General features: G+C 67.6%; 54 protein-coding genes, 1 tRNA gene and 2 pseudogenes (2 of these 57 running past the window's edge). 21 read left to right on the forward strand and 36 right to left on the reverse strand.

Features of this window, described 5'->3' with window-relative positions:
• A protein-coding gene (locus I0D00_RS03915) for a hypothetical protein (protein WP_213638438.1) crosses the window boundary here: on the forward strand, positions 1-149 show its 3' portion. It extends 16 nt beyond the left edge of the window; only the last 149 of its 165 coding nucleotides appear in the window; its start codon lies off the left edge, out of view; it ends in the stop codon at positions 147-149.
• Between the two features lie 109 nt (positions 150-258).
• Positions 259-525 carry a DUF4404 family protein gene (locus tag I0D00_RS03920; protein WP_213638439.1) on the forward strand — a complete coding sequence of 89 codons (267 nt, stop codon included), beginning with the start codon at positions 259-261 and terminating at the stop codon, positions 523-525.
• Positions 526-580: 55 nt separating this feature from the next.
• Here the strand turns inward: I0D00_RS03920 and queF are convergent, their stop codons facing one another.
• The 5 genes from queF to I0D00_RS03945 all read right to left on the reverse strand — a co-directional run bounded on the left by queF (position 581) and on the right by I0D00_RS03945 (position 4,711).
• Positions 581-1,411, reverse strand: a complete 831-nt coding sequence (queF, locus tag I0D00_RS03925; RefSeq protein ID WP_213638440.1) for an NADPH-dependent 7-cyano-7-deazaguanine reductase QueF — start codon at positions 1,409-1,411, stop codon at positions 581-583.
• A gap of 99 nt (positions 1,412-1,510) precedes the next feature.
• Complete coding sequence (pyrF, locus tag I0D00_RS03930) at positions 1,511-2,209, reverse strand: orotidine-5'-phosphate decarboxylase (protein ID WP_213638441.1); 699 nt, start codon at positions 2,207-2,209, stop codon at positions 1,511-1,513.
• Positions 2,210-2,309: 100 nt separating this feature from the next.
• Positions 2,310-3,521: a winged helix-turn-helix domain-containing protein gene (locus tag I0D00_RS03935; RefSeq protein WP_213638442.1), complete on the reverse strand. Its 1,212-nt coding sequence runs from the start codon at positions 3,519-3,521 to the stop codon at positions 2,310-2,312.
• A gap of 50 nt (positions 3,522-3,571) precedes the next feature.
• Complete coding sequence (locus I0D00_RS03940) at positions 3,572-4,450, reverse strand: PhzF family phenazine biosynthesis protein (protein ID WP_213638443.1); 879 nt, start codon at positions 4,448-4,450, stop codon at positions 3,572-3,574.
• Positions 4,451-4,477: 27 nt separating this feature from the next.
• Positions 4,478-4,711 carry a DUF1127 domain-containing protein gene (locus tag I0D00_RS03945; protein WP_213638444.1) on the reverse strand — a complete coding sequence of 78 codons (234 nt, stop codon included), beginning with the start codon at positions 4,709-4,711 and terminating at the stop codon, positions 4,478-4,480.
• A 96-nt stretch (positions 4,712-4,807) separates the two neighbouring features.
• On the opposite strand from I0D00_RS03945, the gene I0D00_RS03950 reads away from it, so the two are divergent.
• Positions 4,808-5,662 (forward strand): LysR family transcriptional regulator, encoded by an 855-nt coding sequence (locus I0D00_RS03950; RefSeq protein WP_213638445.1) that lies wholly within the window; start codon positions 4,808-4,810, stop codon positions 5,660-5,662.
• On the opposite strand, the pseudogene I0D00_RS03955 reads toward I0D00_RS03950, so the two are convergent.
• A pseudogene (locus I0D00_RS03955) lies at positions 5,652-6,406 on the reverse strand (sulfite exporter TauE/SafE family protein). The gene I0D00_RS03950 and the pseudogene I0D00_RS03955 sit on opposite strands and share 11 nt — an antisense overlap.
• A gap of 102 nt (positions 6,407-6,508) precedes the next feature.
• On the opposite strand from I0D00_RS03955, the gene I0D00_RS03960 reads away from it, so the two are divergent.
• Positions 6,509-7,468 carry a LysR family transcriptional regulator gene (locus I0D00_RS03960; protein WP_213638446.1) on the forward strand — a complete coding sequence of 320 codons (960 nt, stop codon included), beginning with the start codon at positions 6,509-6,511 and terminating at the stop codon, positions 7,466-7,468.
• 62 nt (positions 7,469-7,530) lie between these two features.
• Here the strand turns inward: I0D00_RS03960 and efp are convergent, their stop codons facing one another.
• From efp to I0D00_RS03975, 3 genes are all read right to left on the reverse strand, one after another.
• Positions 7,531-8,106, reverse strand: coding sequence for an elongation factor P (gene efp, locus I0D00_RS03965; protein WP_213638447.1), 576 nt, complete (start codon positions 8,104-8,106; stop codon positions 7,531-7,533).
• Between the two features lie 46 nt (positions 8,107-8,152).
• Entirely contained in the window at positions 8,153-9,280 is a 1,128-nt protein-coding gene (earP, locus tag I0D00_RS03970; protein ID WP_213638448.1) for an elongation factor P maturation arginine rhamnosyltransferase EarP, read from the reverse strand.
• Between the two features lie 159 nt (positions 9,281-9,439).
• A tRNA-Ser gene (locus I0D00_RS03975) sits at positions 9,440-9,529 on the reverse strand.
• A gap of 258 nt (positions 9,530-9,787) precedes the next feature.
• Between I0D00_RS03975 and I0D00_RS03980 the strand changes: the two genes are divergently transcribed.
• The 4 genes and pseudogenes from I0D00_RS03980 (at position 9,788) to I0D00_RS03990 (ending at position 13,484) form a co-directional block, all read left to right on the forward strand.
• Entirely contained in the window at positions 9,788-10,477 is a 690-nt protein-coding gene (locus I0D00_RS03980) for a crotonase/enoyl-CoA hydratase family protein (protein WP_213638449.1), read from the forward strand.
• Between the two features lie 270 nt (positions 10,478-10,747).
• Positions 10,748-11,770, forward strand: a pseudogene (locus I0D00_RS21815) (HAMP domain-containing protein); the annotation flags it as partial.
• Between the two features lie 30 nt (positions 11,771-11,800).
• Positions 11,801-12,628 (forward strand): methyl-accepting chemotaxis protein, encoded by an 828-nt coding sequence (locus I0D00_RS21820; protein WP_420850796.1) that lies wholly within the window; start codon positions 11,801-11,803, stop codon positions 12,626-12,628.
• Positions 12,629-12,761: 133 nt separating this feature from the next.
• Entirely contained in the window at positions 12,762-13,484 is a 723-nt protein-coding gene (locus I0D00_RS03990; protein WP_213638451.1) for a lysophospholipid acyltransferase family protein, read from the forward strand.
• A gap of 40 nt (positions 13,485-13,524) precedes the next feature.
• Here the strand turns inward: I0D00_RS03990 and I0D00_RS03995 are convergent, their stop codons facing one another.
• The 8 genes from I0D00_RS03995 to speE all read right to left on the reverse strand — a co-directional run bounded on the left by I0D00_RS03995 (position 13,525) and on the right by speE (position 24,480).
• A complete protein-coding gene (locus I0D00_RS03995; protein WP_213638452.1) occupies positions 13,525-14,253 on the reverse strand; it encodes an amidotransferase in 729 nt (242 codons plus the stop codon).
• An 829-nt stretch (positions 14,254-15,082) separates the two neighbouring features.
• Positions 15,083-17,227: a 3-hydroxyacyl-CoA dehydrogenase NAD-binding domain-containing protein gene (locus tag I0D00_RS04000; RefSeq protein ID WP_213638453.1), complete on the reverse strand. Its 2,145-nt coding sequence runs from the start codon at positions 17,225-17,227 to the stop codon at positions 15,083-15,085.
• Between the two features lie 15 nt (positions 17,228-17,242).
• Positions 17,243-18,448 (reverse strand): acetyl-CoA C-acetyltransferase, encoded by a 1,206-nt coding sequence (locus tag I0D00_RS04005; protein WP_213638454.1) that lies wholly within the window; start codon positions 18,446-18,448, stop codon positions 17,243-17,245.
• Positions 18,449-19,055: 607 nt separating this feature from the next.
• Complete coding sequence (locus I0D00_RS04010; protein WP_213638455.1) at positions 19,056-19,763, reverse strand: type 1 glutamine amidotransferase; 708 nt, start codon at positions 19,761-19,763, stop codon at positions 19,056-19,058.
• Positions 19,764-19,883: 120 nt separating this feature from the next.
• Complete coding sequence (locus tag I0D00_RS04015) at positions 19,884-20,225, reverse strand: ribonuclease E inhibitor RraB (protein WP_213638456.1); 342 nt, start codon at positions 20,223-20,225, stop codon at positions 19,884-19,886.
• A gap of 613 nt (positions 20,226-20,838) precedes the next feature.
• The gene (locus I0D00_RS04020; protein WP_213638457.1) at positions 20,839-21,996 is read right to left on the reverse strand and encodes a trans-sulfuration enzyme family protein; all 1,158 of its coding nucleotides are present in this window, start codon (positions 21,994-21,996) and stop codon (positions 20,839-20,841) included.
• Between the two features lie 51 nt (positions 21,997-22,047).
• On the reverse strand, positions 22,048-23,412 hold the full coding sequence (locus tag I0D00_RS04025; RefSeq protein ID WP_213638458.1) for a pyridoxal-phosphate dependent enzyme: 1,365 nt from the start codon (positions 23,410-23,412) through the stop codon (positions 22,048-22,050).
• A 207-nt stretch (positions 23,413-23,619) separates the two neighbouring features.
• Positions 23,620-24,480: a polyamine aminopropyltransferase gene (gene speE, locus I0D00_RS04030; RefSeq protein WP_213638459.1), complete on the reverse strand. Its 861-nt coding sequence runs from the start codon at positions 24,478-24,480 to the stop codon at positions 23,620-23,622.
• 170 nt (positions 24,481-24,650) lie between these two features.
• Here speE and I0D00_RS04035 point away from each other — a divergent pair, with 170 nt between their 5' ends.
• Positions 24,651-25,538: a DNA-3-methyladenine glycosylase family protein gene (locus I0D00_RS04035; protein ID WP_213638460.1), complete on the forward strand. Its 888-nt coding sequence runs from the start codon at positions 24,651-24,653 to the stop codon at positions 25,536-25,538.
• 4 nt (positions 25,539-25,542) lie between these two features.
• Positions 25,543-26,040: a methylated-DNA--[protein]-cysteine S-methyltransferase gene (locus I0D00_RS04040; RefSeq protein WP_213638461.1), complete on the forward strand. Its 498-nt coding sequence runs from the start codon at positions 25,543-25,545 to the stop codon at positions 26,038-26,040.
• A 26-nt stretch (positions 26,041-26,066) separates the two neighbouring features.
• On the opposite strand, the gene I0D00_RS04045 is transcribed toward I0D00_RS04040, so the two are convergent.
• The 7 genes from I0D00_RS04045 to aroC form a co-directional block, all read right to left on the reverse strand.
• The gene (locus I0D00_RS04045; RefSeq protein WP_420850797.1) at positions 26,067-26,627 is read right to left on the reverse strand and encodes a histidine phosphatase family protein; all 561 of its coding nucleotides are present in this window, start codon (positions 26,625-26,627) and stop codon (positions 26,067-26,069) included.
• A gap of 7 nt (positions 26,628-26,634) precedes the next feature.
• Complete coding sequence (locus I0D00_RS04050; protein ID WP_213638463.1) at positions 26,635-26,826, reverse strand: PLD nuclease N-terminal domain-containing protein; 192 nt, start codon at positions 26,824-26,826, stop codon at positions 26,635-26,637.
• 70 nt (positions 26,827-26,896) lie between these two features.
• On the reverse strand, positions 26,897-27,580 hold the full coding sequence (gene mtnC, locus I0D00_RS04055; RefSeq protein ID WP_213638464.1) for an acireductone synthase: 684 nt from the start codon (positions 27,578-27,580) through the stop codon (positions 26,897-26,899).
• Positions 27,581-27,604: 24 nt separating this feature from the next.
• Positions 27,605-28,150: a 1,2-dihydroxy-3-keto-5-methylthiopentene dioxygenase gene (locus I0D00_RS04060; protein WP_213638465.1), complete on the reverse strand. Its 546-nt coding sequence runs from the start codon at positions 28,148-28,150 to the stop codon at positions 27,605-27,607.
• 35 nt (positions 28,151-28,185) lie between these two features.
• Complete coding sequence (locus I0D00_RS04065) at positions 28,186-28,806, reverse strand: methylthioribulose 1-phosphate dehydratase (RefSeq protein WP_213638466.1); 621 nt, start codon at positions 28,804-28,806, stop codon at positions 28,186-28,188.
• Positions 28,803-29,954: an MFS transporter gene (locus I0D00_RS04070; RefSeq protein ID WP_213638467.1), complete on the reverse strand. Its 1,152-nt coding sequence runs from the start codon at positions 29,952-29,954 to the stop codon at positions 28,803-28,805. Before I0D00_RS04070 ends, I0D00_RS04065 begins: the two co-directional genes overlap by 4 nt.
• Positions 29,955-30,036: 82 nt before the next feature.
• Positions 30,037-31,128, reverse strand: coding sequence for a chorismate synthase (gene aroC / locus I0D00_RS04075; RefSeq protein WP_213638468.1), 1,092 nt, complete (start codon positions 31,126-31,128; stop codon positions 30,037-30,039).
• A gap of 247 nt (positions 31,129-31,375) precedes the next feature.
• On the opposite strand from aroC, the gene I0D00_RS04080 reads away from it, so the two are divergent.
• Positions 31,376-32,173, forward strand: a complete 798-nt coding sequence (locus I0D00_RS04080) for a hypothetical protein (protein WP_246533172.1) — start codon at positions 31,376-31,378, stop codon at positions 32,171-32,173.
• Positions 32,174-32,309: 136 nt separating this feature from the next.
• Here I0D00_RS04080 and prmB read toward each other — a convergent pair whose 3' ends face one another.
• The gene (gene prmB / locus I0D00_RS04085) at positions 32,310-33,230 is read right to left on the reverse strand and encodes a 50S ribosomal protein L3 N(5)-glutamine methyltransferase (protein ID WP_213640218.1); all 921 of its coding nucleotides are present in this window, start codon (positions 33,228-33,230) and stop codon (positions 32,310-32,312) included.
• A gap of 248 nt (positions 33,231-33,478) precedes the next feature.
• Between prmB and nhaD the strand changes: the two genes are divergently transcribed.
• The 5 genes from nhaD to folE all read left to right on the forward strand — a co-directional run bounded on the left by nhaD (position 33,479) and on the right by folE (position 37,210).
• On the forward strand, positions 33,479-34,708 hold the full coding sequence (gene nhaD / locus I0D00_RS04090; RefSeq protein WP_274611213.1) for a sodium:proton antiporter NhaD: 1,230 nt from the start codon (positions 33,479-33,481) through the stop codon (positions 34,706-34,708).
• Positions 34,709-34,898: 190 nt separating this feature from the next.
• Positions 34,899-35,495 (forward strand): cysteine hydrolase family protein, encoded by a 597-nt coding sequence (locus tag I0D00_RS04095; RefSeq protein ID WP_213638470.1) that lies wholly within the window; start codon positions 34,899-34,901, stop codon positions 35,493-35,495.
• A gap of 146 nt (positions 35,496-35,641) precedes the next feature.
• The gene (locus I0D00_RS04100) at positions 35,642-35,962 is read left to right on the forward strand and encodes a hypothetical protein (RefSeq protein ID WP_213638471.1); all 321 of its coding nucleotides are present in this window, start codon (positions 35,642-35,644) and stop codon (positions 35,960-35,962) included.
• Positions 35,963-36,020: 58 nt separating this feature from the next.
• Entirely contained in the window at positions 36,021-36,578 is a 558-nt protein-coding gene (locus tag I0D00_RS04105; protein WP_213638472.1) for a Smr/MutS family protein, read from the forward strand.
• An 83-nt stretch (positions 36,579-36,661) separates the two neighbouring features.
• Positions 36,662-37,210 carry a GTP cyclohydrolase I FolE gene (gene folE, locus I0D00_RS04110; RefSeq protein ID WP_213638473.1) on the forward strand — a complete coding sequence of 183 codons (549 nt, stop codon included), beginning with the start codon at positions 36,662-36,664 and terminating at the stop codon, positions 37,208-37,210.
• Positions 37,211-37,236: 26 nt separating this feature from the next.
• On the opposite strand, the gene I0D00_RS04115 is transcribed toward folE, so the two are convergent.
• A complete protein-coding gene (locus I0D00_RS04115; protein ID WP_213638474.1) occupies positions 37,237-37,476 on the reverse strand; it encodes a DUF3820 family protein in 240 nt (79 codons plus the stop codon).
• 180 nt (positions 37,477-37,656) lie between these two features.
• On the opposite strand from I0D00_RS04115, the gene I0D00_RS04120 reads away from it, so the two are divergent.
• Positions 37,657-38,028 carry a glutathione S-transferase N-terminal domain-containing protein gene (locus tag I0D00_RS04120; protein ID WP_213638475.1) on the forward strand — a complete coding sequence of 124 codons (372 nt, stop codon included), beginning with the start codon at positions 37,657-37,659 and terminating at the stop codon, positions 38,026-38,028.
• 32 nt (positions 38,029-38,060) lie between these two features.
• Here the strand turns inward: I0D00_RS04120 and I0D00_RS04125 are convergent, their stop codons facing one another.
• The 4 genes from I0D00_RS04125 to I0D00_RS04140 form a co-directional block, all read right to left on the reverse strand.
• Complete coding sequence (locus I0D00_RS04125) at positions 38,061-38,717, reverse strand: transglutaminase-like cysteine peptidase (RefSeq protein ID WP_213638476.1); 657 nt, start codon at positions 38,715-38,717, stop codon at positions 38,061-38,063.
• Between the two features lie 425 nt (positions 38,718-39,142).
• Positions 39,143-39,487, reverse strand: a complete 345-nt coding sequence (locus I0D00_RS04130; protein WP_213638477.1) for a hypothetical protein — start codon at positions 39,485-39,487, stop codon at positions 39,143-39,145.
• Between the two features lie 280 nt (positions 39,488-39,767).
• Complete coding sequence (locus tag I0D00_RS04135; protein ID WP_213638478.1) at positions 39,768-40,370, reverse strand: glutathione S-transferase family protein; 603 nt, start codon at positions 40,368-40,370, stop codon at positions 39,768-39,770.
• A gap of 55 nt (positions 40,371-40,425) precedes the next feature.
• The gene (locus I0D00_RS04140) at positions 40,426-41,592 is read right to left on the reverse strand and encodes an aminotransferase-like domain-containing protein (protein ID WP_213638479.1); all 1,167 of its coding nucleotides are present in this window, start codon (positions 41,590-41,592) and stop codon (positions 40,426-40,428) included.
• 81 nt (positions 41,593-41,673) lie between these two features.
• Between I0D00_RS04140 and I0D00_RS04145 the strand changes: the two genes are divergently transcribed.
• The 3 genes from I0D00_RS04145 to I0D00_RS04155 all read left to right on the forward strand — a co-directional run bounded on the left by I0D00_RS04145 (position 41,674) and on the right by I0D00_RS04155 (position 44,036).
• Positions 41,674-42,123, forward strand: a complete 450-nt coding sequence (locus tag I0D00_RS04145; protein WP_213638480.1) for a MarR family winged helix-turn-helix transcriptional regulator — start codon at positions 41,674-41,676, stop codon at positions 42,121-42,123.
• A 105-nt stretch (positions 42,124-42,228) separates the two neighbouring features.
• Entirely contained in the window at positions 42,229-42,843 is a 615-nt protein-coding gene (locus I0D00_RS04150; protein ID WP_213638481.1) for a LysE family translocator, read from the forward strand.
• Positions 42,843-44,036 (forward strand): benzoate/H(+) symporter BenE family transporter, encoded by a 1,194-nt coding sequence (locus tag I0D00_RS04155; protein WP_213638482.1) that lies wholly within the window; start codon positions 42,843-42,845, stop codon positions 44,034-44,036. The genes I0D00_RS04150 and I0D00_RS04155 overlap by 1 nt, the downstream gene beginning before the upstream one ends.
• A 64-nt stretch (positions 44,037-44,100) precedes the next feature.
• On the opposite strand, the gene I0D00_RS04160 is transcribed toward I0D00_RS04155, so the two are convergent.
• From I0D00_RS04160 to I0D00_RS04185, 6 genes are all read right to left on the reverse strand, one after another.
• Complete coding sequence (locus I0D00_RS04160; protein ID WP_213638483.1) at positions 44,101-44,988, reverse strand: bile acid:sodium symporter family protein; 888 nt, start codon at positions 44,986-44,988, stop codon at positions 44,101-44,103.
• A gap of 141 nt (positions 44,989-45,129) precedes the next feature.
• Positions 45,130-45,891 carry an SDR family oxidoreductase gene (locus I0D00_RS04165; protein WP_213638484.1) on the reverse strand — a complete coding sequence of 254 codons (762 nt, stop codon included), beginning with the start codon at positions 45,889-45,891 and terminating at the stop codon, positions 45,130-45,132.
• Between the two features lie 108 nt (positions 45,892-45,999).
• Positions 46,000-49,068 carry an efflux RND transporter permease subunit gene (locus I0D00_RS04170; RefSeq protein WP_213638485.1) on the reverse strand — a complete coding sequence of 1,023 codons (3,069 nt, stop codon included), beginning with the start codon at positions 49,066-49,068 and terminating at the stop codon, positions 46,000-46,002.
• Positions 49,065-50,096 carry an efflux RND transporter periplasmic adaptor subunit gene (locus tag I0D00_RS04175; protein WP_213638486.1) on the reverse strand — a complete coding sequence of 344 codons (1,032 nt, stop codon included), beginning with the start codon at positions 50,094-50,096 and terminating at the stop codon, positions 49,065-49,067. The genes I0D00_RS04170 and I0D00_RS04175 overlap by 4 nt, the downstream gene beginning before the upstream one ends.
• An 83-nt stretch (positions 50,097-50,179) precedes the next feature.
• Complete coding sequence (locus I0D00_RS04180; protein WP_213638487.1) at positions 50,180-50,974, reverse strand: ABC transporter permease; 795 nt, start codon at positions 50,972-50,974, stop codon at positions 50,180-50,182.
• A complete protein-coding gene (locus I0D00_RS04185) occupies positions 50,971-51,906 on the reverse strand; it encodes an ABC transporter ATP-binding protein (RefSeq protein WP_213638488.1) in 936 nt (311 codons plus the stop codon). Before I0D00_RS04185 ends, I0D00_RS04180 begins: the two co-directional genes overlap by 4 nt.
• Positions 51,907-52,232: 326 nt before the next feature.
• On the opposite strand from I0D00_RS04185, the gene I0D00_RS04190 reads away from it, so the two are divergent.
• Positions 52,233-54,148, forward strand: the 5' portion of a protein-coding gene (locus tag I0D00_RS04190; protein ID WP_213638489.1) for an acyl-CoA dehydrogenase. 532 nt of this gene lie beyond the right edge of the window; only the first 1,916 of its 2,448 coding nucleotides appear in the window; the start codon lies at positions 52,233-52,235; its stop codon lies beyond the right edge, outside the window.

Genomic DNA, 54,148 nt, shown 5'->3' on the forward strand with positions numbered 1-54,148 from the left:
AGCCATCAGCCAGCGCCTTCCTGCACACGCCCTTTGCCCGGCAGGCCCTGGAACTGCGTCGCCTGGACGACCTGGGCAAGGACCCGACCTCGCAGACACCGCCGCTGGAGCACTATTACCCGCGCCTCGAGCGCCTGCTCGAGCCTTGATCCAGAGCAAGCAAAGCGACGCCGCTTGGATTACCCTTGAAGACAAGCACCGACCTTTCGCCGTCGCGCAGAGTCAATGCTTTTGCCTTATCCGAAAAGGGAGAGCCCTATGCCTGCAAATCGTCTGCAGCAGCAACTGGAAGAACTGCGCAAGCAACTGGCCGAAGGCCCGCCGCTCAGCGAAGAAGAGCGCGCCTCGCTATTCCTGCTGACCCAGGAAATCGAGTTGCAGCTGGCCCGCCAGGCCGCAGCCGCGCCGGATGCCACGCTGGTCGACGGAGTCAACCTGGCCGTGGAACGCTTCGAGGCCAGCCACCCGACCCTGGCCGGCACCCTGCGCAATATCCTGCAGAGCCTCGCCAACATGGGGATCTGATGCCCCAGCCGAGCGGCCGCCCATGAAAAACCCCAGCCGCGGCTGGGGTTTTTCGTCACTGGCGCACCAGGCGCCGATTGTCCGGCTGGATCGCCGCGCTGCTGCGGTAGGGATTGATATCCAGCCCCCCGCGCCGCACATAGCGCGCGTACACCGTCAGCCACTCGGGCTTGAGCAGACGCAGAAGATCGAGATAGATGCGCTCGACGCATTGCTCGTGAAAGTCCGCATGCTGGCGGAAGCTCACCAGGTAGGCCAGCAGGCTGGCCGGCTCCAGCGCCGGGCCACGGTACTGCACCACCACGCTGCCCCAGTCCGGTTGCCCGGTGACCGGGCAGTTGGATTTCAGCAGATGGCTATGCAGGCTTTCCTCGACTGTCCGCCCCGGCACGCAGCGCAGTAGCTGCGGCTGTGGCTGGGCGTAGTTGCTGATGGCCACGTCCAGCTCATCGATGCACTGCCCCGGCAGTGTCGCCACACCCTCGGCGGCCACTTCGGCGAGACTGCGCACGCGCACGCCGACCGCCTTGCCGGCGGCGGCCGACAGGTCCGCCTGCAGCACGGCCTGCAGTGCGGCCGTATCGGCGAATACCGTCTGATTGAGCGAGTTGAGATAGAGCTTGAAGGACTTCGACTCGATGATATTGGGCGAGTCCGCCGGGATGGCGAATTCGCCGATCGCCACCACCGGCTTGCCCGAGGGCAGCAGCCAGGACAGTTCGAAGCAGTTCCAGAAGTCCACCCCCTGATAGGGCAGGGTCGCGGCCGTCAGGCCCAGCTCGGCCCACTTCGGCGCGCGCGGTATGGGAAACAGCAAGGACGGCGTGTAGGTGGCGATGTATTCGCTGGCTTTGCCCAGGGGCGAATCTTCGGCGGCAGGGTGCATGGCGAGGACCTGAATAAGCGGAACGAAGCGATTGTATACAAAAAAGCCGACAGCTTCAGCGCCGGCTGCGCCCAGGGGGCCTGCAGCCGGCGTTCGCCCTCAGGCCAGCTCGCCCACCAGTGCGGCCAGGGCCTGGGCCGGATCGGCGGCCTGACTGACCGGGCGACCGATCACCAGGTAATCCGAGCCGGCCTCCAGCGCCTGGCGCGGGGTGAGGATGCGCCGCTGATCGTCCTCGGCGCTGCCGGCCGGGCGAATGCCCGGGGTCACCAGCTGCAGCGCCGGGTGGGCCGACTTCAGCGCCCGCGCCTCCTGGGCGGAACATACCAGGCCGTCCAGCCCGGCCTGTTCGGCCAGCCCGGCGAGGCGCAGCACCTGCTCCTGCGGCTCGACATCCAGCCCCACGCCCGCCAGGTCCTCGCGCTCCATGCTGGTCAGCACGGTGACGCCGATCAGCAGCGGGACCCGCCCGCCCTGCTGGTCCAGGGTCTCGCGGCAGGCCGCCATCATCCGCAGGCCACCCGAGCAGTGCACATTGACCATCCAGACACCCAGCTCGGCGGCGGCCTTGACCGCCATCGCCGTGGTATTGGGAATGTCGTGGAATTTCAGGTCGAGGAAGACCTCGAAACCCTTGTCGGCCAGGGCGCCGACGATTTCCGGCCCGCAGCGGGTGAACAGCTCCTTGCCGACCTTGACCCGGCACTGCCGGGGATCGAGCCGGTCGGCCAACGCCAAGGCGGCGGCGCGGGTCGGAAAATCCAGGGCAACGATGATCGGAGTCTGGCAAGCGGACATGGGCGGGCTCTCTGGCAAGGGAAATCGGCGCGCATTGTAACGGAAGCCAGGCCTGCCTGCCGCCCCGGCGATCCGGCCACCGCCCGAGCCGCCGTGACGCTCACTCGAGCAGGGCGCGCACGCGCGCGGCGCAGGCGCTTGTGCAGTTCAGTCGCACCCGGGCCAGCCCCAACCAGAGTGCCAGCGTGCGCAGGTTCTCGGCCAAGGCGATCACGCCCCGCTCATCCAACCCGGGCGGCTCCTCGTGCACGGCGTATACCGCCAGCTGTAGCGTCTTGCGCTCGGCCCGCAGGTCCAGCCGCGCCGCCAGCCGCTCGTCATGCAGGAACGGCAGCACGTAGTAGCCGTAGACCCGCTTGTGCGGTGGCGTATAGAGCTCCAGGCGGTAGCGGAAGTCGAACAGCCGCTCGGTGCGTGCGCGGGCCCAGATCAACGAGTCGAACGGCGACAGCAAGGCGCTGGCCGCCACCCGGCGCGGAATCCTCGGCGGTCCCAGGCAATAACCCGGCTGCGTCCAGCCCTGCACCTGCAGTCGCTGCAGTTCGCCGGCCTCGAGCAGTTCCGCCAGGCGCGCGCGCGTGTCGGCCAGGTCCAGGCGATAGTAGTCCCGCAGGTCGCTCTCCGTGGCGATACCCAGCGCCCGGGCCGCACGCAGCAGCAACTGGCGCTGGGCATCGGCCATTGTCATGGCCGGCCGAGCCAGGACGTCGGCCGGCAACACGCGCTCCGGCACGTCATAGAGTCGTTCGAAACCGCGCCGCGCCGCGACTGTCAGCTCGCCGGCGGCGAACAACCACTCCAGCGCATGTTTCTCCGCGCTCCAGCCCCACCAGGCGCCACCACTCCCCGGCCCGGATGCCAGGCTGCCGGCGCCCAGGGCGCCGCGCTCCCGCACGGCCTGCAGCACGCGGCGAATCAGCGGTTGCTGGTCACGGCCGAACTGCGCGAGCCCCTTGTAGATGCCCTCGCCGTTGCGCGCCCGCTGCATCCGCCAGTGCAGCAGCGGATAGCAGGACAGGGGCAGCAGGGAGGCCTCGTGCCCCCAGTATTCGAACAGGCGGCGCTGACGCCCCGCGCCCCAGGCTGCCCGCTCCAGCAAGGCGCGCTCATAGGGGCCCAAGCGGGAGAACAGCGGCAGGTAGTGGGAACGGATCAGGGCGTTCACCGAGTCGATCTGCAGGACGCCGAGTCGCTCGATCGACTCAAGCAGGCGGCGCCGATCGACCGCGGCCAACGGCGCGCGGCCAAAACCCTGAGCCCTCAGGGCCAGGCGACGTGCCGCGCGAAGAGACAGGGACGGGTTCATCGGCATTCATGCTAGCGCCTGGTCGCCACCGCGCCAGCCCGCCTCGCTCGTCTCGCTCATAGAGTCAGACTCAGCTCATGCATCACTCGCGCCCGACCGCCGGCCAGCAGGCCCACGATGCGCCCCTCCTCGAGCCGCAGTTCGACGCTGATCACGCTGGGCGACGGCGGATGCATCAGGTGCCCCTGCTCGATCAGCAAGCGCTCGCCCGACACCCCCATCAGATCGTGCAGAAAGCACGCCAGGGGACCGGCCGCCATACCGGTCGCGGCTTCCTCGGCGATGCCGTAGTACGGCGCAAACATGCGCGCGCCCGCCGCCCGCTGCGGCCGACGGGTATCCGGGGAGAAGGCGTAGAAACCCACCAGGTCGAGGCGTTCGCTGAGTCGCGACAGAGCCTGCGGCTCGGGTTGCAACGCCGCCACCCGCGCCTCGTCGGCCAGCGGCACTATGACGAAGGCGCCGCCGGTACTCACCCGCGTCGGCCACAGCCCGGGCAGCAGCTGCCCCGGGTCGATGCCCATGGCCGCCATCACCGCCTCGAGCAGCGGCGGGTCGTCATCCAGGTGCACATAGTCGGGCTGGCGCTGTGCCATGAAGGCCATGTCGCCCTCGATCAGGATGTCGCGGTCGCCATCGACCGTCTCCTTGCTGGTCCAGCCTTGCTGCACCTGCCCCAGCTGGCGCAGCAGGGCGAATGCGGCCACCGTCGCGTGACCACAGTGGGCGATCTGCCGCGTCGGGGTGAAGAAGTCCAACTTGCAGGCCGCGCGCTGCGAGCGGGACACGAAGGCGGTCTCCGACAGCCCGACCTGAACGGCAACCGCCTGCTTCTGTGCGCTGCTCAGGCCATCGGCCTGGAGCACCACTCCGGCGGGGTTGCCGCCCTGGCCGTCATCGACGAAGGCGCTGACGATCCGCACCCTGACTTGCATATCGCGCCCCCTTGCCCAGTGGCATGGCTATCTCGCCAGGGGATCGTCCCAGAAGGGGCGCTCGCTCTCCTGCAGGACGTCCGCCCGACTGAGGCCCAGATCCTTGAGCGCCTCCTCATTAAGGGTAGCCAATTGCCGGCGCTGCCGGGCCAACTGCCGCCAACGCCCGAGCTGCTGCCAGGCCGCGGCGGCCAAGGCCCCCAGAGGCAATCCACGCCCAAGCTCCAACTGTACGATTGCGTAACCTTTCTGACCTTTCATCTCGTCGCCCTCCTGTGGGGTTGGCGACAGTCTCGCGCTCGGCTTATGATCAATCCAACGAATGTTTCTTATGCCGTACATCTTGGAGGTTGATGAATGGCCAACTACCCGAGCATCGACAGCGAATTGCTGCGGACCTTCGTCGCCATCGCCGACCACGGCGGTTTCACCCGGGCCGCCGAGATGGTCAACCGCACCCAGTCGGCGGTGAGCATGCAGATGAAGCGCCTGGAAGAGGACGTGCTACAGCGCCCGCTGTTCCAACGCGACGGCCGCCAGGTCAGCCTGACCGCCGAAGGCCAGGTGCTGTTGGGCTACGCGCGACGCATCCTCAAGCTGCACGGCGAGGTGATGACCACCCTGCGCGAACCGCACATGGTCGGCGCCGTGCGCATCGGCACCCCGGACGACTACGTGATGCGCTTCATGCCGGGCATCCTCTCGCGCTTCGCCCAGGCCTACCCCCTGGTCCAGGTGGAACTGCATTGCGAGCCCTCGTCCGGCCTGCTGCAGCGCCAGGACCTCGACCTGACCATCGTCACCCGCGAACCGGGCAAGGAAATCGGCCAACTGCTGCGCCAGGAGCGCATCGTCTGGGCCGAGGCCCAGGGCTTCAGCCCCCACGAACAGGAACCGCTGCCGCTGGCGATGTTCAACGCCCAGTGCTTCTGCCGCTCCTGGGCCTGCAACGCCCTGGAGGCGATGGAGCGCGAATACCGCATCGCCTACACCAGCCCGAGCCTCTCGGCCATCATGGCAGTGGTCAGCGCCGGCCTGGCGATCACCGCACAGCTGCAGAGCCTGATTCCCCCGGACCTGCGCATCATCGGCGAGGCCGAGGGCCTGCCGGCCATGCCGTCGGCGAGCATCGTGCTGCTACGCAACAGCCAGACCCAGTCGCCGGTGACCGAGACCCTGGCCGAGCACATCGTCGAAGGCTTCAGGCTTTAACGCCGAGCAACAACGCGCAGAACAGCAGGAAGCCGGCGAACAGCGCACGCAGCCGCCGCTCGGGCAACCCATGGGCCACCCTCACCCCCCAGCTGATGCTGAGCAATCCGCCCAGCGCCAAGGGCACGGCCAGCGTCCAGTTCACCTGGCCATGCCAGGCGTAGGTGGCGAGGGTCACCGCGGTGCTCGGTGCCGCCAGGGCCAGGGACAGCCCCTGAGCCATCAGCTGGGTAGTGCCGAACAACGCCGTGAGCAGCGGCGTGGCCAGCACCGCGCCGCCGACCCCGAACAAGCCGCCGAGCAGACCTGCGCCGCTCCCCAACAGCGCCAGCCAGGGCCAAGGATGGCGCAATGCCGACGCGCCGGCCGGCGTGCGCCAGTACACCCGCGAGAAGTTGTACAGGGCCAGCACCACCAGGAAGCCGATAAACGCCAGGCGCATGCGCCCGGCATCCAGGGTCACGGCCCAGGTGGCGCCGAGCAGGGCCCAGAGCAGCGCGCTGGCGGCGAGCGTCAGGGCGTGGCGCCGGTCGATGCGGTTGCGCTGGTGGTAGCGCCACAGGGCCAGCAGCACGTTGGGTACCACCATGGCCAGGGCGGTGCCCTGGGCCAGTTGCTGATCCAGGTCGAACAGGACCCCCAGGGCCGGAATCGCCAGCAGCCCCCGCCGATCCCGAACAGCCCGCCCAGTGCCCCCAGCAGCATTCCGAGAACGAGATTGAGGAAGAAGTCGAGCAGATTCATGGGTGGGCTCCGGCGGCATGCGCCATGTTAATCGGCGACAGCTAGCCTGGAAACGCACAGCCAAGCACAATGGCTATGCGAAATATGCAAAAGCGAACGCCCATGAATCCGGACAGCCTCACCGATCAACTCAGCTTGTTTCTCGACGTACTGGAAACCGGCAGCTTCTCCGCCGCCGCCCGCCGCCAGCCCCTCACCCCCTCCGCCGTCGCCCGGCGCATCGACGCCCTGGAGCGCTCGCTGGGCAGCAAGCTGTTCAGCCGCAGCACCCATGCGGTGCGCGCCACGCCATCCGGCCTGGCCTTCGCCGAGCGGGCCAGGCGCATCCTCGGTGAACTGCACCTGGCGCGTGCCGAGGCCGTCTCCCTGAGCAGCGCGCCGGAAGGCCTGATCCGCATCGACGCCCCGGCGCCCTTCGGCCGCCGCCATCTGGCACCGGCACTCGCCGAGTTCCTCGCCACCTATCCGGGGCTGGACGTACAGCTGCGCCTGATCGACAGCTTCATCGACCTGCAGGGCGAGCACCTCGGCGAGGTCGACCTGGTCCTGCGCATCGGCCCGCTGGCCGATACCCGGCTGGTCGCCACGCCGCTCTCCCCCTTGGTTCGCGTGGTCTGCGCCAGCCCCGACTACCTGGCGCGGCGCGGCGTACCGCGTACGCCCCAGGAGCTGCTGGAGCATGACGGTCTCGACTGGGAAGGACTGGCGCCGCCCTTTGCCTGGCGCTTCGAGCAGGACGGCAAGCTGCAGCTCTGTCGCCCCGCACGCCGGCGCCTGACCGCCAACAATGCCGAGGCCCTGCTGTCCAGCGTCCGCGCCGGCCTCGGCGTCGCCCACTTGCCGACCTGGCTGGTCGGCGAATACCTGCTGCGCGGCGAATTGCTGGCGCTGCTCTGCGAGCACGGCCTGCCGCCCGCCGAGCCGAGCAGCATCTACGCCCTACGCCTGGAGCGCGAGGCGAGCTCACGCACCCACCTGCTGCTGAACTTCCTCAAACAGCGCTTCGGTTTTCCGCCCCCCTGGGACCAGGCCCTGCAGGCTCACCTGCCGCTAAGGCTGTAAAGCGAAGAAACAAAAAAAAACCCGACGCCAGGGTCGGGTTTTTCGCGGCTTCAAGCCGGCACTCAGGCTTGCGGCGCCTGGGTACGGCCCTTGTAGGAGCCGTCACGGGTATCGATCTCGATCCAGTCGTCGATTTCAACGAACTCGGCGACCTTGATCTCGGTGCCGTTGCGCAGCTTGGCAGGCTTCATCACCTTGCCGGACGTGTCGCCACGGGCGGCGTTCTCGGTGTAGACGACCTGGCGCACGATGGTGGTCGGCAGGTCGACGGAGATCACCTTGCCTTCGAAGAACACGGCTTCGCAGATGTCGGTCATGCCTTCCTCGATGAACGGCAGCACGCTTTCCAGGTCTTCGGCTCGCAGCTCGTAGGAGTTGTACTCCGGATCCATGAACACGTAGTCCTCGCCACTGACGTAGGAAAGGTTCACTTCCTTACGCTCCAGGATCACCGGCTCCATCTTGTCGTCGGCCTTGTAAACGGTCTCGGTCTTGGAGCCGTTCAGCAGGTTCTTCAGCTTCATCTTGACGATGGCGCTGTTACGGCCGGACTTGGTGAATTCGGCCTTCTGGATCAGCCACGGCTGGCCGTCGATCAGGGCCACGCTGTTGGGCTTCATTTCTTGTGCGGTTTTCATACGAATATCCGATGTATGCGGTAGGTACAGAATTCTAGGCCGCGTATCATAGCCAATTTCGGTAAAACTGTACCAGCGCCGTGGCCAGATCGGTCCGCGCGCCCTGCGCCCGGCTCCAGTTCTGCGCATGCGTGGCCAGTTCCGGCCAGTGCGGCAGCAACGCCAGCCAACCTTCGCCCACCCCCTCTCCGGCATTCCAGCCTCGCCATAAACGGCCCAATGCCTGCGCCGCTTCGGGCGACAGCCCCTGCGTATAGAGCGCCAGAAACGCTTCGAGCTTGTCCCAGTGCGCGCCTTCGGCCTGCTGGTAGATGTGCCAGAGCAGCGGGCGCCCGGCCCATTGCGCGCGCAGGAAGGAGTCCTCGCCGCGCACCGCATTGAAGTCACAGCACCAGAGCAGTCGATCGTACTGGTCCTGCTCGACGAACGGCAGGACGCGGATCTGCAACTGCCCGCGCCGCCGCTCAGCCCCGGCCGCCAACCGTGCTCCGCCCAACCAGGCCTGCAAGTCATCGAGGATGCGCCCCTCCGGCACCAGCAACTGGCTGGGCACGGCGTCGGCGGCCAGGGCATCCAGCCAGCCTGCCAGCCCGGGATTCTCGTAGGCGAACAGCGAGATCAACCGCGCACCCGGCTGTCGATGCACCCCGAGTGCGGCGAGAAACCCGGTTTGCGCCTGCGCATCGGCCTGAAAGGCCCGGCACTGCTTAAGCAGCTCACGCTCGCGCAACAAGCCGCCACTGCCGGCGGTGAATCCGGGAAAGAAGAAGAACTTCTGCAACCCCTTCGGCTGCAGGGATGGCAGGCCATGACAGCCCTCGACCCAGTCCTCGGCGCTCAGGTATTCCAGGTTGAGCCACAGCACCTTGCCGGGGCGCGCCGCCATCGCCGCCACATAGGCCGCCGGCAACTCGCAGGCGAAGGCCTCGATCACCACGTCCGCCGGCTCGACCGGCTGCCACTGCGCGCCCCAGCGGCACAGCTCCACACCCTGCCGCACCTGGCGCTCGGCCCGGGCATCCGCCCCGGGACAGATGCGCGCGAACGCGGCCACTTCGTCGACCCACAGGCGCACGCTCTGGCCATGCTCGGCGGCCAACTGCCGCGCCAGACGCCAGGTCACCCCGATGTCGCCGTAGTTATCCACGACCTTGCAGAATATGTCCCACGTCACGTTCGAGCTTCCGGATGATGTCGGTCAGTTTACCCCCTTGCCGGGGATGCCTGTGCCGGCAAGGGGCGCCGGGACGCCGCCCCGGCACCCTAGCGTCTCGCGTAGAACGCAAAAAGCCCCTGAAAGACTGCTCTCTCAGGGGCTTTAGTATTGCGAAAGTGGCGGTGAAGAAGGGATTCGAACCCTTGATACGGTTTCCCGTATACACACTTTCCAGGCGTGCTCCTTCAACCACTCGGACACTTCACCGGATCTCGACGGACGCTGCCGTCTGTCGAGGCGCGCTAATCTAGCCGAACGTACCGCCAAAGGCAAAAGTTTTTTTCAAAAGATTCATGCGCTTATGCCCGGCGCCGGGCATCGCGCGCGACTGGACTCGAGCGCGCCGGGTGCGGCCGGGCGCCGGCAATCGGCCCGCCCAGGCTGACCGGCCAGTCAGTCGCCGTGCTTTACCTGAACGAAAGGGGTGAGTAACGTCTGCCCCACTTCAGCACAAGGAACCCCGCCATGAGCGACCTGATCAGCTACCAACTCGAAGAGGGTATCGCCACCCTGACCCTGAGCAATGGCAAGGTGAACGCCATTTCCCCGGACGTGATCGCCGCCTTCAACGAGGCACTGGATCGCGCCGAGCAGGACAAGGCGATAGTGGTCATCACCGGTCAGCCGGGAATACTCTCCGGCGGTTACGACCTCAAGGTGATGACCTCCGGCCCGCAGAACGCCATCGCCCTGGTCGCCGCCGGTTCAACGCTGGCCCGGCGCATGCTCGCCCACCCCCTCCCGATCATCGTCGCCTGCCCCGGCCACGCGGTGGCCAAGGGCGCCTTCATCCTGCTCTCGGCCGACTACCGCATCGGCGTCGAGGGGCCGTTCAGCATCGGCCTGAACGAAGTGCAGATCGGCATGACCATGCACCACGTGGGTATCGAACTGGCTCGCGACCGCCTGCTCAAGTCGGCATTCCACCGCTCGGTGATCAACGGCGAGATGTTCGACCCGCAGGGCGCGGTAGATGCCGGCTTCCTCGACAAGGTGGTGCCGGCCGAGCAACTGATGACCACCGCCCTGGCGGCCGCCCAGCAACTGAAGAAGATCAACATGACGGCGCATCGCAACACCAAGCTGAAGGTGCGCAAGGCGCTGCTGGAGACCCTCGACCAGGCCATCGAACTGGACCGCCAGCAGCTGCTGTAATAGACAGCCGCGACCGAACAAGCCCGGCTCGAATGCCGGGCTTTGCGCATCGTCGGTCGCCTGCGGCAGGTACTGCCCCCACGCCCCCTCACTTGCTGGAGCCGCGCCGCAATCCATCGCCCTCATCCAGGGCCTCGTCGACGAGGCGACCACTGCCCTCGGGCCAATCCGCCGACTATCGGTCATCAAGAAAATCCGTCCCGTGCCGATTCGCTGACACCGAGTCTCCAGCAGTTGGGAGGCTCAAGAAAAGAATAGGAACCAGCGCATATGAAAATTGCCCATAAAGTCGGCCTCGCTGCGGCAACGGTATTGTTTCTCACCTCCAGCCTACTTTCATTGGTGCAAATCAGTCAGGTCCGCGCCAGCCTGAACGAACAGACCGAATCCAGCATCAAGGACTCCAGTGGCGCCCTGGCGCGACAGATCGAGAACTGGTTGAACGGCAAGTTGCAGCTCATCGACATGATGGCGCAGAGCATCGACGGCCAGTTCAGCGAGGCGCAGATTCAACGCGTATTCGATCAGCCCATCCTCAAGCAGCAGTTCCTGCTGATCTTCGGCGGACTCGAGACCGACGGCCAGCGCATCACCAATGACGCGAGCTGGAACCCTACCGGCTGGGACGCACGGCAGAGGCCCTGGTACCCGGTCGCCAAGTCGGCAAACAGTGCCCTGCTGACCGAGCCCTATCCCGATGCCGCCACTGGCGAGATCCTCATTTCCGCCGTCGCCAAGCTCAGTGATCGCGGGCAATTCAAGGGGGCCTTCGGCGGCGATATCAGCCTCAAGACCATCTCCGACACCATCAACACCCTGGACTTCAACGGTGCCGGATACGCCTTTCTGCTGACCCGCGAGGGCAACATCATCTCCCACCCGAACACCGAGCTGAACGGCAAGCCGCTCGGCGAACTGTTCGACGGCAAGGTCCCGGCCCTCAGGCAGGAGCTGAGCGCCATTGCCGGCGCCGGCAAGGAGCTGCTGGTGTCCTTCACCCCGCTGAGCGGCCTCAAGGGCATGGACTGGTATATCGGCGTGGTACTCGACGAGTCCAAGGTGATGGCCGAAGCCAACGCCCTCAGCTGGCGCGCAGCCACCGGCACCCTGCTCGGCGTCGCCCTGAGCCTGCTGCTGCTGGGCGCACTGGTGGCGCGACTGCTGCGCCCGCTGAGCCAACTGCAGGGCTCGCTGCGCGACATCAACAGCGGCGAAGGCGACCTCACGCGTCGCCTGCCGGCCCAGGGCGACGACGAGATCGCCTCGGTCGAGCGCGAGTTCAACGGCTTCCTGGAAAACCTGCAGGGCCTGATCGGCGACGTGATGGGCAGCTCCCGCCAGGTTCGCGAAAGCACCTCGCTCACCTCCAGCGAGGCCAACCAGGCGGCCAGCCGCCTGCAGGAGCAGTTGCAGGAACTGGATCAGCTGGCCACTGCCATGCAGGAAATGGCCTCCACCGCCGAAGAGGTGGCACGCAACGCCCAGGCCGCGGCCCAGGCGGCCATCGCCGCCAACGAGGAGACCGAGAACGGCGTGACCGTCGTTTCGCAATCCACCGATGCGATCAAGCGCCTGGCCGACGAGATGAACGACACCAGCCACTCGATCAACGAACTGGCCAAGCTCAGCCACAACATCGAGTCGATCCTGTCGGTGATCACCAGCATCGCCGACCAGACCAACCTGCTTGCCCTCAACGCCGCCATCGAGGCGGCGCGGGCCGGCGAGTCGGGACGAGGCTTCGCCGTGGTGGCCGATGAGGTGCGCTCGCTCGCCTCACGCACCCAGCAGTCCACCCAGGAAATCCGCCAGATGATCGATCAGCTGCAGTCCGGGGTGAAACAGGCCGAGGCCCGCATGCAGCAGAGTCGCGACACCGCCAGCCAGACCGCAGAAGACGCCAGCGCCGCCAACGCCATGCTGGGGCGCATCCGCGAGGCCATCACCCGTATCAACGACATGAACCTGCAGATCGCCACCGCGGCGGAAGAGCAGAGCGCGACCACCGAAGAGATCAACCGCAACACCACCAACATCCGCGATATCAGCCATGAGGTGGCCGGGGGCGCCGAGCAGCAGGTGCGCCAGTGCGCGGTAATGGTCGACCAGGTCGGCCAGCAGGACCGAATGCTGGGACGCTTCAAGGTCTGAGTGACCTGCCGCAGGCCGAGCGAGCGCGCCGCTGGCGCCTCGCCCGAGCCTGCCGCACCCGCCGATCAAGAGCATTTGCCCGGTGCACGGCCGGCCCCTAAACTGCGCGCCTTTCTCCTGATGGGCGTCCCCAATGCTTTTCCTTCTGCGCATGCTGATGATGGCCGTGCACTTCGTTCTGGCCGGCATCCTCGGCCTGCTGCTCGGCATCTGTCGCCCCTTCAACCCCGACAACAGTCGACTCTGCGCGCGCCTCTACGCGTTGCCCGCACTGTGCATCCTGCACCTCACGCTGCGCGCGGAGGTCGGCTCGATGCTGGCGCAGCGCCAGGCCTGCGTGATAGTCGCCAACCACCAGTCCAACTACGACCTCTATGTGATCGGCCGCGTGGTACCGCCACGCACCGTGAGCATCGGCAAGAAGAGCCTGAAATGGATTCCCCTGTTCGGCCAGCTCTACTGGCTGGCCGGCAACGTGCTGATCGACCGCGGTAACGCGAGACGCGCCAAGCAGGCGATGCTCACCACCACCGAGGTGCTCAGACACCAGGACACCTCGATCTGGGTATTCCCCGAGGGCACGCGCAATGCGGGCGAAGAGCTGTTGCCGTTCAAGAAGGGCGCCTTCCAGATGGCCGTCGCCGCCGGGGTGCCGATCGTCCCGGTGTGCGTCAGCAACTACGCCCGGCACCTTCGCCTGAACCGCTGGGACGGCGGCAAGATCCTGATCCGTTCGCTGCCGGCCATTCCCACCGCCGGCCTGACCCAGGCCGACCTGCCCATGCTGATCGCCGACTGCCGAAGCCGGATGCAGCGCTGCATCGCCGCCCTGGACGCCGAGCTGGCCGCCGCCTGAACCCGATGCGGCGGGCGGCCCGGCCACGGCGTGATCTGGTTTAGAGGTCCAGTCCCGAGCGCCCGTGGGCGATGAAACGCATCATCCACTCGGCCACCGTATGGCCCTGGTGGTCGTGCTGCAGGCTGTCGATCCCTCGGCGATAGGCCTGCTCGCCGATGTGCTGCTGGCGAATCTCCAGCAGCTCCTTGGAGTAGTCGTGGACGAACTCGGGATGGCCCTGGAAGCACAGCACCTGATCGTCGATGCAATAGGCGGCAATCGGGCAGAAGTCGCTGCAGGCCAGCAGGGTCGCGTTCTCCGGCAGCTTGGTGACCTGGTCCTGATGGCTGATCAGCAGGGTCAGCTCCTCCAGCACCGGCGTCATCCACGCCGGCTGGTGGGCCAGGCGGTAGCGATGGATGCCGACGCCCCAGCCCTGCTCGGCGCGCTCGGCCTTGCCGCCTAGCAGCAGCGCCAGCAGCTGGTGGCCGAAGCAGATGCCGAGCAGCTTGTCGCCCTTGGCATAGCGATCCAGCAGGTAGGTCTTGAGGGTCTCGATCCAGGGGTCGCTGCCGAAGGAGTCGGCCTTGCTGCCGGTGACCAGGTAGGCATCGTAGTGTTCGCTGTCCGGCGGGTAGTGGCCTTCCATCACGTTGTACACGCGGAACTCGGCGGCGATCGGCTGTTGCGCGAAGAGCCGTTCGAACATTCGGCCGTAGCCTTGGTACTGATCGATGAGTTCGGGACGAAGGATGTCGGTTTCCAGGATGCAGATCTGCAGCGGCATGGGGCGGGTACCTGAGGCGCGGAGGTGACGTTTACAAGGTGCAAGCCTGCCTGCGGACCCAGCGCAAGGCAAGTGGCCGGCATCGCCAGAATGGAAAAGCCCGGCGCGACAGGCCGGGCTCGGGTCAACCGGGGAGACGCAGGGGGTCAGTCGGCTGGCGTGCTATCGAGCCCCTCGCCAGAGCCCGCGCTGTCGCCATCGGCCAACCCTGCCCCCTCATCAGGGCCCTCGGTTTCACCGTCATGCTTGCTGCTGTTGGCCAGGGCATTCTGCAAGCCAAGCGCCGCGGCCAGGGCCGCCGGGGTACTGGCCACCACCGACATCGCCTTGGCCAGGCCAGTGGTCTCCTTGGACTTCGCCGCCTCCGAGGTCGCGGCGCCATGTCCGGCACTGACGCCCTTGCCCTTGCCGTGCGCTCCCCCTTCGGCGTGGCCGGCACGACCACCACCGACTCCGCCACCGTGACCATGCCCCCGCCCGCACCGGCGCCGCCATTGCCACCGCCGTTCCCACCGCCATTGCCGCCGCCACCGCCACCGCCACCGCCACCGCCACCGCCACCGCCTTTAGCGTAGGCCGAGTCGACCAGCAGGTTCATCTGCGGCACGGCCACGGAAGACAGCATCAGGGCGCAGAACGACAACGTCATCAGGGTTTTGATTCTCGGCATGACAGCTCTCCAGGATACGGCCGCGCCCCGCCCGTGATCAGGCGGGGCAACTGCTGTGAGTCTAGCGTCAATGGCGCAGAAGCAGGCCCTGGGCAAGCCACTCGGCGTGCAAAGTGTGAAGGCAGCAGCAATTGCTCCCCGCTGACCGCCCTGCGCCAGTCAGAAGGCCTGGTCGCCTGCGGCCTTCTCCAGCAACAGCGCCGGTGGCAGGAAGCGTTCGCCGTACTGTTCGGCCAGGTACTGGGCACGGGCGACGAAGTCGCGGATGCCGTACTGGTTGATGAACTGCAGCGCGCCACCGGTCCAGGCGGCGAAGCCGATGCCGAAGATCGAGCCGATGTTGGCGTCGGCGGTCGAGCGCAGCACGCCCTCCTCCACGCATCGCACGGTTTCGAGCGCCTGGATGAACAGGATGCGATCGCGCACGTCCGCCGCGGGGATCTGCCGGTCGGGCTTCTCGAAACGCCGCTTGAGCTCCAGCCACAGCTGCTTCCTGGCGCCTGGCGGATAGTCGTAGAAGCCGCCGCCGGCCGCCTTGCCCGGGCGCTGGAACTCCCCCAGCATGCGGTCGATCACGGCGAAGGCCGGGTGCTCGGGCACCGGCTTGCCCTCGGCACTCAGGTCCTGCAGCGTCTGCTGGCGGATGCGCTGCATCAGGCTCAGGGACACCTCGTCGCTGATCGCCAGCGGCCCCACCGGCATGCCGGCCTTGCGCGCCTCGTTCTCGATCAGCGCCGCCGATACGCCCTCGCCGAGCATGGCCAGCCCCTCGTTGGTGAAGGTGCCGAACACCCGCGAGGTGAAGAAGCCGCGGCTGTCGTTGACCACGATCGGGGTCTTGCCGATCTGCAGGACGTAGTCGAAGGCCTGGGCCAGGGTCTCGTCACTGGTGCGCTGACCGCGGACGATCTCCACCAGCGGCATCCTGTCTACCGGGCTGAAGAAGTGCAGGCCGATGAACCTGTCCTGCTTGTCCACCGCGGTGGCCAGGCCGGTGATCGGCAGGGTCGAGGTGTTCGAGGCGATCATCGCGTCCGGCAGTGCGGCGCGCTCGGCCGCCGCGGTAACGTTGGCCTTGAGGTCGCGGTCCTCGTAGACCGCCTCGATGATCAGGTCGCAGCCGGCGAAGTCGGCATCCCGATCGCTGGCCTTGATCCGGGCGAGGATGGCATCGCGCTTGTCGATGCTCATCTGTCCGCGGCCGACCTTCTTCTCCAGCAGCTTGGCCGAATAGTCCTTGCCCCTTTCCGCGACCTCCAGCGACAGGTCCTTGAGCACCACCTCGATCCCCGCCACGGCGGACACGTAGGCAATGCCGGCGCCCATCATGCCGGCGCCGAGCACCCCGACCCTCTGCGTCGCACGGGGAGCGCAGCCCTGGGGACGGGAGGCGCCGGCGTTGATCTGGTTGAGCTGGAACCAGAAGGTACCGATCATGTTCTTCGCCACCTGCCCCGTGGTCAGCTCGGTGAAGTAGCGCGCCTCGATCAGCTGCGCCGTGTCGAAGTCGACCTGGGCACCCTCGACCGCGGCGCAGAGGATCTTCTCCGGCGCCGGGAAGCAGCCCCTGGTCTTGTCCCGCAGCACCGACGGCGCGATGGCCAGCATCTGCGCCAGGTTCGGGCTGGCCGGCGTGCCGCCGGGCATCCGGTAGCCCTTCTCGTCCCAGGGCTGCACGGCCTCGGGGTTGGCCAGGATCCAGGCGCGGGCCTTGGCCAGCAGCTCGTCCCGGTCTGCGGCCAGCTGGTCGACCAGCCCGGCCTTGAGGGCGGCCTCGGCGCGCAGCTGCTTGCCTTCGAGCAGGTACGGCAAGGCCTTCTCCAGACCGAGCAGGCGCACCATGCGCACCACGCCGCCGCCACCCGGCAGCAGGCCCAGGGTCACCTCCGGCAGGCCGATCTGCACCCTGCCACCGTCCAGGGCGATGCGCTGGTGGCAGGCCAGGCAGATTTCCCAGCCGCCGCCCAGGGCGGCACCGTTGATCGCCGCCACCACGGGCTTGCCGAGGGTCTCCAGGCGGCGCAGCTGCCCCTTGATGCCGAGAACCATCGCGTAGAACGGCTGGGCGTCGGCCTTGCCGACCTCGATCAGCTCGTTGAGGTCGCCGCCGGCGAAGAAGGTGTTCTTCGCGGACGTCACTATCACCCCGGCGATGGCGTCCTTCTCGGCCTCCAGGCGCGCAACGGTCTTGCCCATGGCTTCGCGGTACGCCGCGTTCATGGTGTTGGCACTCTGGCCGGGCATGTCCATGGTCAGCACGACGATGTTGTCCTGACCCTTTTCGTAACGGATGGCCTCAGTCATTTTCCTGTCCCCGCCTCAAAGCCTTTCGATGATCGTCGCGATACCCATGCCGCCGCCGACACAGAGCGTGGCCAGGCCGTAGCGCAGCTCGCGTGCCTCCAGTTCGTCGAGCAGGGTGCCGAGGATGGCGCAGCCGGTGGCGCCCAGGGGGTGCCCCATGGCGATGGCGCCGCCGTTGACGTTGACCCTGTCCTCCGCCACGCCCATGTCCTTCATGAACTTCAGCACCACCGAGGCGAAGGCCTCGTTGACCTCGAACAGGTCGATGTCCGCCACGCTCAGGCCGGCCTTGGCCAGCGCCTTGCGGGTGGCCGGCGCCGGGCCGGTGAGCATGATGGTCGGGTCGCTGCCGGTCACCGCGCTGGCGACGATCCGCGCCCGCGGTTTCAGGCCCAGTTCCTGGCCCTTGGCGGCGGAGCCGATCAGCATCAGCGCGGCGCCGTCGACGATGCCCGAGCTGTTGCCGGGGGTGTGGACATGGTCGATGCGCTCGACATGGCTGTAGACGCTCAGCGCGGTGCTGTCGAAGCCCATCTGGCCGATCGCCTCGAAGCTCGGTTTGAGCTTGCCGAGGCCCTCGAGGGTACTGTCGCCGCGGATGAATTCGTCATGGTCGAGCAGGACGATGCCGTTCTGGTCGCGGACCGGCACCAGGGACTTGACGAACGCGCCGGCGGCGCTGGCGCGCGCGGCCTTCCGCTGCGAGCGCAGGGCGAAGGCGTCGACATCGGCGCGGCTGAATCCCTCCAGGGTGGCGATCAGGTCGGCACCTATGCCCTGGGGAGTGAAGTGGCTGTGCAGATTGGTTTCCGGGTCCATCACCCAGGCGCCGCCATCGGAGCCCATGGGCACCCGCGACATGGACTCCACGCCGCCGACCACCACCAGGTCCTCGAAGCCGGAACGCACCTTCATCGCGCCGATGTTCACCGCCTCCAGCCCCGAGGCACAGAAACGGTTGAGCTGTACGCCGCTGACGCTGACGTCCCAGTCCGCCAGCAGTGCCGCGGTCTTGGCGATATCGGCGCCCTGCTCGCCCACCGGGGTGACGCAGCCGAGGACGATGTCGTCGACCTGGCCGGTGTCCAGGCCGGTACGCGCCTCCAGCGCCTTCAGCAGGCCGACGACCAGGCTCACCGGTTTGACGCTGTACAGGGCGCCGTCCTTCTTGCCCTTGCCGCGGGGCGTGCGTAGCGCATCGAAAATGAATGCTTCGGTCATGGCGTCCTCGGACCTCCCTGGGGTTGGCTGGGGCGGCGCCACTGTGGCCAGAGGCGCCGGCTCTCGGTCCCTCCACCATACCCCTGGACCCGGCAGGCTCAATGACCGAAGCGCTCAGGGCCATTGACCCCGGCGCTCAGACGAACGGTCCATTGCTGGCGAAATGAGCTCACGCCGCATGTGAAGGCGTCTGGCTCCGGGCCTGCTTGGGGAACTTGCGGCCCATGCAATTACTCATAGTTCCAAGCAATCACTCTTTTGAAACCAAGTCATCTAAAGAGTCCCGGATGCGCCCCCTAGAGTTACCAAGGTTGGAAGGCAATGAACACTCCATGCCAGGGTCCGTCGCCGGGTACTGCCGGGACGGTGTGTCAGTCCACGCCTGGTGTGACGCCGCAGCCCGAAAGCCTCGATGCGGGCAGTCGACGCCACCCCAACAAGAATAAAAGGCAGATGGCCATGTTCAGACAACCCAAGTTTCGCCAAGCAGGCCTGATCGTTTTCGCCACCACGGTTATCCTGATCCTCCCCAACCTGACCCGCTTGGTCAGCTGATCGCCCACTCGCCCCCCCGCGCGTCACCGCAGCGGTGCCGCCCGTGGCGCGGTCAGGGAAAGGCCAGGCTCAACCAGTGCCGGTAGAAGCCTTGCGCCACCTGGTTCAGGGCCGCCACCCTGGCCGGCAACTGGTCGAGCATCTGCGCCACGCTCTGCTGGCTGGGCTGACGGGCGTCGAGCAGATGCGCCCAGTCCTTGAGCCATAGACGCACCAACTCCTCGGTCATCTCCGGGTGGCCTTGCACCGCGAGCGTCCTGTCGCCCCAGGCAAAGCCCTGGTTCTCGCACCAGGGGCTACTGAGCAGGGGCCGCGCGCCGGGTGGCAAGGCGAAGCTGTCGCCGTGCCACTGGAAGATCGGAAACTCGGCCGGCAGATGGGCCAGCCAGGGACTACTCGAGGCCTCGGCGGCACGCCTCATCGGCTGCCAGCCGCTCTCGGTGTAGGGCATGCGCCGTACCTCGGCACCCAGGGCCCTGGCCAGCAGCTGAGCCCCCAGGCAATGGCCGATCATGGGGATGTCGCGGCGGATGAAATGCTGCAGGGCGGCGATTTCCGTGGCCAGCCAGGGCAGCTCGTCGTTGACGCTCATCGGCCCGCCCATGATCGCCACGGCACGCGGCCGGTCCAGGTCGATGTTCGCCAGCTCGCCGAGGTCGACGCGCAGCACGCGGAAATCGCGGCGCGCCTCGTCCAGCACCTGGGCCAGGTAGCCCGGCGGGCAGTAGTCGATGTGGGTCAGAATCAGGATATCGGTCATAGCGGCCTCCGCCGCCCAGTCTGCGGCAAAGCGCAGACCGGGGTCGAGCGGAAGCTGCCGACCGACCGGGCGACAGGCCTCGCCGAGCGTCTGCCGGTGAGGCCTGCTAGCGGACGGGGCCTAGGGCTGCGCGCCCCTGACCTCCTGCGTCACGCCCCAGCCATCCAGGGTGCCGCCGAGCGGCAGCACCACCGAGGCCAGATCGTGCTCGAAGTCGCCGATGCCGGCGTGGGTCGCGTACATCACCTTGCTGACTTGCAGGTGCCAGGCGCCGTCGTCCCGCTCGGTCACCAGGGCATGCAAGGATTCGCCACGAAAGTTTCTGGTCGCCAGGCGAGCCCGCTCCTCATCGGGAAAAATGGCGTAGAACTCGATGGGATGGAAGCTGGCGAAATCGAAACCGCCCTCCTTCATCCGCCGTAATACTCCGCTGCTGACATCATCGTGCAAGGCTGTGCTCATGAAATGATCTCCTCAGGCGATGGATGGATTAACCGCTTTCCCATTGCAACCGTCTTTACTGCGGCGGTGTCGCGACACCAATTGCGGTGCCGCCCGAGAATCAAGCAGGTGCTGCTTGATGTGTCATAAGCCAGACCTGACTCCAGGGCTGGTCGACGTAGCGTCATTCAGATCGAATGATTCAGAGCCGTCTATTGCAGGGTAGCCCGATACCGGCGAGTTTGCCGTGTCCTGCCGTGATATCTGCCACCGCAGACGATCAGCGGCGATGGCGGCGATGCCCACGGGCTCCGGCCGCTGCCGCGAACTGGACACTAGTGTCTCGCCGCCCGATGGGGACAAGCATTGCCAAACCAGGGAAGGACACATAAAGAACGCCACACCCGCGCTCGTGACCTTGATCCTCTTCTGCGCCCAGCCCCCTCAGGTGATGCTCAACGCGGAACAGTCGCCGATCCAGTTCGGCATCCAGCCCATGTCCCGCCCGGATACGGCGCAGGCCGTCATCGACCTCTATATTCGCGCCGGGCTCGCCTGCGTCTGGATGTGTCGGGATGCCGGATCGAGAGGCACGCTTGGCTCGAGGGCCTGCCCTTGCTCCCAGCTCCCGGCCCTATGCCGCTATCGCCGCCAGCGCCCGCCGCAGGTCCTGGCGCAGGTCCTCGACATGCTCGATCCCCACCGACAGCCGCACCAGGTTGTCGCTGATGCCGATCTGCGCACGACGCTCGGGCGGGATGGAGGCGTGGGTCATCCTGGCCGGCTGGCTGATCAGGCTCTCCACCCCGCCCAGGCTCTCGGCCAGGGTGAACAGCCGGGTGGCCTCGAGAAAGCGCCGGGTGCCTTCGCCGTCGGCGGCCAGATACAGGGTCACCAGCCCGCCACAGCCGCGCATCTGGCGCCTGGCCAGGTCGTGCTGCGGATGGCTGGCAAGACCGGGGTAGAGCACCGAGGCCACCTGCGGCTGGCGCTCCAGCCAGGCGGCCAGCTCACTGGCGTTGTCGACGTGGCGCTGCAGGCGCAGGGCCAGGGTGCGCATGCCGCGCAGACAGAGGAAGCTGGAGAAGGGGTCGAGGATGGCGCCTACCGAGTTCTGCAGGAAGGCCAGCTGTTCGGCCAGTTCCGGCCGGTCGGCCAGCGCCACCAGCCCGGCGATCACATCCGAGTGGCCATTGAGGTACTTGGTCGCCGAATGCACCACGATGTCGAAACCGTGCTGCAGCGGCCGCTGCAGGTAGGGCGAGGCGAAGGTGTTGTCGGCCACGGTGAGGATGCCGCGCTCACGCCCCAGGCGGCCGACCTGGGCCAGGTCGCAGAGCTTGAGGGTCGGGTTGGTCGGCGTCTCGACCCAGATCATCCGCGTGTCCGGTTCGAGCGCCGCGGCCAGGGTGGCGGCGTCGGCGTCCGCCGGTACATAGCTGACCCGCAGGCCGGCGCCGGGTTTGCGCACCCGTTCGAACAGGCGGTAGGTGCCGCCGTAGAGGTCGTCCACCGCGACCATGTGGCTATTCGCCGGCAGCAGCTCCAGCAGCGTGGCGCAGGCCGCCAGGCCGGAGGCGAAGGCATAGCCGTGGGCGCCGCCCTCCAGTTCGGCGATGGCCTGTTCCAAGGCCTGGCGCGTGGGGTTCTGGCTGCGCCCGTACTCGTAGCCGGCGTGCACGCCGGGCGACTGCTGGCGGAAGGTCGAGGTGGCGTAGATCGGCGGCATCACCGCACCGGTCCAGTCCGGCTCGTAGCCGGCGTGCACGGTCAGGGTTTCGAACTCGCTCATGCTGCCTCCTGGGGTCGATGGCGGGTCTGGGCGCGCGGCGCATCGAGCCGCCTAACGCAGGGTGCGACGCCAGAGGTTGAGCACATCGCTCTTGGTGATCAGCCCGAGAAAGCGGCCGTTCTCAACGATCAGCGCCACATGCCCCTCATCGAAGGTCTGCAGCAGGCGCTGCAGCGGCACGTCCGGGGCGAGGGTCTGCAGCCTGGTCACCATCGCCTCGCGCACCGGCGACTGGAAATGCTCGGGGGCATCCTTCACCGCCCGCAGCAGGTCCCATTCGTCGATCAGCCCCACCACCCGGTCGCCGTCCATCACCGGCACCTGGTCGATGTCATGGAAGCGCATGCGCCCGTACACCACCTCCAGCGACTCGTTAGGCTTGCAGGTAACGGTCGCCCCCTCGTCGTAGCGGCGGGCGATCAGGTCGCGCAAATTGCCCTCCCTGGGTCGCTCGATCAGGCCCTGGTCGAGCATCCAGTAGTCGTTGAACATCTTCGACAGGTACTTGTTGCCACTGTCGCAGACGAAGGTCAGCACCCGCTTGGCCGTGCGCTGTTCGCGGCAGTAGCGCAGGGCGGCGGCCAGCAGGGTGCCGGACGAGGAGCCGGCCAGCACGCCCTCCTCCCTGAGCAGCAGGCGCGCGGTGTGCAGGCTCTCGGCATCGGGAATGCGGTAGGCGCGCCTGACCAGTTCGAAATCGGCCAGGGCCGGTATGAAGTCCTCGCCGATGCCCTCCACCAGCCAGCTGCCCGCCTCGCCGGTGCAGCCGGTCTCGACGAAATCCGCCAGCACCGAGCCCTCGGGATCGGCCAGGACCATCTCGACCTGCGGCGCCACCCGCTGGAAGAAGCGGGTCAGGCCGCCCAGGGTGCCGCCGGAGCCGACGCCCACCACCACCGCATCGACCCGCTGCTCCAGCTGCCGCCAGAGTTCCGGGCCGGTGCAGCTCTCGTGGGCCCAGGCATTGGCCGGGTTGTTGAACTGGTCGATATAGAAGGCGTCGGGCATGCCCTGGGCGATGCTGCGCGCCAGGTCCTGGTAGTACTCGGGATGGCCCTTGCCGACATCCGAACGGGTCAGGCGCACCTCGGCACCGAGGGCCTTGAGGTGGAAGACCTTCTCGCGGCTCATCTTGTCCGGCACCACCAGCAGCATGCGGTAGCCCTTCTGCGCGGCGACCAGGGCCAGGCCCAGGCCGGTGTTGCCGGCGGTGGCCTCGATGATGGTGCCGCCGGGCCTGAGCTCGCCGCTGCGTTCGGCGGCCTCGATCATGGTCAGGGCGATGCGGTCCTTGATCGAACCGCCGGGGTTCTGGTTCTCCAGCTTGACGAACAGCTCGCAAGGGCCGGTGTCCAGGTGGCTGAGCGGCAGGATCGGCGTGTTGCCGATCATCTCGAGTATGGGGCTGGTGGGCATGGGCGCGTCCCTCTGCAGAGCGGCCATTGCGCCGCGCCCCGGGCCTGTCCGCGCGATCCTGGGTCCGTGCGGCGCCGGGGACAACGGATCGGCCATGGCTTAGTTATAGGCACTGCACAGCCCCAGGGCCAGCGCACTCGGTCGCCCGGCGACGGCCCGCGGGCAGAAAAAAGGACCCGAAGGTCCTTTTCTCATGCGCCTGACGGCTCAGTCGTTGCTCGGCTTGTTGATCGCGTGCAATACGTACTGCGGCAGGGCGAAGGCGCCGAGGTGGATCTCCGGGTTGTAGTAGCGGGTGACGATGCCGCTGCCGGCGAAGCGCTGGCGCAGGACCTCCAGCGACAGCTTGCGGTAGGCGGCGTCGGTGCTGCCCCAGGCGAAGGTCATGCTGCCGCCGATGTAGGTCGGCACCGCCGCCATGTAGAAGTGCCAGTCGGCGAACAGCCCGCGCATGCGCCCGGCGGTGGTCTGCACCTCGGCCAGCTGCATGAACGGCGTGCCGTTCTGGGTGACCAGGATGCCGCCGTCGTTCAGGCAGCGGCGGCAGGCCTGGTAGAAGTTCTCGGAGAACAGCACCTCGCCCGGGCCGATCGGGTCGGTGGAGTCGGAGATAATCACGTCGAACTTGTCCTGGCAGGTGGCGACGAAGCGCATGCCGTCGTCGATCACCAGGTTCAGCCGCGGGTCCTCGAAGGCGCCGCTGGAGTGGTTGGGCAGGAACTCCTTGCACATGTCCACCACGGTGCCGTCGATCTCGACCATGGTGATGTGCTCGACGCTGTCGTGCCTGCACACCTCGCGCAGCATGCCGCCGTCGCCGCCGCCGATGATCAGCACGCGCTTGGCCAGGCCGTGGGCGAGGATCGGCACGTGGGTGAGCATCTCGTGGTAGATGAACTCGTCGGCCTCGGTGGTCTGGATCACCCCGTCCAGGGCCATGACCCGGCCCATGCGGGCGTTCTCGAAGATCACCAGGTGCTGGTGCTCGGTGCGCACCTCGTGCAGCAGCCGGTCCATGCGAAAACGCTGACCGTAGCCGTCGTAGAGGGTCTCTTGGTAATCGCTCATGGGGGTATCCCTCGTCAATGCGGTTGAGTACGCCAGGACGCCGCTGCCGGCACCCTTCGTCTAGAAGAAAGGCGCGCATTCTACGTCGCGGCGCATGACAGGTCGAACCTCGCCGGTTTGAAAGTCAGCTGCGCGCTGACAGGCGTGCCCCGGGCCGTTATTGTCCATGCATGACCGACGCCGCTGCTCCGCCCATCCGCCTGCCCTTCCAGCCGCCCTGGCACTGGCGCCAGTTCCACGAGCACCATGCCCTGCGCGCCCTGCCCGGCGTCGAGCGCGTGGACGCCGCCGGCTACTGCCGCAGCTTCCGCCTGGATGGCGTCTGCGGCTGGTTCGCCGTGCAGCCGCTGGCGGCCGACCAGGCCCTGCTGCTGCGCCACAGCCGTTCGGCCGAGGCCTGCCTGCCGGCGCTGGTTGCCCGGGTGCGCCGCATGTTCGACCTGGATGCCGAGCCGCTGCGCATCGCCGCCCATTTCGCCGCGGACCCGCAGCTCGGCCCGCTGGTAGCCCGCGACCCGGGCCTGCGCCTGCCGACTGCCTTCGACCCCTTCGAGCAGGGCGTGCGGGCCATCGTCGGCCAGCAGGTCACGGTGAAGGCCGCGGTGACCATCGCCGGGCGCCTGGTAGCGCGCCTCGGCGCCCCCTTGGGCGAGCCTTCCTGCAGCGGCGTCGAACGCCTGTTCCCCACGGCAGCGGTGCTGGCCGAGGCCAATCTGGACGGCATCGGCATGCCCGGCAAGCGCGTGCAGACCCTGCAGCACTTCGCCGCCCAGGTCGCCAGCGGCGCACTGCGGCTCGACCTGCAGGACGGCTGCGCCGCGCTGATCGAGCGCCTCTGCGCCCTGCCCGGCATCGGCCCCTGGACCGCCGAATACATCGCCCTGCGCGCCTTCGGCGAGGCCGACGCCTTTCCCGCCAGCGACCTGGGCCTGCTCAAGGCGCCACTGTGGGGCCCCGGCGGCATCAGCGCCAGGCAGCTCAAGGCCCGCGCCGAAGCCTGGCGCCCCTGGCGCGCCTATGCCGCCGCGCACCTGTGGCACAACTATGCAGGAGGCTGAGGCCATGCATTACCGTTATCACGACAGTCCCCTCGGCCGCCTGCTGCTGGCCGGCGATGCCAGCGGCCTGTGCCAACTGGCCATGGAGATCGACGGCAAGCCCTGGCGGATCGGCGCAGACTGGCGAGCGGCCGGGGGCGAATTGGACGAAGTTTGCCGGCAATTGGACGAATATTTCGCCGGCCTGCGCCGGCGCTTCGAGCTGCCCCTGGCGCCCCGCGGCACGGACTTCCAGCGGGCGGTGTGGCAAGCGCTGCAGCGCATCCCCTACGGCCGGACCAGCTGCTACAGCGCCCTGGCCGCGCAGATCGCCCGGCCCAAGGCGGTGCGCGCCGTGGGCGCGGCCAACGGCGCCAACCCCATCGCCATCGTCATCCCCTGCCACCGGGTGATCGGCCGCGACGGCAGCCTCACCGGCTACGCCGGCGGCCTGGCACGCAAGGCGCTGCTGCTGAAACTGGAAGGCGTCCAGTTGCCGGATCAGGCGGCGCTGGCGCTCTAGGGCCACGAGGCAGCCCTGGTCCCATTTCAGGGCGGCGCGATGCGCGCCAGCACCCGCGCCGGCACCCGCAGCGGCCGCGCCAGGATCAGCCCCTCCCCCGACGCCGGATAGACACCGGTCAGCGCGGTGATATTGACCTGATGGGACACCAGCACCATGACCGTGCCGGACATCAGGGCGTTCACGGCCTCCACCAGCTGGGCGGTCTGGGCGGCGGCCCGCGTGCGATCGGCGAAGAAGGAGTCCAGCGCCGGCAAGGGTTCGACCGCGCCCAGGCCCAGCTCCTGCGCGGTGTCGCGGGCGCGGCACCAGCGGCTGCTCAGCAGGCGCGGGCGGGCGATGCCCTGGCTGCGCAACAGGTGCCCCCAGCGCCGTGCCTGCTCGCGGCCGCGGCGGTCGAGGTTGCGCTGGGTCGAGCAGTCGCCCAGGGCGAAGTTCGCCGGGTCGCCCATGCCCGGTGCCGTGGCATGGCGCAGCAGGAGCACCGCCCGCCCCTCGCGCAGGGCGTCCCAGGCGGCGGCCGTGCCGGCCTGGACCGGGCCCGGAACGCCCATACAGGCCAACAGCAGCAGCGCGACCGCGCGCAGCATGGGCTCAGAGCCTCACATTGCCCCGGGGCCCGGCCAGCGCCCAGACGACCAGGCCGATCACCGGCAGGAAGATGATCAGCAGCACCCAGAGCACCTTCTTGCCGGTGTCGGTGCCGCTCTTGATCACGTTGATGATGGCCCAGATATCCAGCGCCAGGATGATCAGGCCGAGCAGGCCGTTCAAGGTGGAACCCATGGGGACACTCCTGTGTGAAGGGTTGCCCACCTAGGATAGTCGTCCCCGCGCGCCTGCCCGGCGTAGCGCCCTACAGCCGAGCCGGGTCGATCGCCGCGAAGCTGGCGACCGTCTCGTGGCCGGCCAGCTCGCCGCCCGAGCGGGCCAGGCCGACGGTCTGCAGGCCGGCCTGCCGGGCGGCGTCCAGCTCCTCGACTATGTCCGAGAGGAACAGGATCTGCTCGGACGCACAGCCGATGGCCTGGGCGATGTTGCGGTAGGAGGCGACCTCGCGCTTGGGCCCGCTGGTGGTGTCGAAGTAGCCGGAGAACAACGGCGTCAGGTCGCCGGCCTCGGAGCAGCCGAAGATCAGGCGCTGCGCCTGGATCGAGCCGGAGGAGTAGACGTAGAGGTCGTAGCCCCGCGCCTTCCAGCGCTTGAGCGCCTCCACCGCATCCGGGTAGACGTGGCCCTTGAGCTGGCCGGCCTGGTAGCCCTCGGCCCAGACCATGCCCTGCAGGGCCTTGAGCGGCGTGGCCTTGCGATCGGCGGCGATCCAGCCGAGGAGAATCTCGACCACCCGCTGGACGTCGGCCTCGGGCTCGCCGCTTTCGGCGCGTACCGCGGCCAGTTGCTCGGCCACCTGCGGCGCCTCGGCGTGGCTCAGGACGAACTCCGGCAGGTGCTGGGCGGCATAGGGGAACAGCACGTCGAAGACGAAACTCACCGCGCTGGTGGTGCCCTCGATATCGGTGAGGATGGCTTTGATCGGCATCTGAAGCTCCAGAACGCTGCGGGGTCAGTCTTCCAGGCGCGGGAAGCGGCTGGCGATGTCTGCGCCGGTGAACTGGGCGACCCAGCCTTCCGGGTTGTTGAACAGGCGAATGGCGACGAAATGCGGGTGCTCGCCCATGTCGAACCAGTGGCGGGTGCCGGCCGGCACCGAGATCAGGTCGTTCTTCTCGCACAGCACGGCATACACGTAATCATCGATGTGCAGGGTGAACAAGCCGCGCCCGGCGACGAAGAAGCGCACCTCGTCCTCGGCATGGCGGTGCTCGTCGAGGAACTTGGCGCGCAGCTCGGCCTTCTGCGGGTGGTCGTCGCTCAGGCTGACCACGTCGACGGTGACGTAGCCGCGCTCGCTCATCAGCCGGTCGATCTGCGGACGGTAGGCGGCGATCACCTCGTCCTGGCTGGCGCCGGGGGCGATGGGCGCCACCGCCTGCCAGCGCTCGAAGCGCACGCCGACCGCGGCCAGGGTGCTGGCGATGTCCTCGAGGTGGGTCAGCACCTTGTTCGGTTGTTCGGGGGAGGATTCGTGGTAGACGCTCAGGCTGCTCATGCTCGGGCTCTCGCTGTGATTGGGAATGGTCGGGATCAGGCCTTGTGCAGGGCCCGCACCTTCAGCTCGCATTCGAAGAGAAACTCGAAGGCTTCGATCTGGCGCAGCGCGTCGCTCATGCGCGCGCCCCAGGTGTAGAGGCCATGGCCGCGGATCAGGTAGCCGACGCAGTCCGGGTGGGCCTCCAGCCAGGGCTGCACCTTGGCCGCCAGGCGGGCGATGTCCTGGTCGTTGTCGAAGATCGGCACCTCGACCTGGGACTCGTGGGTGCTGACGCCGGAAAAGGCCTTCTGCAGCTCGTAGTCGGCGAATACCAGCGAATCGCTCAGGCACAGGCGCGACAACACCGTGGCGTTGACCGAGTGGGTGTGCAGCACCGCGCCGATCTGCGGCTTCCAGCTGTACAGTTGGGTGTGCAGCAGGGTCTCGGCCGAGGGCTTCTTGCCCGGCTCCAGGCTGCGCCCCTGCATGTCGGTGGCCAGCACGTCGTCCGGGCCAAGCTCGCCCTTGTGCTTGCCGGACACGGTCAGCAGCGCCTCGCTGGCCGACAGGCGTGTGGAATAGTTGCTGCTGGTGGCCGGCGACCAGCCGCGGCCGTAGAGGAAGCGGCCGGCCTCGATGATCTGCTGGGCGAGTTGTTCGCGGGTCGGGTTCATGGCCTCTCCTCGGGCAGGCGGGTGACGGTGATGGCGGCCGCCGCCAGGGCGACCAGGCTGGCGATGCTGAAGGTCCAGGCCGGGCCCAGGCTGCTCCAACTGTAACCGGAGTACAGCGCGCCGAGGGCGCCGCCTATCCCGGCCAGGGTGGCGTAGAGGGCCTGGCCCTGGCCCTGCTGGCGGTCGGCGAAGCTGCGCTGGACGAAGTGGATGGCGGCGGCGTGGAAGCTGCCGAAGGTCGCCGCGTGCATGCACTGGGCCAGCAGCAACACCCATAGATGATCGGCCAGGTTGCCGAGCAGCAGCCAGCGCACGGCGGTGATCAGGAAACTGGCCAGCAGCACGCCGCGCAGCGAGTAGCGCGCCAGCAACCGGGCCATGAACAGGAACAGGACGATCTCCGCTACCACCCCCAGGGCCCAGAGCTGGCCGATCAGGCCGCGGGCATAGCCCAGCGCCTCCAGGTGCAGGGTGAGGAAGGTGTAGTAGGGGCCGTTGCTCAGCTGCATCAGACCGACGCTGAGGTAGAAGGCGAGAATGCCGGGACGCCGCAGCTGCCGGAGGAAGCCGCCGAGCCGGGGGTCGCTCGGCCGTTGCTGCGGCGCGGCGTTGGGCACCCAGCAGCTGCTGATGATGATGGCCGCCATGACCAGCACCAGGGCCCAGGGGAAGGCGTCCAGGCTGATGCGCTCGAACAGCTCGCCCAGGCCCACCACCGCGACGATGAAGCCGATGCTGCCCCACAGGCGGATCTCGCTGTAGCGCGTGGCCCGCTCGCGCAGGTGGGCCAGGGTGATGACCTCGAACTGCGGCAGCACCGCATGCCAGAAGAAGGCGTGGCTGGCCATGATCAGCGCCAGCCAGGCGTAGCTCTGGCTGACGAAGATGCCGGCGAAGCACAGCAGGGTGCAGACCGCGCCGAAGCGCACGATGGCCAGGCGCCGACCGCTGTGGTCGCCCAGCCAGCCCCACAGGTTCGGCGCCAGGCAGCGCATCAGCATGGGGATGGCCACCAGCTCGCCGATGCGCGCCGCGGAAAACCCCAGGTGATCGAAGTACAGCGCCAGAAACGGCGCCGTGGCGCCGAGCAGGGAGAAGTAGCAGAAGTAGAAACCGGACAGGCGCCAGTAGGGCAAGGCATGCGTCATGGCGTAGCCTGGGGCGAGCGTAGCGATACCCAGGGCGGCAATTGTTGGGTTTCGCTGCGCTCAACCCAACCTACACGGCCGTTCACAGCTGCGGCAGCACCGGCGTGGCCACGCTGACGTCGGCGTTCTGCCCGCGGTGGCGCAGCAGGTGGTCCATCAGCACGATGGCCATCATCGCCTCGGCGATCGGCGTGGCGCGGATGCCCACGCAAGGGTCGTGGCGGCCCTTGGTGATCATCTCCACCGGCTTGCCGTCGACATCGATCGAGCGCCCCGGGGTGGTGATGCTGGAGGTCGGCTTGAGCGCCAGGTGGGCGACGATCGGCTGGCCGCTGGAGATGCCGCCGAGGATGCCGCCGGCATTGTTCGACAGGAAGCCCTCGGGAGTCAGTTCGTCGCGGTGCTCGGTGCCGCGCTGGGCGACGCTGGCGAAACCGGCGCCGATCTCCACGCCCTTGACCGCGTTGATGCTCATCAGGGCATGGGCCAGCTCGGCGTCGAGGCGGTCGAAGATCGGCTCGCCGAGGCCCGGCATCACCCCCTCGGCGACCACCGTGATCTTCGCCCCGACCGAATCCTGGTCGCGGCGCAGCTGGTCCATGTAGGTCTCCAGCTCGGGCACCTTGTCCGGGTCGGGGCTGAAGAAGGTGTTCTGCTCGACGCTGTCCCAGCTCTTGAAGGGGATCTCGATGGGGCCGAGCTGGCTCATATAGCCGCGAACGACGATGCCCTGGGTCGCCAGGTACTTCTTGGCGATGGCGCCGGCGGCCACGCGCATGGCGGTCTCGCGGGCCGAACTGCGACCGCCGCCGCGGTAGTCGCGGATGCCGTACTTGTGGTGGTAGCTGTAGTCGGCGTGGGTCGGGCGGAACAGGTCCTTGATCGCCGAATAGTCCTTGGACTTCTGGTCAGTATTGCGGATCAGCAGGCCGATGGCGCAACCGGTGGTCCTGCCCTCGAACACCCCGGAGAGAATCTCCACCACGTCGTCTTCCTGACGCTGAGTGGTGTGGCGGCTGGTGCCCGGCTTGCGCCGGTCGAGGTCGCGCTGCATGTCCTCGAGCGACAGCTCCAGCCCCGGCGGGCAGCCATCGACGATGGCGACCAGGGCCGGGCCATGGCTTTCGCCGGCGGTGGTGACGGTGAACAGCTTGCCGTAGGTATTGCCGGACATGTGCAAAAGGCTCCGCGAGAATCGACTCCGGACCTGGCGCCACTGCGTGCCAGGCCCCACTCAATCAGGCCGGCGAGTATACCCGCGCAGCGCCCCCAGTTCACCCTCGACACTTATGCCAGCGCGTCGCTGCGGCCCCTGCCTGGGACTGGCGTGACAGGAGCACTCGCCTGCCCGCCTCCAGCCCCGGGAAAAACGGCCGATATGCCGGTAGTCAGCACCGACCATGCGCACAGGACTGCCGATCATGAGCGAAACCCGTCCCCTGGAGCCCACCCCTGAGACCGCACCCGCCGCAGCGGCGGCCAGCGAAACGGCCCACCCCTGGGCCGGGCTGGGGCCCGAGCAGTTCAGCCTGCTGCGCCTGGCGCCGCTGCCGGCCGACCGCCACACCGGCGCGCGGCCGCTGCGCTTCGCCGAACTCGGCCGGCTGGAGCGCCACGACAAGACCCGGAGCCTGTTGCGCCTGAGCGTGCGCCTGCCCGGCCAACGCCTGCGCCCGGAGCAGAACCTGCTGGAGGTATGGGTCGACCACCGCGCCAAGGAAGTGCGCTTCGGTCCCGACAAGGGCCTCAGCACCGAGCCCGGCAACCGCGGCCTGGGGCGCTTCCTGCTGGCCCAGGGGGTCGCCTGGGCCAAGCAGCACGGCGCCCACTACCAGGTGGAGGGTGGCGCCCTGCCGGCCAGGGACGCCCTCGACGAGGGAGCCCGGGCGCGCCGCGATCGCTGCCTGCAGGCCCAGGGCTTCACCCTCGACTACCTCGACCCGCTGCAACTCAAGGCCCGCTATGGCGCGCCGCGGGTGGCCGCGCTGCACGAGGACTGGCATGCCGAGAAGGTGCAGACCATCGCTACGCTGGACACGGCGACCATGCTGCAGCAGGCGGATCAGACCCTGCACGAGCAGGCGGTGAAGCTCCGCAAGCAGGAGGAGCGCATCGACGGCCTCAGGCGCGAGGACGGCACCCTGCGCTTCACCATCGCCTGCCTGGTGGCCTTCAGCCTGTTCCAGGCCGGCTTGCTGATCTGGATCGCCACGCGTTAGGCCAACGCCTGCGTCCGCCCGCGAGCGCCGGACAGGCACCAGGCATCAGCCCCCCCTTCCCAGGGCGCAGAGCACGCCAGGCACTGCGCCATCGCGCCTGCCGCCCCGGTCAGGCAACCCTGTTGCGCCCGCGCACCTACCCGCCCAGCCGCGAACGGAACAATGCCTGATGCGCGCGGCACTGCTGGGCCGCCAGGAGGAACACGCCATGGCCGCCGCGCGCGAACTCCAGCCAGGTGAAGTCCACCTCCGGATACAGCGCCTCGACATGCACCTGGCTGTTGCCGACCTCGACGATCAGCAGGCCCTTCTCGCTCAGGTGGTCGGCGGCCTCGGCCAGCATGCGCCGCACCAGGTCCAGGCCATCGTCGCCGCAGGCCAGGCCCAGCGCCGGCTCGTGCTGGTATTCGGCCGGCATGTCGGCGAAGTCCTCGGCATCGACATAGGGCGGGTTGGAAACGATCAGATCGAAACGCTGCCCCGGCAGACCGGCGAAACCGTCACCCTGCACCGTGTAGACGCGCTCTTCCAGGCCATGCCGCTCGATATTCTGGTTGGCCACCTCCAAGGCCTCGAACGACAGGTCGCCCAGCACCACCTCGGCTTCGGGAAACTCGTAGGCGCAGGCGATGCCGATGCAGCCGGAGCCGGTGCACAGGTCGAGGATGCGCGCCGGTTCCGCCGGTAGCCAGGGCTGGAAGTGCTGCTCGATCAGCTCGGCGATCGGCGAGCGCGGGACCAGTACCCGCTCATCGACCACGAAGGGCAGGCCGCAGAACCAGGCCTCGCCGAGCAGGTAGGCGGTCGGCACCCGCTCACCGATGCGCCGTTCGAGCAGGGCCTGGAGCCGCTCATGCTCGTCGTCCTCCAGGCGGCAGTCGAGGTAGCTGTCGGCCATTTCCCAGGGCAGGTGCAGGGCGCCCAGCACCAGCTGACGCGCCTCGTCCCACGCATTGTCGGTGCCGTGCCCGAAGAACAGCCCCTCGCCCTGGAAGCGGCTGACCGCCCAACGAATGTAATCGCGCAGGGTGCGCAGGCGGGTCTGGCGGGCGGTTATCGGGTCGGTCACAGGCGGTCTCCGGAAAAAAGAGCGGCAAGTTTAGCCGAAGCCTGCGCGCACGACGCATCGCCGCACGAAAACGCCGCACAGGCACGAAAGTGCCGCTGCCCAGGCGCAGGGCGCCCAGATATAATTTGAAACGATTTCTTAACCCTTCCCTTCCCCTTCCTCGAGACTACCTGCAAATGGTCATAGAACCCTTCTCGCTCACGGGCTTGCTCGTGCTTGCGATATTCCTGATTGGAATGACGCTCATCATTTTTGAAGCGCAATTAGAGATGGATAAATTCAAGCCGGCCATGTTCATGATGTCCGGCTTGATCGTAATCGGCGCCCACTACGCCCTCAGCGACCCCAACGGCTTCCAGTACTTCCTCCACGCCCAGAGCGAGACCAAGGAGGAACTGTTCGGCCTGATCGCCTTCATGGCCTTCATGTGGATGGTGGTGGAGCTGCTCAACGAGCGGAACGTGTTCACCGCGCTGAACGGCTACCTGATGCGCAAGGGCCTGGGCGCCCGGGGCATGTTCTGGGCCACCGGGGCGCTGTCGGCGCTGCTCTCGCCCTTCCTCAACAACATCACCACGGCGATGATCTTCGGCAAGACGGTGAAGAATATCTCCGTGCACCAGCGCTACACCCATGTGGCGCTGTGCAACATAGTCGTGGCGTCCAACTCCGGCGTGTGGTTCCTCGGCACTTCCACCAGCCTGATGGTGGTGCTGGCCGGCAAGATCAGCATCGCCGGCCTGCTGCTGCTGATCCCCTCGGCGCTGATCGGCTGGCTGCTGTTCGCCGCCACCCTGCACCTGTTCTACCTGCGCAAGCTCGATGGCGAGCGCCTGGTCCACATGGCGGACCAGGCGGAGACCGCCTTGAAACCCGGCGGCGCCGGCCTGGCGGTGGTCGGCCTAGTGTCCGTAGTCGGCGCCGTGCTGTGCAACATCCTGCTCAAGGTCAGCATCGAGTTCGCCATCGGCATCGCCCTGGGCATGGTGGCGCTCTACGCCTGGCTGCTGATGCACCGCGGCATCGAGCTGCCCTGGCAGGATCAGCTGCAGAAGGTCGAATGGAACGCCCTGCTGTTCTTCATCGGCATCATCACCTCGGTCTCGGCGCTGAATCACGTCGGCTGGCTGACCTACATCTCGCAACTGTTCGAGCTGATGAGCCCGACGGCCGTCAACATGATCCTCGGCGTCGCCTCCGGGGTGATGGACAACGTGCCGGTGGAGGCCGCGGCGCTGATGTCCAACCCGCAGCTGGGTCTGGACCAGTGGGCGCTGAATGCGCTGATGGTCGGCATCGGCGGCTCGCTGACGGTGGTCGGCTCGGCCGCCGGGGTGATGGCCATGTCCCTGGACAAGAGCTACAGCTTCGGCGTGCACCTGAAGTTCCTGCCGGCCATCCTGGTCAACTTCTTCGGTTCCCTCGGGGTCTGGTACCTGCAGTTCCAAGTGTTTGGCCTCTACTGACCCGGCGCCGGGGCTCCCGGCCGCCTGCCACTCCCCGTTCCGGCCGCCGAGCTGCCGGGACGGGCGCCTACCCCCGCCACCGAGAAAGCCCCCCGTAAAGACGACCTCAACCGCACACGAGGTGGTTCACAGCGACCGTGCACAAGAGGACAATGAAACCTGTGGTCCGCGCCTGCGAGGAAGCTCCCCCATGTCACACCCGCAAACCCTGTTCCAACTCACCGGCCGCACCCACGCGCCCGCCAGCCTGGGCAATGCGACCCTGGTGATCATCGACGCGCAGGAGGAGTACCGCAGCGGCGTGCTGCAGCTGCCCGGCCTGGATGAGGCGCTCGCGGAGATCGCCAAGCTGCTGGCGGCGGCCCGCGATACCGGCGCCGGTATCGTCCATATCAAGCACCTCGGCATCCCCGGTGGCCTGCTCGACCCGAGCGGACCGCGCGGCCGGCCCCTGCCGGAAGTCGCGCCGCGGCCCGGCGAGACCGTGGTGGAGAAACGCCTGCCCAATGCCTTCGCCGGCACCGAGCTGCACGAGCGCCTGCAGGCGCTGGGCCACCTGGACCTGATCGTCTGCGGCTTCATGACCCACTCGAGCATCAGCACCACGGTGCGCGCCGCCAAGGACTACGGCTACCGTTGCACCCTGGTCGATGCCGCCTGCGCCACCCGCGACCTGCCGACCCCGAACGGCCAGGTGATCGCCGCCGCCGAGGTGCACCGCATCGAGATGATCGCCCTGGCCGACAACTTCGCGGCCCTGGTGCCGCAGGCCAGCGCCCTGATCTGAGCCGGCCCGGTCGACGCGCGGCTGCCGCCGAGCGGGCGTGGGCGGGAACGCCACGGGCCGGCCAGGACGCCGACCGGCGCACGGCAATCGGCGGAACCGCGGCGTAACCTCCCGGTCTTACCGCCGATAGCCACCGAGGAAGGCGAATGAAGCTATCCGATGATTTCGATGCCCGCCGCCTGCGCCCACGCAGCTACCGCAACTGGCGCCTGCGCCTGGCCGCCATGCTGGCGGCGTTGCTGGCCGCCTTCGGCGTGCTCCTGGCCATGGCCGGGGCCGCCACCCTGCTGGGACGCCCTCCGGCACTGGGCACCTTGAACGACTCGCCGGGCGCCGCCCTGGTGCTGCTGGCAGTGGGCCTGACGCTGCTGTGGCTGGGCATCGCAATCTGGCGCATGTGCCGGCGCCGCCTGCGTCGCCCCAGCGACCTGAGCCTGGCGCCGCACCTGTTGAAGAAGCGCAACTGATCGGCGCAGCAAGCAGGCCGCCACCTTGGTTACACTAGCGGCCTTCGCGGAGGCCCAGATGCAAGACGACGATTTTTCCCTGTTCCATGCCCAACTGCGCGGCGTCAAGCCGCTCAAGCATGACCGTGCCGACACCGGCAAGGCCAAGCCCGACCGTGCACGCCTGGCCACCCTGCGCCAGGCGGCCTCGGTGCGTGTCGAGTCGGTCAAGGTCGACGGCCTGTCCGACCAGTTCGTCATCGACGTCGGCGCCGAAGACCCCCTGTACTGGGCCGCCAACGGCGTCCAGGAGGGGCAGATGCGCAAGCTCAAGCTCGGCCAGATCGCCTTCGACGGCAGCCTCGACCTGCATGGCATGAACGTGGAGAAGGCCCGCGACACCCTGTGGGAGTTCCTCGCCGAAGCGGCCAGGCTCGAGGTGCGCTGCGTGCGTGTCACCCACGGCAAGGCGGTGCGCATGGACGGCCGCAAACCGATGATCAAGAGCCACGTCAATACCTGGCTGCGCCAGCATCCGCAGGTCCTCGGCTTCACCTCCTGCCTGGCCAAGCACGGCGGCACCGGCGCGGTCTATGTGATGCTCAAGCGCACCATGCTCGACGGCCGCGACGAATAACGGCGCCTCCCGCACTCTTGCCAGCACGGCGGCCGCGCCCTACCCTGCGCGTCTGCCCCTTAGTAAGGTCCACAGGTAGATCCATGTCCCTGGAACAGCATTACACCGCGATTCTCGGCCAACTCGGCGAGGACGCCTCCCGCGAAGGCCTGCTCGACACCCCCAAGCGCGCCGCCAAAGCCATGCAGTACCTCTGTCGCGGCTATCAGCAGACCCTTGAAGAAGTCACCAACGGCGCCCTGTTCAGCTCCGACAACAGCGAAATGGTGCTGGTGAAGAACGTCGAGCTGTACTCGCTGTGCGAACACCACCTGCTGCCGTTCATCGGCAAGGCTCATGTCGCCTACATCCCCAACGGCAAGGTCCTCGGCCTGTCCAAGGTGGCACGCATCGTCGACATGTTCGCCCGCCGCCTGCAGATCCAGGAAAACCTCGGCCAGCAGATCGCCGAGGCCGTGCAGGAAGTCACCGGCGCCCTGGGTGTGGCGGTGGTGATCGAGGCCCAGCACATGTGCATGATGATGCGCGGCGTGGAGAAGCAGAACTCCTCCATGGTCACCTCGGTGATGCTCGGTGAGTTCCGCAAGAACGCCGCCACCCGCAGCGAGTTCCTCAGCCTGATCCGCGACTGAACGAGCCGCGCCGCACAAGAACCGGCCTAGCGCCGGTTTTTTCGTGGTGCGCGAGGTCGCTGCCGCAGGGGCTCCAGCAACGCCGACAGGCCGTTGTGGTCGATTTCCTGCATCAACGCCAGCAGCCGGCCTATCTCCCCGGCCGGGAAGCCCTCGCGGGCGAACCAGTTGAGATAGTGCCCCGGCAGGTCGGCGATCAGTCGCCCCTGGTACTTGCCGAACGGCATCTCGCGGGTCACCAGCAGTAGCAGGTCTTCGGGCTTCATTCCAGGCTCACCGTGCACAGGCTCGGCGGCGGCCGAGCGGATTGCGACAAAGGCCGGATTATGCCCGCAAGCGCGGCATCCTGCCGCCAGCGGCAGCGCCGTTCGGCGCGGACCTGGGCCGGCAACGGCAATCTCGGGTAAGCTGCGCGCCCGCTATTTCCGATCCAGGGTTTCTCCACGATGGTAATCAAGGCACTTCGCATCGGCCTCGGCCAGTTGATCGTCTTCCTCGACCTCATCAGCCGCCCGCGCAAGCTCAAGCGCGCACCGGCGGCACAAGCCGCGGTCGAGCAGGCCGCCGCCGGCCTGGCGCTGTACCAGTTCCACGCCTGCCCGTTCTGCGTGAAGACCCGCCGCACCCTGCACAAGCTGAACGTGCCGGTCAGCCTGCGCGACGCCAAGCACGACGCGCAGCACCGTCAGGCGCTGCTGGAGCAAGGGGGCAAGATCAAGGTGCCGTGCCTGCGCATCGAGGAAAACGGCCAGAGCACCTGGCTGTACGAGTCCAAGGCGATCATCGCCTACCTGCAGCAGCGCTTCGCCGACGCCTGAGCGCCTGGCCGATCCGAGGGGCCGCGCAGCCCCTAGCCCTGCTCCAGCGAAAACCCCTCCTGGCGCATCCTCGCCATCAGCCCCTGCCAGCCCGGCAGGCGCTCGGTATCGCCGGTGCGCTGCAGGCCGCCGTCCTTGACCTGATAGAGGCCGTGGGCATCGAAGGCATACAGCAGGAGCAGGTCTGGTCGCTGCGACAGCGGCAGCATGTCATTGGTCAGGTTGTCCAGGATCAACGGCTCGGCGCCCGGCGCGGCATAGTAGCCGAGGACCATGTGCGCCTCGCCGCGCGTCAGCTCGCGGGCATAGGTGATGCGCAGCCGCGCCTCCGGCACCCCCAGCTTGCGCAGGGTGAAGTACTTGGCCAGGGAGAAGTCCTCGCAGTCCCCGGCGCCCTGCACCAGGGTCTCGATCGGCGTCGCCCAGTAGTCGCTCTGCTTCCACAGCACCGTGTCGCTAAGAAAGCGCAACTGGCGGTTGAAGAACTGGTTCACCGCCGCCAGCTTTTCCCGCTCGGGCAGATAGCGACTGTTCTCGATCAGTTGATTCCAGGACAGCAGGCGATCTTTCGCCGGTCCCTGGCGACCGTAGCGCTTCTCCGCCTTGCGCATGATCTGGTCGAAGCTCCAGCTGGCCTTGGCCTCGGCCGCGCCGAACAGCACACCCGTGCTGAGCGTAGTGACGGCCATCGCCCGGCAAACCGCGGTGGCGCATGTGGATCGCAGAAACTGTCTGAGCACGTTAGATCTCCGTGAACAGGGCCGCAGCCGTGTTCATGCGAGCAGATCATTCCGTTGAGGGACTGGATGAAGCGGTGGAAACCCACCGCGACGCCTAGACGACTCAGGGCCGGTAGCGGTCAACAGCCACCGCGCCCTGCGCCTATCGCCCGGCGCCTCCGCGCGCCATTCATCGCGAACGAGGCCGCAGCACTCGTTCGTTCAGACTAACGTTTCAAGAGAGTTTCAATCAAGGATGTTGGTCGATCGATGCCACGCACTTGACCTCTCCATGCTCGGCATCATGGGTAACGCTCCAGCCAGACAACGCCTCCGTGCCGGCTTCCGGGTACTCGGGACAACCCCTGAGCGCCCGGAACGGCACACCTCTGTGGTCAATGCCAGCCGTGCTCAGCGCGTTCCTGGTGTATCGGCGACAGGTACTGCTTCTGCGGTTGCTGAATCGGTTGGCTGTCTTCGCGTTCGAACTCGGGGCCTGCGGCGGTCGGCCTGCGCTCGAGCATCTGCACGAAGCGTTCGCTTTCGTCGCCCATGCCTTGCAAGCCGTCGAGTCGTTGGCTTTGGTACTGCAGCAGACGGCCACTACCACCTTCGGCCAGCAACAGGGCCGATTGGCTTTCGACTTGCGGCAGGGGTGCGCTGACTGCTTGCCCGGATATGGCGGCCGCGAGCACCAACATGGTCCCGCCAACTGCCAGGGTACTGATTGTAGATTTCATGGTGCCATCCTCGTCTTCCCCCGATCCCCTACAGTTGGATGAGCAACCCAGGCTTTTGTTACGCCGTTTTTGCGCATCCGGACGGGCGGACGTGTACATGGCCGAAGGCCATGTCACGCCGAAACTCGGCGATGGATAGCACCCTCCCCGGTCCGGCTGCCCGAAAGCACAGCACTCTGTTAGGTTGACCCATAGCTGCGCCGATTGGTTCTGACCGCTGGACGGACCGCTCCGGCCGCTATTTCCGTTGAGGCAGGGGCCGGAACCGGAACCATTGTCGTCAATCGCACATGGCGACATGCCGCGGATGACTGGCCACCCGCTTCAGCCAGGCGCCGATGGCCGGGTAGTCGGCGAGGTCGAAGCCGCCCTCATCGGCGACATGGGTATAGGCGTACAGGGCGATATCGGCGATCGAATAGCACTCGCCGACCAGGTAGGGGGTGCGCTGCAGCTGCTGCTCCATCACCTTCAGCGCCTTGTAGCCCCGGGCATGGCAGGCCAGGTACTCCTCGCGCCGCGCCTCGGGCAGCCCCTGATACAGCCGAATGAAACGCGCCACCGCGACATAGGGTTCGTGGCTGTACTGCTCGAAGAACTGCCACTGCAACACCTGGGTACGCAGGCGCGGCTCGCTCGGCAGGAACTCGCTGCCCTCGGCAAGGAAGTGGAGGATGGCGTTGGACTCCCACAGGCAGGTGCCGTCGTCCAGTTCCAGCACCGGAATCTTGCCGTTGGGGTTCTTCGCCAGGAAGGCCTCGCTCTGCGTCTCGCCCCTGAGGATGTCCACCGCCACCCACTCGTAGGGCTGATCCAGCAGGTGCAGCATCAGCTTGACCTTGTAGCAATTGCCCGAGCGGGCATCACCGTAAACCTTGACCATCCTCTTTCCTCCTTGCTCGTACATCATCTCTGTGGTCGCGAACAACCCGTCGCGCTCAGCCGGCCTTCCCGGCCTGGGCCTGGCGGATCACCTCGGCCAGGCGTTTGAGCCCCTCGCCCAGGCGTTCCGGCGCCACGTGGCTGAAGTTCAGGCGCAGGTGGCCCGGATGGCGATCCGGCTCGATAAAGAACGGCTCACCGGGCATGAAGGCGACATGCCGCTCCAGCGCCGGCGCCAACAGGGTGCGGGTATCCAGCGGCTGCCTGAGGGTCAGCCAGAAGAACAGCCCGCCCTGGGGCAGCTGCCACTCGGCCAGGTCGGCGAAATGCTCCAGCAACGCCGCCTGCATGGCATCGCGGCGCAGGCGGTAGAAGTCGCGCAGCTCGGCCAGGTGACCGCGATACTGCTCGCTGCCCAGCCACTGCAGGGCCTGCCACTGACCGATGCGGTTGGTGTGCAGGTCCGCCGACTGCTTCAGGCGCAGCAGGTAGGGGAATAGGTCCGGCGTGGCGATCAGGTAGCCGACGCGCAACCCCGGCAGCAGGGTCTTGGACACGGTGCCGGTGTAGATCCAGCTGGCCTGCTTCAGGCGGCTGACGATGGGGGTGGCCGGAGCCTCGTCGAACACCAGCTCGCGGTAGGGCTCGTCCTCGATCAGGGTCACGCCGAACTCGTCCAGCAGCGCCGCCACGGCATCGCGCTTGGCCTCGCTGTAGCGGGTGCCAGACGGATTCTGGAAGGTCGGAATCAGGTAGGCGAAGGCCGGCTTGTGCCGCTCCAGACGCTGGCGCAGGGCGCTTAGCTCGGGGCCATCGGCCTGCTGGGGCACGCCGATGCACTCGGCGCCGAACAGCTGGAAGGCCTGCAGCGCGGCCAGGTAGGTCGGCGCCTCCAAAAGAACTTCCGTACCCGGGTCGATGAACAGCTTGCTGGCCAGGTCCAGGGTCTGCTGCGAACCGCTGACGATCAACACCTGGCTGGCCTCGCAAGGCACGCCCAGGGCACGGGCTTCGGCGGCGATGACCTCGCGCAGCGCCGGCTCGCCCTCGCTCATGCCGTACTGCCCCATGCTGGCCGGCATCTCGCGCCACTCGACCCTGGGCAGCATGGGCTCGGCCGGCAGGCCGCCGGCGAACGACATGACTTCCGGACGCTGCGCCGCGGCGAGGATTTCACGGATCAGGGAGCTTTTCAGGCGGGCAACGCGTTCGGAGAAGGCCATGGGATCACCGGGGTGCTAAGTCGAGAATATTGGGTCAAACTGCTTGACCGAAACTACGACGCCCCGAGTAGATACGTCAATATGCTTGACCTTAAAAGCCCGACCACTCAGCAGGCCGCCATGGAGGCCTTCTTCTTCGGCTACCAGGCGTTCACCGCCAAGGCCGACGAGATGCTGGCGCGCCGCGGCCTGTCCCGGGTGCACCAGCGCATCCTGTTCTTCATCGCCAAGTACCCGGGCCTGAGCGTGAAGGAACTGCTCGGCTACCTGGGCGTGAGCAAGCAGGCCCTGAGCACGCCGCTGCGCCAGTTGCAGGAGATGCACCTGGTCAGCAGCGTCGCCGCCGAGGACGACAAGCGCAAGCGCCTGCTCGGCATCACGGCCGAGGGCGCCAGGCTGGAGCAGGCCCTGCGCCGCGAGCAGGCCAAGCTGCTGCAGCGGGCCTTCGCCGAGGCCGGCGAGGAGGCGGTGCGGGGCTGGCTGGGCGTCAACCTGGCCTTGGGCGGCAACCGCCAGGTCAGTTCCGGCTAAGAGCGGAGCAGCCTGCAACTGTATCGGTCAACGCGCCGCTCGCTGTACCGCGACGCCCGGGGAGGCTGGGCATAGGCTTGCAGCCATTGCCCACGAGAGCCCGCCATGACCCCCGAACTGCTGATCGCCTTCATCGCCTTCGCCTTCGTCACCTCGGTGACGCCGGGACCGAACAACACCATGCTGCTCGCCTCCGGGGCGAACTTCGGCCTGCGCCGCACCCTGCCGCACATGCTCGGCATCAGCCTGGGTCTGATGCTGCTGGTACTGGCGGTCGGCCTGGGCCTGGGCCAGCTGTTCGAACAACTGCCCGCGCTGTACGGCACCCTGCGTTATGTCGGCGCCGCCTACCTGCTGTACCTGGCCTGGAAGATCGCCCAGGCCGGCGCGCCGGACAGCGCGGGGGGACGGCGTGGCAAGCCCTTCAGCTTCCTCCAGGCCGCGGCCTTCCAGTGGGTCAACCCCAAGGCCTGGATCATGGCCATCGGCGCCATCACCACCTACACGCCGCAGGAGAATTTCCTGCTCAACGTGCTGTTGATCGCCGGCCTGTTCGCCCTGGTCAACTGCCCGACCATGAGTGTCTGGACGGTTGCCGGCAGCCTGCTGCGCACCTGGCTGAGCAGCCCGCGGGTGCTGCGCCGCTTCAATATCGGCATGGCCCTGCTGCTGGTCGCCTCGCTCTACCCGATCCTGGTCGACTTCGGGGGCGCCCGCTGATGCAGGAGGCCACCCAGGCGCGCCTGCGCCCGCTAGCCGACTCCTCGGTCTCGACTGTGGTCGCCGGCTTCATCGCCATGCTCACCGGCTATACCAGTTCCCTGGTGCTGATGTTCCAGGCCGGCCAGGCCGCGGGGCTGTCCGGCGGGCAGATCTCCTCGTGGATCTGGGCCCTGTCGGTGGGCATGGGTCTGTGCTGCATCGGCCTGTCGCTGCGCTACCGCGCACCGGTGATGATCGCCTGGTCGACCCCCGGCGCCGCCCTGCTGATCAGCAGCCTGCCGGGGGTGCCCTACGCCGAGGCGATCGGCGCCTATATCCTCTGCTCGGCGCTGATCGTGCTGTGCGGCCTGACCGGCAGCTTCGACCGCATCATGCGCCGCATACCCGCCTCCATCGCCGCCGCCCTGCTGGCCGGGGTGCTGTTCAAGATCGGCCTGGAGATCTGCGGCGCCGCCGAGCAGCAACCGACCCTGGTGATCGCCATGCTGCTGGCCTACCTGCTGGGCAAGCGCCTGCTGCCGCGCTATGCGGTGCTCGCCGCGCTGCTGGTCGGCTGCGGCCTGGCCGGGCCGTTCGGCCTGCTGGATTTTTCCGGCTTCGAGCTGCAGCTGGCCACGCCCGAGTGGACCACGCCCGCCTTCTCCTGGGCGGCGGCGATCAGCATCGGCATCCCGTTGTTCGTCGTCGCCATGGCCTCGCAGAACCTGCCGGGCATGGCCGTGCTGCGTGCCAACGGCTACCACCGGGTGCCGGCCTCGGCGCTGCTGAACGTCACCGGCCTGGGCTCGATCCTGCTGGCGCCGTTCGGCTCCCACGGCATCCACCTGGCGGCCCTCAGCGCGGCGATCTGCGCCGGCCCCGAGGCCCATGAGGACCCCAGCAAGCGCTACACCGCCGCGGCCTGGTGCGGGGTGTTCTACGTCATCGCCGGGATCTTCGGCGCCACCCTCGCCGCCCTGTTCGGCGCCCTGCCCAAGGCGCTGATCCTGTCGGTCGCCGCCCTGGCGTTGTTCGCCTCGATCATCGGCGGCCTGACCCAGGCCATGAGCGAACCCAGGGAGCGCGAGGCGGCGCTGATCACCTTCCTGATCACCGCCTCGGGCATGACCCTGCTGTCCATCGGCTCGGCGTTCTGGGGCATAGTCGCCGGCCTGCTGTGCCTGTTCATCCTCAACTGGCGCAAGGACTGAGCGGCGGCCGTCAGCCTGAGCGAAAAAAGGCGCCTGACGGTGCCTTTTTTTCGTGCTGGTCTGCTCAGGCGGCCTCGGCGGCCAGTTCCCGGCCATGGGTCCGGTTGACCCACCAGCCGAACAGCGCCGCGGTGAAGAACATGATGATGCTGTAGATCGCCGCCGGAATGGCCATGGTCGCGTTGTTCAGCAATACCGGGCTCAGGGCCAGGGCGATGGCCAGGGTGCCGTTGTGGATGCCGATCTCCATGCCGATGGCGATGGCCTGGCGCAGGCTCAGCTTGAGCAGGCGCGGCACGTAGTAGCCCACCGCCAGGCTGAGCAGGTTGAAGGCCAGCGCGGCGCCGCCGACCAGCGGAGCATAGTCGACGAAGGTCTGCCAGTCCTTGACCACCGCCAGGAGGATGATCAGCAGCAGGAACAGGGCCGAAACCAGCTTCACCGGCTTCTGCATGCGCTCGGCGAAGCCGGGGAAGCGGCTGCGCAGCCACATGCCGATGGCCACCGGGCCGAGGACGATGACGAACACCTGCAGCACCTTGCCGAACTGCAGCGGAATGGCCTGTTCCGCCGTCATGAAGTGCATCAGCGCGAGGTTGACGATCAGCGGCATGGTCAGGATGGCAATCACCGAGTTGACCGCGGTCAGGGTGATGTTCAGCGCCACGTCGCCATGGGCCAGGTGGCTGTAGAGGTTGGCCGTGGTGCCGCCCGGCGAGGCGGCCAGCAGCATCAGGCCGACCGCCAGGGCCGGAGCCAGGCCGAAGACCTTGGTCAGGCCGAAACACAGCAGCGGCAACAGCAGCAGCTGGCAGCCCAGGCCGATCAGCACCGGCCTGGGAAACTTCACCACCCGGGCGAAATCCGCGAGGCCCAGCGACAGGCCCAGGCCCAGCATGATGATGCCCAGTGCCACGGGCAAAAATAGCGTCAATAGAGGGTCAGCAGTCATGGTTACTCTTCCTGGAGTGAAAACTCGTTGGTGCGATTCTGGCCAGACAGCGCCGCGTTGCGCAGTGACTTTATCGGCCAAAGCGGCGCCCCGCTATCGCACCGCGGCAAAAGATCCCGGCTTCGACTCCTCGACCTGGAATCAGATCGCCGTGGCGCCGCCATCCACCGCCAGGGCATGGCCGGTGGTGAAGGCCGCGCCGTCGCTGCACAGGTAGAGCACCGCCGTGGCGATTTCCTCGACGGTGCCGATGCGCCCGACCGGGTGCATGGCGGCGGCGAACTCGCCCTTCTTCGGATCGGCCTCGTAGGCGCGGCGGAACATGGCGGTATCGATCACCGCCGGGCACACCGCATTGACGCGGATCTTCTTCTTCGCGTATTCGATCGCCGCCGACTTGGTCAGGCCGATCACCGCGTGCTTGGAGGCGGCGTAGATGCTCATCTTCGGTGCGGCGCCGAGACCGGCGACCGAGGCGGTGTTGACGATGGCGCCGCCACCCTGGGCCAGCAGCTGGGGGATCTGGTGCTTCATGCACAGCCACACGCCCTTGACGTTGACCCCCATGATGGCGTCGAACTCGGCTTCGCTGCCCTCGGCCAGCTTGCCCTTCTCGATCTCGATGCCGGCGTTGTTGAAGCAGTAGCCCAGGCGCCCGTAGGCGGCCAGGGTGGCGTCCAGCAGCGCCTTGACCTCGGCATCGCGGGTCACGTCGCAGCCCACGAAGATCGCCTCGCCGCCGGCCGTGCGAATCAGCTCGACGGTGCCTTCGCCGCCTGCCGCATCGACATCGGAAACCACCACCTTGAGGCCCTCGTGGGCGAACGCCAGGGCCGTCGCCCGGCCGATGCCGGCGCCGCCGCCGGTGACCAGGGCCACCCGGCCGGAAAAACTCAAGCTCATCTGTGTGTCCTCGCAAGGGCTGGAAGTCAGGGCCTGAGTCTAGTCAGAGTAGCGGGCGACGTGGCAGCACTATCAGGGCAGCGGTTGCCCGCCCATCCAGGTCATGGATTAAGCCTCGGCCGGCTCCGTCTCGCTGGCCGGCAGCGGCCGCCAGCGGCGCAGCAGCAGGTACAGGGTGGGGATCACCAGCAGGGTGAAGAAGGTGCCGACCAGCAACCCGCCGACTATCACCAGGCCGATCTGCTGGCGGCTCTCGGCGCCGGCGCCGCTGGCCAGGGCCAGGGGCAACGAGCCGAGAACCATCGCCCCGGTGGTCATCAGGATCGGCCGCAGGCGCTGCTCCGCGGCCTGCAGCACTGCCTGACGCAGCGCCAGGCCACGGCGCAGCAGCTGGTTGGCGAACTCGACGATGAGGATGCCGTGCTTGGTGATCAGGCCGATCAGGGTCACCAGGCCGACCTGGGAGTAGATGTTCAGGGTGCCGCCGAACAGCGTCAGGGCCAGCAGCGCGCCGGCCATCGACAGCGGCACGCTGACCAGGATGATCAGCGGGTCGATGAAGCTCTCGAACTGCGCGGCCAGCACCAGGTAGATGAAGGCCAGGGCCAGGGCGAAGGTCAGGGCGATGCCGGCGCTGGACTCCTTGAATTCCCGCGAGGTGCCGGCGTAGTCGAACAGGGTGCCCTCCGGGAACAGCGCGCGGGCCTCGCGCTCCAGATGCTCGAGGGCCTCGCCGAGGGTATGGCCGCTGCCGACGTTGGCGCTGAGGGTGACGGCGCGCAGCTGGTTGAAGTGGTTGAGTTCGCGCGGCGCCACGCTCTCGCGCACCTCGATCAGGTTGGACAACTGCACCATGCCGCCGTCACGGCCGCGCACATAGACCCGATCGAGGTCGGCGGGATCGCTGCGGTCGACGTCGGCCAGCTGCACCAGCACCTCGTACTGCTCGCCCAGGCGCTTGAAGCGGGTCACCTGGCGGCTGCCGAACAGGCTCTCCAGGCTGCGGCCGATGGTCGCCACGTCGCTGCCCACCGCCACCGCCTGCTCGCGGTTGACCACCACCTTGAGCTGCGGGGTATTGAGCTTGAGGTCGCTGTCCAGGCTCTCCAGCCCCGGGTAGCCGTCCAGGCGCACCAGCAGCGCCTCGACATAGCGCTCCAGCTCGGCGTACTCCAGGGACGAGCGGATCACCAGGTTGACCGGCTGGCTGCGCACGCTCTGCCCCAGGGGCGGGCGGTTGACCGGGAAGGCGCGGATGCCGGGAATGTCCTGCAGCCTGGGCAACAGCTCCTGGCGAATCGCGAACTGGCTGCGCTCGCGCCTGTCCCAGTCCTCCAGCTTCATGAAGGAGATGCCCTGGGTCACGGTGGGGAAGCCGGTGATCACCACATAGCGATTGGTCTCGGCGATGCCGGCATAGACCGCCTCGATCTGCCGGGCATAGCGGCTGGTGTAGTCGAGGGTGGCGCCGTCGGGGGCGCTGTACACGCCGATGATGGTGCCGGTGTCCTCGGTCGGCGCCAGCTCGGACTTGAGCCCGGCGAACAGCCAGAGGCAGGCCAGCAGCAGCGCCGCCAGCAGTGCCAGGATCAGCCACCAGCGGTCCAGCGCCCCGGCCAGCAGCGCCTGGTAGCGCCCTGTCAGGCGGTGCAGGAAATCTTCGATCAGACGGTAGGCGCGGCCATGGCGCGCGGCGGCCCTGTGGGGCCTGAGCAGCTTGGCGCACATCATCGGCGACAGGGTCAGGGCGACGAAGCCGGAGACCAGCACCGCTCCGGCCAGGGTCCAGGCGAACTCGGTGAACAGCTTGCCGGTGGTGCCGGGCATGAAGCCGATCGGCGCGTAGACCGCGGCCAGGGTCAGGGTCATGGCGATGACCGCGAAGGCGATCTCGCGGCTGCCGACCAGCGCCGCCTGCTGCGGCGCCAGGCCGCTCTCCAGGTGGCGGTGGATATTCTCCAGCATGACGATGGCATCGTCCACCACCAGGCCGATGGCCAGCACCATGGCCAGCAGGGTCAGGGTGTTGAGGGAGAAGCCCAGCAGCGCCATCAGGGCGAAGGCGCCGATCAGCGATACCGGGATGGTCACCAGGGGGATCAGGGTGGCGCGCAGCGAGCGCAGGAACAGGAAGATGATCAGGATGACCAGCGCCACCGCCTCCCAGATGGTGGTGTAGACGTTGTCGATCGACTCGCGGACGAACAGCGAGCTGTCGTGGGCCACCGCCATCTGCATGCCCTCCGGCAGCAGCGCGCGCACGTCCGGCAGCGCCGCCTCGACCCCGTCGGAGATGTCCAGGGGATTGGCCGTGGCCTGCTTGACCATGCCGATCACCACCGCCTGCTGGCCGTTGAAGCGCACCAGGCTGCGCTCGCTGGCCGGGCCGATCTCGGCGCGACCGACGTCGGCCAGGCGCAGCAGATAGCCCTGGGAGTCGTCGAGGATCAGCTGCTCGAACTCCTCGGCCGTGCGCAGATCGGTCTCCGACAGCAGGTTGAACTCGCGCTGGCGCGACTCGATGCGCCCGGCCGGGATCTCCACGTTCTGCCGGCGCAGGGCCTCCTCCACGTCCTGCACCGTCAGGCCGTGGCCGGCCAGGCGCTCGGGGTCCAGCCAGATGCGCATGGCCGGGCTGCGCGCGCCGCGGATCTGCACCTCGGCCACCCCGGGGATGACCTGCAGGCGGTCCTTGACCAGCCGTTCGAGCAGGTCGGTGATGGCCATCGCCGAGTGACGCTCGCTGTAGAAGGCCAGGAACATCACCGGCTGGGCGTCGGCCTCGACCTTCTGCACCACCGGCTCGTCGATCTCCTCGGGCAGCAGGCCACGCACCCGGCCGAGGCGGTCGCGCACGTCGTTGGCGGCCTCGTCGGCATCGCTGCCGAGGCGGAACTGCGCGGTGATCTGGGTGCTTTCCGTGCGGCTGATGGAGCTGACGAAGTCCAGCCCCTCGATGCCGGACAGCACGTCCTCGATCGGCTGGGCGACCTGGGACTCCATGATCTCCGGGCTGGCGCCGGGATAGCCGACGTTGACCGTGACGATGGGCACGTCGATGTTCGGGTACTCGCGCACCGTCAGGCGCTGGTAGGCCATCAGGCCGAGCAATAGCAGCACCAGCGACAGCACGCTGGCGAACACCGGGCGGCGGATGCAGACATCCGCGAGGATCATGCCCCCTCCCCGGCGGGCCGCGTGCGCACCGCCATGCCCGGGCGGACCTTGTGCCAGCCGGCGCTGATCAGTGTCTCATCGCCGTCCAGGCCCTCGCGCACCTCGGCGCGCCCGCCCAGGCGGCGGCCGAGCCGGATCTCGCGTTGCTCGACCCTGCCGTCCACCACCAGGTTGACCAGCAGCCGCTCGCCCAGCGGCATCACCGCCTCCTCGGGAATCAGCAGCGCTTGCGGGCGCTCGGCGAGAATCACCGTGACCCGGACGAACTGCCCGGGTTTGAGCCGCCGCTCGGGGTTGCCCAGCTGGGCGCGAATCGCCTGGCTGCGCCCGGCCACGTCCAGCTGTGGATTGACGGCGCTGATGCTGCCGCGGAACACCTCATCGGCGAAGGCATCCAGGCGGACCTCCACCGCCTGCCCCGGGTGGACCTGGCCGACCGCCTTCTGCGGCACGCGAAAATCCAGTTTGAGCGGGTCGAGCACCTCCAGGTTGACGATGTCCTGGCCGGCCTCCAGGTAGTCGCCGGGGCTGACCTGGCGCAGGCCGAGCAGGCCGTCGTAAGGGGCGCGAATCTGCGTCTTGTCCAGGCGCGCCCGAGCCAGCGCCAGGCTGGCGCGCCGGGCCTGAGCCTCGGCGCGGGCCTCGTCCAGCGCCTGGGCATTGCTGGCGCCGCGCTGGAACAGCAGCTGGCTGCGGCGCAGGTTGCTTTCCGCCAGGTCCAGGTTGGCCCGCGCCAGGGCCAGCTCGGCACGGGCGATGGCATCGTCCAGGCTGACCAGCAGGTCGCCGGCGCTGACCGCCTGCCCCTCGCGAAAATGCAGGCGCGCCAGGCGCCCATCGATCTCCGGGCGGATCATCACCGACTCGGCGGAGCGCAGGGAACCGAAGGTGATCAGCTCATCGCGCACCAGGCCACGCTCGGGACGCACCACCTCGACCAGGGGCCCCTGGCCGGTTTCGGCCAGGCCGGGGACGCCCGCCAACAGCAGGACGATGACGACGACGAAGCGACAGGTGCGGGCCGGCATGGCGGCTCCCTCACGGCAGAAGTGCTAAGTCTAGCCTCCCGTCGCGGCCCGCCGGGGCGGGCCGCGCACCACCGCTGAAGGCCCTACTGACGCATGCCCCGGCCGCCGACCAGCAGGCGAATGCAGACGCCATACAGCAGCGCCGTGGCCAGCAGCATGAAGCCGATGGCCACGCCGATGCGGATGTCCGACACGCCGAGGATGCCGTAGCGGAAGGCGTTGACCATGTGCAGGATGGGGTTGGCCAGCGACACCGTCTGCCAGAACGGCGGCAGCAGGGCGATCGAGTAGAACACCCCGCCCAGGTAGGTCAGCGGCGTCAGCACGAAGGTCGGGATGATCGAGATGTCGTCGAAGCTGCGGGCGAACACCGCGTTGACGAAGCCGCCCATGGAGAAGATGGTCGCCGTCATCAACACCACCAGCACCGTCAGCCCCAGGTGGTGCACCGACAGCTTGGTGAAGAACAGCGACAACAGGGTGACGATCAGACCGACCAGCAGGCCGCGCAGCACGCCGCCGATGACGAAGCCGATGAGGATGATGTGTGGCGACACCGGCGACACCAGCAGTTCCTCGATGTTGCGCTGGAACTTGCTGCCGAAGAAGCTCGACACCACGTTGCCATAGGAGTTGGTGATCACCGACATCATGATCAGCCCCGGCACTATGTACTCCATGTAGCTGAAGCCGCCCATGTCGCCGATCTGCCGGCCGATCAGGTTACCGAAGATGACGAAGTACAGGACCATGGTGATCGCCGGCGGCAGCAGGGTCTGCGGCCAGATGCGGGTGAAGCGGCGGATCTCCCGGTAGACGATGGTGCGCAGGGCCACCAGGTTGGCGGCGAATTCGCTGTTGAGGTACGCGGTGTTCATAGCGCCGGCTCCTTGGCCAGGTTCTTCTCGACCAGGGAGACGAACAGCTCCTCCAGGCGATTGGTCTTGTTCCTCAGGCTGAGCACCTCGACGTGCTGCCGGGCCAGCTGGCGGAACAGCTCGCTCATGCCCTGGGTCTTCTCCACCTGCACCTCCAGGGTGTGCGCATCGAGCAGCTTGGCCGGATAGCCGTCCAGCTGCGGCGGTACCAGCTGCGACTCCTTGAGGTCGAGGAGGAAGGTCTCCACGTGCAGCTTCTTGAGCAGTGCCTTCATGCTGGTGTTCTCGACGATGCGGCCGTGGTCGATGATGCCGATGTTGCGGCACAGCTGCTCGGCCTCCTCCAGGTAGTGGGTGGTGAGGATGATGGTGATGCCCTGCTGATTCAGCTCGGTGAGGAAGCTCCACATCGAGCGGCGCAGCTCGATGTCCACCCCCGCGGTCGGTTCGTCGAGGATCAGCAGGCGCGGCTGATGGACCAGGGCGCGAGCGATCATCAGCCGGCGCTTCATGCCGCCGGACAGCTCGCGCGAGGCCACGTTGCGCTTCTCCCACAGCCCCAGCTGCCTGAGATACTGCTCGGCGCGCTCCTTGGCGATGCGCGCCGGGATGCCGTAGTAACCGGCCTGGGTGACGACGATGTCGAACACTTTCTCGAACTGGTTGAAGTTGAACTCCTGGGGCACCACGCCGAGGCAGCGCTTGAGCGCCGCCGGCGCCTTGTCCAGATCGTGACCGAACGCCTCCACCGTACCGCCGCTCTTGTTCACCAGGGTGGAGAGGATGCCGATGGTGGTGGACTTGCCGGCGCCATTGGGGCCGAGCAAGGCGAAGAAGTCGCCTTCGGCCACATCCAGGTCGATGCCATGCAGGGCCTGGAAGCCGTTGCCGTAGGTCTTGGTCAGCTGTCGGATGGACAGAGCGGTAGTCATAAGGCGCACGCACACAGTAAGAAGGACGGTTAGATGGAGGTTGCCGCAGGCAATTGCAAGCGCCGGTTTCCGGATAGCGCAATCGTCATCCAGAACTGCTAACGGGCGGGGCGTCTGCAGCATGCACCCTACCATCGTGAAATCAATAAGAAAGACGCGAGTGCTGATGTTAGCTATCGATCCGCTCGATTAGTGCCCGGCGAGTGGCCCCTCCTCGGTCGGGGCCGCTACGGACCCGTTCGAGTTCGCCAGACTCGCCCCCCGCTCGCGCCGATGCCGACTAAGCTCGTGCTATCGATTCCATTCCTGGTCACGGAGGATTCTGCATGCTCGTCGTCTGGTTACTCGTCCTGCTGTTCGGCACGGTCTATCTGGCCCACCGCCGCACCGCCGCCCTGCCCGCCCTGGCCATGGTCGCCGGTTACCTGCTCGCCATGGCGCTTTTCAGCCGCACGCCGAGCTGGCTGCTGACGCTGTTCTGGCTGCTGTGGCTCGGCGTCGCGTTGCCGCTGGTACTGGTGGAGCAGCGCCGCAAATGGCTGAGCGCACCGCTGTTCGCCTGGTTCCAGCGGGTGCTGCCGCCGATGTCGGATACCGAGCGGGAAGCCATCGAGGCCGGCAGCGTGTGGTGGGACGGCGAACTGTTCAGCGGTCGGCCCGACTGGCGCAAGTTGCTCGACTACCCCAGGCCACGCCTCAGCGAGGAGGAACAGGCCTTTATCGACGGCCCCACCGAGGCGCTGTGCGCCATGGTCAGCGACTGGCAGATCGGCCAGCAGATGGACCTGCCGGCCAAGGCCTGGGAGCACATCAAGCAGCATGGCTTCTTCGCCCTGATCATTCCCAAGGAGTACGGCGGCAAGGGCTTCTCCGCCTACGCCCACTCCCAGGTGGCGATGAAGCTGGCGACCCGCAGCGGCGACCTGGCCTCCACGGTGATGGTGCCCAACTCCCTCGGTCCGGCCGAGCTGCTGCTGCACTACGGCACCGACCAACAGCGCCAGCACTACCTGCCGCGCCTGGCCCGCGGCGAGGACATCCCCTGCTTCGCCCTGACCGGCCCGCTGGCCGGCTCCGACGCCGGCGCCATGCCGGACAGCGGCATCGTCTGCAAGGGGCAATGGAATGGTGAGGAGGTCATCGGCCTGCGCCTCAACTGGGAGAAGCGCTACATCACCCTGGGCCCGGTGGCCACCCTGCTCGGCCTGGCGTTCAAGGCCTACGACCCCGAGCACCTGCTCGGCGACGAGGAAGACCTGGGCATCAGCCTGGCCCTGGTGCCCACCGACACCCCCGGCGTGGACATCGGCCGCCGCCACCTGCCGCTTGGCGCGGCCTTCATGAACGGGCCGAACGCGGGCAAGGACGTGTTCATCCCGCTCGACTACCTGATCGGCGGCCCCGAGTATTTGGGCAAGGGCTGGATGATGCTGATGAACTGCCTGTCGGTCGGGCGTTCGATCTCCCTGCCGGCGGTCGGCACCGGCGCCGCCAAGTTCACCAGCCTCACCAGCGGCCAGTACAGCCAGGTACGCGAGCAGTTCGGCGTACCGCTGGCAGCCTTCGAGGGCATCCAGGAGGCCCTGGCGCGGATCGCCGGCAACGCCTGGCTGATGGACAGCGCACGCATCCTCACCGCCCATGCGGTGGACCTGGGCGAGAAACCCTCGGTGCTCTCCGCCGTGCTCAAGTACCACCTGACCGAACGCGGCCGCGAATGCATCCAGCACGCCATGGACATCCACGGCGGCAAGGGCATCATCATGGGGCCGAACAACTACCTGGCGCGCTCCTGGCAGGGCGCGCCGATCTTCATCACCGTCGAAGGCGCCAATATCCTCTCGCGCAACCTGATGATCTTCGGCCAGGGCGCCATCCGCTGCCATCCCTATGTGCTCAAGGAGATGGCCCTGGCCAGTCGCGACGACCGCCGGGCGGCCCTCGCCGAATTCGACGGCCTGCTGCTCCAGCACCTCGGCTTCGCCGTCGGCAATGCCGCCAGCAGTCTGATCCTCAGCCTGAGTCTCGGCGGTTTCGGCCAGGTGCCCGGCGACAACCTCAGCCAGCCCTACTTCCGCGCCCTGAACCGCCTGGCAGCGGCCTTAGCCCTGCTCGCCGACCTCAGCATGCTGCTCCTGGGCGGCGAACTGAAGCGTCGCGAACGCCTGTCCGCCCGCCTCGGCGACGTGCTCAGCCACCTCTACCTGGCCTCGGCGGCGCTCAAGCGCTACCACGACCTGGA

The organism is Pseudomonas lalucatii (genome assembly GCF_018398425.1).
GTDB lineage: Bacteria > Pseudomonadota > Gammaproteobacteria > Pseudomonadales > Pseudomonadaceae > Aquipseudomonas > Aquipseudomonas lalucatii.

What these genes read in the sequence shown, in the direction of transcription:
- I0D00_RS03920 (WP_213638439.1), top strand. Translation starts at nt 259, where the DNA reads ATGCCTGCAAATCGTCTGCAGCAGCAACTGGAAGAACTGCGCAAGCAA.
- queF (WP_213638440.1), bottom strand. Translation starts at nt 1,411, where the DNA reads ATGCACCCTGCCGCCGAAGATTCGCCCCTGGGCAAAGCCAGCGAATAC.
- pyrF (WP_213638441.1), bottom strand. Translation starts at nt 2,209, where the DNA reads ATGTCCGCTTGCCAGACTCCGATCATCGTTGCCCTGGATTTTCCGACC.
- I0D00_RS03935 (WP_213638442.1), bottom strand. Translation starts at nt 3,521, where the DNA reads ATGCCGATGAACCCGTCCCTGTCTCTTCGCGCGGCACGTCGCCTGGCC.
- I0D00_RS03940 (WP_213638443.1), bottom strand. Translation starts at nt 4,450, where the DNA reads ATGCAAGTCAGGGTGCGGATCGTCAGCGCCTTCGTCGATGACGGCCAG.
- I0D00_RS03945 (WP_213638444.1), bottom strand. Translation starts at nt 4,711, where the DNA reads ATGAAAGGTCAGAAAGGTTACGCAATCGTACAGTTGGAGCTTGGGCGT.
- I0D00_RS03950 (WP_213638445.1), top strand. Translation starts at nt 4,808, where the DNA reads ATGGCCAACTACCCGAGCATCGACAGCGAATTGCTGCGGACCTTCGTC.
- I0D00_RS03960 (WP_213638446.1), top strand. Translation starts at nt 6,509, where the DNA reads ATGAATCCGGACAGCCTCACCGATCAACTCAGCTTGTTTCTCGACGTA.
- efp (WP_213638447.1), bottom strand. Translation starts at nt 8,106, where the DNA reads ATGAAAACCGCACAAGAAATGAAGCCCAACAGCGTGGCCCTGATCGAC.
- I0D00_RS03980 (WP_213638449.1), top strand. Translation starts at nt 9,788, where the DNA reads ATGAGCGACCTGATCAGCTACCAACTCGAAGAGGGTATCGCCACCCTG.
- I0D00_RS21820 (WP_420850796.1), top strand. Translation starts at nt 11,801, where the DNA reads ATGGGCAGCTCCCGCCAGGTTCGCGAAAGCACCTCGCTCACCTCCAGC.
- I0D00_RS03990 (WP_213638451.1), top strand. Translation starts at nt 12,762, where the DNA reads ATGCTTTTCCTTCTGCGCATGCTGATGATGGCCGTGCACTTCGTTCTG.
- I0D00_RS03995 (WP_213638452.1), bottom strand. Translation starts at nt 14,253, where the DNA reads ATGCCGCTGCAGATCTGCATCCTGGAAACCGACATCCTTCGTCCCGAA.
- I0D00_RS04000 (WP_213638453.1), bottom strand. Translation starts at nt 17,227, where the DNA reads ATGACTGAGGCCATCCGTTACGAAAAGGGTCAGGACAACATCGTCGTG.
- I0D00_RS04005 (WP_213638454.1), bottom strand. Translation starts at nt 18,448, where the DNA reads ATGACCGAAGCATTCATTTTCGATGCGCTACGCACGCCCCGCGGCAAG.
- I0D00_RS04010 (WP_213638455.1), bottom strand. Translation starts at nt 19,763, where the DNA reads ATGACCGATATCCTGATTCTGACCCACATCGACTACTGCCCGCCGGGC.
- I0D00_RS04015 (WP_213638456.1), bottom strand. Translation starts at nt 20,225, where the DNA reads ATGAGCACAGCCTTGCACGATGATGTCAGCAGCGGAGTATTACGGCGG.
- I0D00_RS04020 (WP_213638457.1), bottom strand. Translation starts at nt 21,996, where the DNA reads ATGAGCGAGTTCGAAACCCTGACCGTGCACGCCGGCTACGAGCCGGAC.
- I0D00_RS04025 (WP_213638458.1), bottom strand. Translation starts at nt 23,412, where the DNA reads ATGCCCACCAGCCCCATACTCGAGATGATCGGCAACACGCCGATCCTG.
- speE (WP_213638459.1), bottom strand. Translation starts at nt 24,480, where the DNA reads ATGAGCGATTACCAAGAGACCCTCTACGACGGCTACGGTCAGCGTTTT.
- I0D00_RS04035 (WP_213638460.1), top strand. Translation starts at nt 24,651, where the DNA reads ATGACCGACGCCGCTGCTCCGCCCATCCGCCTGCCCTTCCAGCCGCCC.
- I0D00_RS04040 (WP_213638461.1), top strand. Translation starts at nt 25,543, where the DNA reads ATGCATTACCGTTATCACGACAGTCCCCTCGGCCGCCTGCTGCTGGCC.
- I0D00_RS04050 (WP_213638463.1), bottom strand. Translation starts at nt 26,826, where the DNA reads ATGGGTTCCACCTTGAACGGCCTGCTCGGCCTGATCATCCTGGCGCTG.
- mtnC (WP_213638464.1), bottom strand. Translation starts at nt 27,580, where the DNA reads ATGCCGATCAAAGCCATCCTCACCGATATCGAGGGCACCACCAGCGCG.
- I0D00_RS04060 (WP_213638465.1), bottom strand. Translation starts at nt 28,150, where the DNA reads ATGAGCAGCCTGAGCGTCTACCACGAATCCTCCCCCGAACAACCGAAC.
- I0D00_RS04065 (WP_213638466.1), bottom strand. Translation starts at nt 28,806, where the DNA reads ATGAACCCGACCCGCGAACAACTCGCCCAGCAGATCATCGAGGCCGGC.
- I0D00_RS04070 (WP_213638467.1), bottom strand. Translation starts at nt 29,954, where the DNA reads ATGACGCATGCCTTGCCCTACTGGCGCCTGTCCGGTTTCTACTTCTGC.
- aroC (WP_213638468.1), bottom strand. Translation starts at nt 31,128, where the DNA reads ATGTCCGGCAATACCTACGGCAAGCTGTTCACCGTCACCACCGCCGGC.
- I0D00_RS04080 (WP_246533172.1), top strand. Translation starts at nt 31,376, where the DNA reads ATGAGCGAAACCCGTCCCCTGGAGCCCACCCCTGAGACCGCACCCGCC.
- nhaD (WP_274611213.1), top strand. Translation starts at nt 33,479, where the DNA reads ATGACGCTCATCATTTTTGAAGCGCAATTAGAGATGGATAAATTCAAG.
- I0D00_RS04095 (WP_213638470.1), top strand. Translation starts at nt 34,899, where the DNA reads ATGTCACACCCGCAAACCCTGTTCCAACTCACCGGCCGCACCCACGCG.
- I0D00_RS04100 (WP_213638471.1), top strand. Translation starts at nt 35,642, where the DNA reads ATGAAGCTATCCGATGATTTCGATGCCCGCCGCCTGCGCCCACGCAGC.
- I0D00_RS04105 (WP_213638472.1), top strand. Translation starts at nt 36,021, where the DNA reads ATGCAAGACGACGATTTTTCCCTGTTCCATGCCCAACTGCGCGGCGTC.
- folE (WP_213638473.1), top strand. Translation starts at nt 36,662, where the DNA reads ATGTCCCTGGAACAGCATTACACCGCGATTCTCGGCCAACTCGGCGAG.
- I0D00_RS04115 (WP_213638474.1), bottom strand. Translation starts at nt 37,476, where the DNA reads ATGAAGCCCGAAGACCTGCTACTGCTGGTGACCCGCGAGATGCCGTTC.
- I0D00_RS04120 (WP_213638475.1), top strand. Translation starts at nt 37,657, where the DNA reads ATGGTAATCAAGGCACTTCGCATCGGCCTCGGCCAGTTGATCGTCTTC.
- I0D00_RS04125 (WP_213638476.1), bottom strand. Translation starts at nt 38,717, where the DNA reads ATGGCCGTCACTACGCTCAGCACGGGTGTGCTGTTCGGCGCGGCCGAG.
- I0D00_RS04130 (WP_213638477.1), bottom strand. Translation starts at nt 39,487, where the DNA reads ATGAAATCTACAATCAGTACCCTGGCAGTTGGCGGGACCATGTTGGTG.
- I0D00_RS04135 (WP_213638478.1), bottom strand. Translation starts at nt 40,370, where the DNA reads ATGGTCAAGGTTTACGGTGATGCCCGCTCGGGCAATTGCTACAAGGTC.
- I0D00_RS04140 (WP_213638479.1), bottom strand. Translation starts at nt 41,592, where the DNA reads ATGGCCTTCTCCGAACGCGTTGCCCGCCTGAAAAGCTCCCTGATCCGT.
- I0D00_RS04145 (WP_213638480.1), top strand. Translation starts at nt 41,674, where the DNA reads ATGCTTGACCTTAAAAGCCCGACCACTCAGCAGGCCGCCATGGAGGCC.
- I0D00_RS04150 (WP_213638481.1), top strand. Translation starts at nt 42,229, where the DNA reads ATGACCCCCGAACTGCTGATCGCCTTCATCGCCTTCGCCTTCGTCACC.
- I0D00_RS04155 (WP_213638482.1), top strand. Translation starts at nt 42,843, where the DNA reads ATGCAGGAGGCCACCCAGGCGCGCCTGCGCCCGCTAGCCGACTCCTCG.
- I0D00_RS04160 (WP_213638483.1), bottom strand. Translation starts at nt 44,988, where the DNA reads ATGACTGCTGACCCTCTATTGACGCTATTTTTGCCCGTGGCACTGGGC.
- I0D00_RS04165 (WP_213638484.1), bottom strand. Translation starts at nt 45,891, where the DNA reads ATGAGCTTGAGTTTTTCCGGCCGGGTGGCCCTGGTCACCGGCGGCGGC.
- I0D00_RS04170 (WP_213638485.1), bottom strand. Translation starts at nt 49,068, where the DNA reads ATGATCCTCGCGGATGTCTGCATCCGCCGCCCGGTGTTCGCCAGCGTG.
- I0D00_RS04175 (WP_213638486.1), bottom strand. Translation starts at nt 50,096, where the DNA reads ATGCCGGCCCGCACCTGTCGCTTCGTCGTCGTCATCGTCCTGCTGTTG.
- I0D00_RS04180 (WP_213638487.1), bottom strand. Translation starts at nt 50,974, where the DNA reads ATGAACACCGCGTACCTCAACAGCGAATTCGCCGCCAACCTGGTGGCC.
- I0D00_RS04185 (WP_213638488.1), bottom strand. Translation starts at nt 51,906, where the DNA reads ATGACTACCGCTCTGTCCATCCGACAGCTGACCAAGACCTACGGCAAC.